This is a genomic window from Rhodococcus sp. IEGM 27, from assembly GCF_033142305.1.
GTDB lineage: Bacteria > Actinomycetota > Actinomycetes > Mycobacteriales > Mycobacteriaceae > Rhodococcus_F > Rhodococcus_F oxybenzonivorans.
In genome coordinates, this window is sequence record NZ_JAWLSG010000019.1 from 1 (window position 1) to 42527 (window position 42527).

The window sequence follows — 42527 nt, forward strand, 5'->3', positions numbered from 1 at the left end:
GCGCTGCTCCCGGCGCTCCGCGCCGGGAGACGGGGCGAGTCGCTTCGCTCCCCGCCAGGGAGCCGCTGCGCGGCTCGCGGTGGCTCGATTCCCGTCGCCGTCGATCGAGTCGCTTCGCTCCTCTGAGCTTCCGAGATTAGGTTCTTACCTGCACTTTTGATCGTCCTGTTCGATCCGGTCCCCCACACCCCAACGAGGCTGGGAGGCGGGGGGGTGCCCGACCCGCCTCCCACTCGCCTTCCCGCACCGCTCCATATCATACCCGCAGCATACCACTAACCCCACACAAGTCCTCACAAAACCCAAAACAATCAAAAATCCCAAAACACCCAAATCCGTTGATGCATCAACGGATTGCGAACCCTACAACCTGAGGTTTGTGCACAACATACGTAAATACTAATCTACCAATCGATTACCCAATCATATTGCCATTCAAGCACTTTCAAAAACGGCTCCAAACCGGACGAAACAGACACCCGCGCGCCCGCCGACACCCCGGCGCCGGCACTCCCCCCGACACGTCGCCGGCGCCCCCACATCACAAACCGGGGACATGTCATCACACCAGGTCACAACACCATTACTTCCACGGGTCCCGAGGCCACCCATAACCACCTACACACCACCCAGAATGGGCAGCAGAGATTCAGCAGCAGTTCGCGTCGCTCGCGGCGACGCCTGGGAGGGAGTCCGTCATCGTGTTCGAGAGATTCTCCGATCAAGCCCGTCAGGTGGTCGTCCTCGCCGCCGGCGCCGCCCGCACCCACCACCAGAACTCCGTCGGCACCGAACACCTGCTCGTCGGGATCCTCGGCGCCGGCGGCCCCGGAGCGGCAGCACTGACCTCATGGGGCGTCACCGCCCCGGCACTCGAGAGCAAGCTCGAAGGTGTCAGCGCACCGGCGGGCTCCACTCCGGCGGTTGGGCACATCCCGTTCACCCCGAAGACGAAGAAGGTCCTCGAAGCCAGCCTGCGCCAGACTGCCCTGCTCGGGCACGAGGAGATCGGCACCGACCACCTCCTCCTGGCCCTGCTCGACGACCCCGCGTCCACCGGCGCCCGGATCCTCACCGACCTTGCATCCCTCAGCATCAGCGAGATGCGTGAGCACCTCAGACGCGAACTGGCCCAGCAACCCACCCCAGGCCCCGCACACCGCATCCCCATCCGGCTCAGCGACGACGAATACACCCGCGCCCACGCTGCCGCCCGCACCGCCGGCCAGAACCTCGAAACCTGGATCCACGACCGCATCACCGACGCCCTCGAACAACCCGATTAGCAGGTTCAGTCGGGGGTGAAGAACAGCTCCATCGATACGTTCGAACACCCCATACCCCGAGGAGTCCTTCGGTGCCTGCAATTCCCGGTCTTGGGCACCTTCCGTGGCCTTCACCCTGATGGAGCCGGCTCGGCACTCCCTCTCTCCCACCCAAAGGGCGGGATACCCCAACGACGCTGCAGGTTTCGCTTCATGCTGCGGACCGCAGGGCTTTCGACACTGGGCTCCGACCCGGCCCGTTTCCCGACCGAGCCGCCAGTCTGCTACCGGACCTCCTGGCAGCTACCCGGACCGGACTTCCACCGGCAAGCGACGACGAGCTTACGAACACGACAAGATCGACTACCTCGAACTCATAGCCACTCCACTCGTGTTCTGCTGGACGCACCCCAGATCGGATACAGCCGGGGCGTTTGCGGGCCATCAACTTCGTCGCCTTCGTCCAGCCCAGTCCCGCAGGCCGCGCAGCGCCGTTTCCAGATCCCAGGCGGGCCACCCCGGGGTCAGCGGGTCCGGTTCGACGACCATGTCCCGATCCGGCCCACCGCCGCCAGAAGAGCGTTCAGCGCCTCCGCCTCGGTGTCCGAGATCGCCCGCACAGCCGTCGGCGGTACCTCCCGCCGACAAGACCGCCACCGGTGATCCTGAACCCCCGTATGTGACGACCGCAGGAACCGCCGGAGTGCCCACGTCCGCGGAGTCCGAGTGTCGATGTGGCACCACGGTGTTGCCAACTGCGGTAGAGCCAAGCGCGCGCACGGCAAAGAAGCCGCCAACTGGTGTGGAACCTATCGAGAAGTCACCTAAAACTGGATTATCCGTAGCTACGCAGTTATATCGATCTTCATCTTTAGTCTAAAAATAATTCTAGGCAGTGGAATAGAGCTAGGCACAGGGGATTCCTGTCGCTGTATCCTCTTCAGATGCCTCACATCGCTCGACACCCCAACGGGATGCCACTCAGTGAATCGGTGATGACAAAGTTGGGTAGAGCCAAGGTCCACAGCGACGAGCTGGACCGGTTGATGCAGGACTGGGTGCGCACACAGACGCGAACTATGCACCTCGCGTCAGACGATTACCTCGAGCACACGCTTCGGGTCATCGTCGACATGCCGCCTCGGATCGTATGGTGGTCAGCCGTCGTCGGCGATGCGATCCACAACCTTCGCTCAGCTCTAGATATCTGGATGTGGGAGTTGGTAGTCAGCAAGAACGAGAACGTTGCTCCTACGGACAAGAACATCTACTTCCCAACTTGCATGACCGGTAGAGCGTTCCGGAATTGGAAGCAAGACACCGGCAGATACCTTCCGGAGCCTCTTATCGAATATCTACGGTCGATCCAGCCCTATGTAGACTCCGCCAACAACTTCTGGATCAAACTGCTTCATGAACTTGACATCATGGACAAACACAAGCAACTGCTCGATGTAAAGATGTCGACCTCCGGCGCGGACGATATCAATGTTGACATCGCAGAAAAGGGGACGCAGATCTCGGGAAATGTATGGAATCTCGACGCGACAGCAGGCGGGGACCTCGCCACCTTCCGTTTCAATAAGCGCCCCAACTCCGTCGACATGGCGGGAACCGTTGACTGGCACCTGCGGGTCGAGATGGATGGCAATCCGATCGGCTTGCTGGGCATAATCCGCCGACTCGTCGAAGGGGTTGGACACATCATGATGACCGCCGACCACGTGATGGACTGTGTCGCCGCTGGGGAGATCGTCGAGCTGCCGACAGTCTCGTACAGGAGTGTGAGCGCTGCTGATCATGCGCGCGTCGCATCGATGCCAGGGGCTCGGCCTACCTAACGACGTGCACGAACCAGATCAGTATTGCTATCAGGACGGAGCCGCTGGTGATCCCGACAATGAAGGCGTCACGAACAAATTGGCATACTGAAATCTGGAAACCATAGCTGTGACGTGAAACCGATACCAGCCCGTAGCACCTCATCGACTCGTCCAGATCGGAGAGTGCATGGCCTGGGCCCCTCCGCCGCAGGAGCACTCTCGACCGGTCAGCCACGCGAAGCGGCAGCGCGATGCGGCAGCGCGATGCGGCAAACGGCTAACGTGAGGACACGCCTTCGCATGTTCCCTGACCAAGGAGCCCGACATGGCCCTGCCGATTCCCTCCGGACGGCGTACCGGAGCCGCTCTCGCTCTGGCCGCTGCAACGGTTCTGATCGGCTCAACCCCCGCCGGCGCCGACCCCACCACCCCACCGATTCCTCGTGGCTCCCAAGTGTTCGTCCACGACATGCTCGGCCCGCAGGACCCCGGCTTCTGGAACCCCGACGTACCAGGAACCCGCGTCCTGACTCCCCTCGAGCCCGGGGTGAGCGTGCTGTGCACAAGCGGCTTCGAACCGACCCCCGGCTGCTCGACACTCGACATGCGCGACTGGACCTCGCCGCAGCGCCCCCTCGTATTCGTCGACGTACCCGTCATCGGACGGCCACCACTGCGCGTGTGGATGGACATCCTCCCCCGACTGGACGAGGGCGCCCTGGGACAACTGAGCGAACACCTCTTCCCTCGCTGACACCGGGCCTTCCCGGTGCGTGCGAGCCCTCCACCCTCGGTCTGCTACGAGAAACCCTGTGAGCCTACCGATCATCGCTCAACAAGAGGAAAACCGATGACCAGATAGAGCCACGCGTAGCCGCCAGCGGCAACTGGCGGCTCATGGCCGTGGACATCGCGCGGCATCTGCACCCCGGCCGGTGGAGCCGCCGCGAGGCTGCGTGTCGGCTTCCCCCGGTGCGAACAGATTCACAGGCGAACAGTCTCCGAGGTTGTGGGTGGACACCTCATCTCTGGAGACGCTTCGCCGCCGGCAACAACCGCTGATACGCCGGCCCGAGCATCCTGGTCACCACATCAACCACCCGAGCCTCCGGGCCAACCAATACCCGCGCCTTGCCCCGTTCCACGCCCCGCAGGATCACTCGTGCAGCCTCGCCGGGATCCGTTCTGGCGATACGTTCCTCGAACGACCGCGCAACCTCGTCACCATCGACGCCCACCGCATGACCGGCCGTGCGAGCGATCGAGGTGCGGACACCGCCGGGAACGACACACGTCACCTTCACCCGGTGGCCACCAACGTGCATCTCTTGGCGCAGCGACTCCGTGAACCCACGCACCGCGAACTTCGCAGCGTTGTACGCCGAGTATCCCGGAGCCGCCATGAGGCCGAAGGCCGACGACGTGTTCACCACATGCCCGCGATCGGACCGCATCACATACGGCAAGAATGCCTTCGCCCCGTACACCACTCCCCAGAAATCGACCGACATCACCCGCTCGATATCCGCGAACTCCGAATCCACGACATCACCCGCGAACAGGATCCCGGCATTGTTGAACACCGCATCGACCCGGCCGAACCTGGCCCGACCTCCGCAGCGTGCCCCAACACCGCGTCCCCGTCCGACACATCCACCGCGGCGGCGAAAACTGACCTCGACGCCCCACCACACAGATCCACCGTTTCCTTCACCGCCGATCCGTCCAGGTCCGAGAGAGCCAACCGCGCTCCCGCCCGCGCGAGCTGCACCGCAAGCTCACGACCGATCCCGGCGCCGGCACCCGTCACCGCGAAGACACGGCCTCCGAAGTAGCCCAACCGACTTCCCCTCCCGCTCATGAACCCCGGTAACAATCCCCACGATCGACACCAGAAGATGAGTATGGGGAAGGCTGTGTATGCCCGTCTCCGAGGTCGGTCCCGGACCGTTGCTCGACCCCGAAGCACACTGTGACCTTAGACGATTCGCACATTGCGGCCTCACCATGCTCGCGGCCCGATCTCACCTCGCCACTAGCCAGTACGCCGGCAAGTGCTGGTGGACGCGGACGATCATCGAGTCGATCAAGAGCACACGTTCGAGCCGTGCGTCGCGTTTCGGAGCTGCCGCGAGCACCGCGGCGAACATCCGAACGTCAGTTCCCTCGTCCGACCACCGGGCGGTGACGCTCCCACATTCTTCCGGAACATCGCGCCACGGTGACCCGGTATCGCCAGCCGATCCCTCCCCCGGTCAACCGACGATCGTTCCACGGACGCCCCCCTGCGCCCGGCGGGGCAGGTAACACGGGCTCGATCACAGCCCACAGGGCATTGGACATCTCTACTGCGCGCAACACTCTCACACGATCCCGCACTCGAGCCCGTCATTGAGCACACATGCTCTACGGGACAGGGAAGGCGCCGAACCCCGGGTGGACCAGTATCTGGTACCCATCGACAGGAGGGGGTGCGCCGACGTCGGCGACCGCGGCGATCGTGCCGCTGCCGGTGACAACCGCCGCGGGGGCGTATCGGCACCGATCCCCCGGTCCGGTGGGCCCACTACGGTCACGCTCCACAAGTCGGAGGGCGGTAGTGCCGGCGACGCCGGTGGTCAGATTCCGCCAATTCACCGACACGGGAACGCAGTATCTCGAGGTCGTCGCTGAACGCTCCGCCGCAAAGGTCACCACCCCGGATGCACCCGTCGTTGCCGACGGCGTCACGGTCGACAGCGGCGGCGGGTAGTCACAGGCCAACACGGTCAGCAACAGGCATCCTGCGACAAACCGCACCGGAACCTGGAACGCCGTGGTCGTCGCTGCCGGGACCGGTGGCGTGTCCGCCATCACGGTGGCGGACGAGCAGAGCGGGATCGCGAGGGCCGCCACCGATGCCGCGGCCCAGGCTACGAACGAACGACGAATCGCTGCACAACACACGGCGTCAGCCTCTCGTGGGGGATCTATCCCGACCCTGATGCAGTGTCACGCTACTCGCTCGGTGGCGGCGCGGACCTGACAATAGCGAGCGGGACAGGCTCCCAAGTACCTGTTACAGGGCCGCTCGTCATCCGTCATCGCGTCCACAAACCCCGCGGGAATGGACTCCGATCATCGACCTGCCCGCAGCGCGTTGTGCCGGGCACGCGTCGAGGAAAGTTCGGCCAGGATCGTGCACATCGTCGTCACTGCGATTTACCATCCTTCAGGTGCCGGCAACCGGGAACCGGGGCCATCTCCGCACTCAACCGTGGCGAGTATGCACCAGAGATACGACCTCGAAGCCCCACCTCGCGGGGCTCTATCGTGCGTCGAGATGGCTCCGGCTACAACATCGTCGCCAGGACCGGATGAGAAGCGTGATCTCCTACAAGATCCTGGAGCGCGGATTGAGTGAAGAAGTGCCAAGTTTGAGGCGGATGATAGGCACGGTGTGCCCGTAGATCGGCCAACGTAACCGCGGGACTCAGGGCGTTCACCTCCACCAAACGGATCGCCGTGGCAGCGGTACACCCGCGAAAGTAGGCGTCAAATTCCCTTCCCGTGATCGCCGACTGCCCCAAGACAGCACGCTTGAGCTTCGTCGGAGTACCACTCACAACTTCACTAACCCGACACGTGGCGACCACCGCCGAAACCGGTGCGGTCGCATAGATCGCAACCGGTTGACCGGGATCGATCTGTGGGCGGATCCGTCGGAGTTCAACGGTCTTATGCCCCATAAGGATGTTGGCAACATGGTGGGGTTGGATCGAGAGAATCATCAGCCCTCGATGACCGCTCTCAGTTGCTCTCGTCACCACAACCAGCCTCCTCCATAAGGTCGGTGAAAAATTGCGGACTGATTCTGGTGGCCGACCATAGCTGAAGACTCTGACCACGTTGGGCCGCCAGCTTTTTCACTTGCGCAAGGGCTATTGGCCGTTTGAGTAGCTCTGTATCCGCCAGGCGGAGGGCCCGGATAGATCCATCATTTGCCCTGCTTCTCACCTGCTCGTGTGTGTAAACACCAAGCCGCTTGAACTTACGGTGCGCCTTGTCTGGAGTGGTGTCGGCGACCTGGATGAGGGTGCTGATTGCGAAGAGTCGCTGCTCGGGTTCGCTTGCATACCAGAGAATTCGCGCCGGTGCGGCCTCCCCTGACTGCTGTCCACGGTAGTACACGTGCTCGCGGCTCATGCCCAGGTTCGTCGGCCGCTCGAATAGTTGAGGGGGATACCCGAACAAATCAGTCGCGAAGCCAGGTTTGATTGACAGAATCCATGATTCGATCGGCGCATCGCTCACTCTGAGCGGACGTAGCTGCCGCTCCATCGCGGAGATCGTCGCCTGCGTCGGTGTTCGGACTGCGGCAAGCAGCGGTACCAATGCCTCCTGCTCAGCCGACGACAATCGCTGCTTGATGGCGTCCAGACGGTTCTGCACTTCGTCGACCGTAAGCACACCGTTCAAAGTCACGGCCAACAGGCCGCCTTCGAAGGGATGGAATCCGTCCTCAAGCAACGCCGTGTAGATCACGGTATGAATGTGCGGGTCGCGCACGATGATCGTGTCAAGTGCGTGCTCGCGCGCGAAGTGCCGTAATTGTCCGACTAGTTGGGTAGCCACACTTACCTGAAGCGCACACGGCCGTACCCGCGCCAACTGGACTTCTAGTGCGGTTGCCCCCGGCACAGTGCCTACCAGCGCAACAGGGAATCCTTCCGGGTCGCGAATGATTACGCGCCGCGACCGAGGCCGCTGGGATGCCAGATGTTCACAGATAGTGTCGTAAGAATGACGGCGCTCACTGGCAGCGGTGTTGATGAAGTCACTTAGTTCGGAGCCATCACCTGCTGCCTCGGCCAAGGTGTAGCCGGTGGAGTGGAGCGCCTCGGGCGAGTAAGACGGTTTTCCTTCTCGTTCATCCAGTACCGCCACGAGATTTGCCGGGCTCGTCAGCACAATGTTGCCGAGTTCCCGGGCGACGTCGGCAAGTCGCGAACGGGCCTGCCGATCCCTAGTGACTATCACGTCCACCCCAGCGGCGAGCGCATATGCGACATGTGTGAGGTCGCTGCGATCCTGTTCCCGTGCCACTGGTCCGAGTCGATCGATTATCTCTCGTGTGTAGCGTTCGACTGCCGACGCCGGAACCGGCAACCTGGGGTAGCTTTGCGCGATCGCCAACAGCCGCCCTCGTTCGGCCGAGTTGTTGTTCTTGTTGATTTCGTTACTCAATTCAGGGGTGACCAGCACCTGGAGGCGGTCATCCATTCCCGCCATGATGGCGACTATGTCGTCGTTCGGCTCGGATCCGTGGAGATCGAGGAAGACATTGGCGTCGATCACTGCTGGGACAACCGACTGGTCTCCTCCCTGCCAAGTCAGCAGGTCGTGGTGACCGAGGTCGTACCACCAGTCAGTGAGGAGGTGTCCCGCCGTACTCCGGCCCGGCCGGTCTCCGCGGGCCACGAAACCCAATCGTGGCCACATTCCGTGAGCGGGAAAATTTCGGCGACAACGGGCGCTGATCCCTCGACGATCCGAGTGTCGACGTGCCAACTCGCCGACCAACCTTCGGGCCACTCCGCATCCTCGGTGTTCGGGGTCGACGACAAGGTGAGCCAATGTGAGTTGCTCGCGCGGCAGGCGGAATGCCGCATATCCCAGCAATTCCCCGTAGTCCTCATCGCCAGAGTCCGAGTCGACCGCACACAGAATTCGTCCTTGCTCGGCGTACTCCTGCCACGCGGCGAAGGGCAGCATGCCCAGATATTGGGACTGGGAATCGCCCAGTTTCTGGGCACCACGAAAGAGTGCGGACTCCGGCTCCGCAGTTCGTAACTCCACGCATCCCCCATCTCTGAACTCATTGGCGATCACCATCAGCTGGATCGAATACGACAACCGAACCACAGCCATCGGCGGGTGGTGCCAGCGACACCCGGCAACGGCCTGGAGACGCGTGTCGCTGGCAGGCCAGCGGATTACTGAGGACACAGTTTCGAGCCGGCCGACCGCGCGGGTACACCTCCGGCTCAGTGCGCCGTGGATCCACGTGATCACCGCTGGCAACGAACGGACTACCCCGGCAATATGCCTACACTCGCAGAAAGAAGCCGAGGCGGCGCGAGGTGCGCCTTCATAGCCACAGGTCCGGTGCTAGCAAGGATGTCTGTTCGATCGGCAGCAGCCCGTCGTCGCAGGCACGTAGCTTGGTGTAGATCTCGCGCATCGTCTTCCTGTCCGGCACGTGTACGCCTCCGGCGGCTTTGCGCAGGATCGACACGGTGTTCACCAAGGTGATCGATCCGACCGACTTCCCTTGATCACGGATGCGATCCAGGCGGCGTTTCTCCGCCATGGCGAGTGCCGCGCCGCCCTGGTCGTCGATGATGATGATGACCTTCTGACCAGATTCCGCTTTGACGACGGCGTGGGCGACGACCATTGTCTCGCCGAGATCCTTTGCCGTCATCTTGCGCTCGGCCATTGGTAGCTGGCTCAGGCGCTGGACAACCGCGGCCAGCTCGGGTGTCTGGTCGTCGGAGAGCAGTTCAATCCAGCCGGGTCGCATCTTCGCCCATACGCCGCTCACTGTGCGAAATCGTGGGTCACGTTTCGCCTTCTCCAGCACCTCAGTCTCCACGGTTTCCGGGGTGCTGATCCGCCCGAGAACGCCGGTCAGGATGCGTTCGCGATTGATGGCAAGGAAATTCAGGGCGGGACCGGCATCGATGATCGGTCTCGGGCTCATCCAGCCGAGCCTTCATCCACATCGGCGTCAGTGTCCGCGTCGTCGAACTCGATGTCGGGGAGATCACCCAGGTCCTCCCAGACCACGGTAGACGCCTGCTGCTCGATTCCTTGATCGGTGAGCTCTCGGATGACGGCGGCGGCGTCCATACCCCGCAGGGTCGCGAGGGCCTGTACAGAGACGACGTTCTCCACGTATCCGTCGATGGCGCGGGCGAGGAGCTTCTGCGGTGCACGCCTGCTGTCGGACTGTTCCTGCAGCGCCTTGTACTGATCCGTCCACCCGAACCGTGCGGCCAGCTTCGGCGTGCTGATCGTCCTCCACTGATCTTTGGTGCCCGAGTCCAACAAGCCGGCCTGGTGCATCGCGATGGCGGCCACCGCGGGCGAGACCTGGTACCACTGGACGAGTTTCGACAGGATGAGCGGGGTGGCAGGGGCGTCCCCGAGGACCTCCTTGACCCCCGCGACCGGCACGAGCAGGTGCCGGGCGAAGGCGTCGGCTCGGATCTCCTCGTACGGGCGGGGCACGCAGTCTGTGAGCTGCACGTCGGCCCAGTCCTCGAACAACACGTGCGCCAGCTCGTGCGCCAGGGTGCTGCGCTGTCGCATCGGATTTTCGGTGCGGGCGACAGCAATGAACACGGCCCCCCGCGCGGGGTCGCGCATGGTCAGGCCGTGCTCGTCCGGCCCGACATCGAGTACGGCCACGTCGATTCCGGTTGTCTGCTCGATCAGCGCGACCAGGTCGCCCAGGGGCTGGGTGCCAAGATGATGATCGCGTCGGAATCGGTCTGCAGCACTGCGGCCGTCGTCTTCTGCGGTCATGCGACGGCAGCGATGCCCTGGTCGTCCAGGTAGGCGTCGAGCTCGAGGAAATGCAGCAGCTGCTCACGCATCTGCTCCATGTTCGCGCCGTTGGTGGCGCGGGCCGCGCACTGGACGCGGCTGGCCACCGTGGAGGCACCGGTCAGCTCAGCCACGGTACAGCCGGTCGCTGTGGCGATGGCCAGCAGTTCGTTCATCTTCACCGGCCGCGCGTCGGCGATGAGGCGCGAGAGGGTGGGCTGGGAAATTCCGGTCTTCTCGGCCAATGTGCGCTGACTCATCCCTGCCGCGGTCAAGGCGCGGGCGATCCGCGCGCCGGTCGATGATGCAGGCATACGATCCCCCTTCGTGAATCACTTCTCGTTTATGTGATTCAGTGTATGTTTCCCATGATCCGACGGCAAGGGTCCTGCTCATCCGACCCAAGCCTTGCTGCACCGAGAGAGCTGGCGCCGGAATCAACGCCGTCGATCTCCGCGGCGAACAGCGACCGGGTCACCCAGATACAGTCAGGGCGACCCCGTAACCGACGACTCCCCTTAGTCCATCGAGCCCGCATAGCGGGGATAGAATCGCTCAGCTACGTCACGAAGGTGCGGCGGACAGTTGTCGGCGATCACCCCGGTCTCTGAGGCCTGCGCCTCGTACAGGGCCACGGCCGCCTCCGTGGTGGTGACGGCTGCGTACAGGAAATCGGCCACGATATTGGTCAGGTCTGTGGGGCCATGCAGGTGGTTGGTTGTCCAGGTGTAGCCGTGCGCAATCCCGGACGCGATTGCGTACATGGACTTCGATAGCTCGGCCATCGGCTTGTTCGACTGGTTCGGCACGTTCTCGTCGATCCACTGGGCAGCCTTTTCGATGGTCTGGTCGAACTTGAGTGCGTGTTTCACATCGCTGAGTTCGTCGAGAACGTCCACCGCGGCGGCCAGGCTCTCCGCCAGCTCCCCGCACTCGTCGCCTGTGACTGAGATTGTTCCTGCATCAATTCGTTTGAGCTGTTCATCGAGGTACTTCTTCTGTGCGAGAACTTCGTCTTTGGTGACTCGCAGGGCACGGCTCCGGCGTTCAGTGCGGCTCGAGTCCGAGAGTATCCAGACTGTGCGTGATGCCGACTCCAATGCTGATCGACAGAGGGTGACAATCGAAAGGGTGCGGAGTTGACCCGTTGGATCCCATTGATCGACAAGGTTGACTACAGTCGTCAGATTTTCGGCAGCGCTCATGACAGGAAACAAGGCGTGATGCCAGACGGGCTGCTCGGCGACATACTTCGTGACGTTCGACGAAAACCCGCTGTCATCTAGGGTGATTGAACTTCCCGGTGCCGGGCTGCTGGGCTTGAGTCGCCAGTCCTCGAAACGGCGCGCCGCGTCGGCTCGCGCATCGACCCGACGACGAGAGGGAATCAGGGCACGAGAAAGAATGCTCCGAGCCACCGCCGCTTCGGGTGTCTCCAACTGGAGGAAAGTACTCTCGGGCCGCAAGCGACTGTCACGTTTGCGCTTCTGACGCCGGTTCGTTCTTCCCACGCGGTCTCGTCTCCTACTTGAGTGTGACCGGTGAGCGTAGACCATGACTGTGTTCGGCATGGGGGGCGAGACGATCAACCAAACCTTCGAATCCTCCCAGACGGCCTCGATCTCACCGGTAGCCCCGTGCTCGGCCAGGACCGTAAGCAGGTCGTTGGCGCCGATCAGCGTGCCGTCAGCCCGCGCAGGGAGCTGAACAGTCCCCTCGCCTCCGGTGACGAAAGAATCCCCCAGACACGGCCGAACCCAACGCACGAGCAACTGCCCACAGGTAGGGCCGTCGATGCGGCCTACCTCACCGAATCCGCCGGGACGGTAAACACGACCTCAACGTGGCCGAGCTCGACCCGCGGCCTCACCGCCGCACTCAGCGACCACCCGGCCACGTTATGTTCGAGCCGTGACTGACACCGGCACCGCGATCACCGACCATCACCAATTCATCGTCGGTGCACCGACAGCCGAAACGCACTCACCCACCGAAACCGGCAGCGTCATCGAAACCGGCCCGAACTTTGCCACCATCCGAACCGGAATCGCCTACGGACCCCGTCACGCTCACCATCGACGTCCACGACGAGCGAGCCCCAATCGACCCGACCGACACCGACTGGGACATCGTCGAAGAAGTCACTATCAAGATCACCAAAGCCATTCACGTGATCACACTCGGCGGCGAGAAACTCCCCGACTTCCCGCGCCTGCCCATCGGCCGCGGACTGCACCGATTCCGCGTCTGCGGCCGCGGCCGCGACACCCACTGGGATCTCGACGTCACCGAACCCACCGAGCAGTACCTCATCCAGATCTGGCGCACCCACAGCCCGCAGGACATGGCACGAATCCGCAAGACCGCCCAGGCCTTGGGCGACGACATCCTCCGCCATCCCACCCGCAACTGGTGGGACCCCGAGCCCGGCACCGACGCCACCCTCTACCTCAAATACGGCTACGACCAAACGGCCGAATGGGCCAAAGACGAAGCCAGACGATGGGGTGGGCGTCCACCCACCGACAAACTCCGCACCCAGCCCACCGCACCGTGGATCGCCGCCGCCGACCGAGCCCTCGCCGACGCGATCACCCGGGCGAGAACACACCGAAACTGCGGAAGATCGCCGCCTGGGCAGCCCGTGGCGCCTACACCCTCGCCGCAATCGCGGACATCGACTTCATCCGCACCGCCCTCGACGCCCTCGACACCGGCAACCCACTGCCCCCTCCGTTCGGCGACAACCAGGACGTCTGGGACGCATTCCACGCCGACCCCACCATCCACACCGACCTCATCCCACGCGAGGATGGCACGATCGTCGTACCCGGCGGCGCCCACCACGCGATGTACGCGATCAACGAAGCGGCCAACGACGATCCGCTATCCGCCGCGTTCTGCAGCCTCGACGTCGCCGTACGCACCGACAACCAGAACTACCCAGCACTCATCGCCGACCTCCGCGCAGCCTTCTTCCCCACCCTGATCGCCGCCGACAAGTACGAACGATGGATCTAAACCACACCCAGCGGTCGATCCCGAGGTGCCCTAATGTGAAGTGCCGGCATCACGACAGAAGCCCCACAGCCCCAATCCGATCAAACGCACTAAGCGACAGCGGCCTGCACACCCGAAAGAGCCTGCTGCGCAAAGGCCCAACCATACTTCACGGGCGTACACCGCCAAACTTCTGGGGACTACCCTCGATCACACGGCGTGGCAGCGGCAGCGCCCATCCGGCAACGCACCACCAACGCTCGACGACCTCAACGATGGTCATCGGCGGGCGCACCAGGCGCGCCGATAGCATCTCCACCGCTTGAGGGCCGCAAGCACCTCCGTCGGCGGCTCCACCTGATCATGCTCACCCACACCGGCCAGCAGACCGCGGCTCACCGGTCACCGCGGCGCCGCTTCGTGCGCGTCAAGGAAGCCGACCACCTCCGCCAACCACGCACCTCCTCCCATCCGCACTAGTCGGAACACCATTCGAACCTTTCGAATAACAGTGGATGTCGCGCGCTGAGGCAGGTCGCGCGAAAACAATGCCAATCGGTTGGTTTTACTGCACCATTCGTACAGAACACATTTCCATCCCCGACGAACAGGACCCTAGATGCGCATGATCGCCCGCACCACACTCCTTGCCGCAGCGGCCATCCCGCTAGCCGTCGCAGCGCCCGCGCAGGCGTCAGCGGCAGAGGCCACCGACGTCACCTTCGCCTTCACCGTCAGCGGCTCGACCGTGACCAATACGATCACCAACAACAGCGGCACCACCCTGACGTGCGGAACCGCCCTCTCACCAGCCCCTGGCGGGGTCCTGCCACCCGTCCGGGACGTCCTCAGCGCCGGTCAAACTCTCTACGAAACCGGCGAGGTACAGCCCGGGACGACAACCCAGTCGGTACTCGATATTCCCGACGGCTCCTACGTCACACTGGCCTCATGCTCGCGCGCCGACACCGACCCCGCCATGTGGATCTCCGACTACCCCGGCATCGAGGATTACCTGGAGCAATGGCCGGGCACCGAATTCACCGTCCAACAAACCTCCACCGTCGTCACCGTGCCCAACGTCGACACAGCCCCCGCACCACCCGCCGCCACTACCGTCCCCGACCTCAGTGAACTGGGCACCCTCTTCGGTAGCTAAGCCCCACCAGCACAACACAACACCCAGCTCCACCTGCCCCGAAATAGCCTTCAAACTCAGAACGCCACCTTCCCATCCCGCGCCGGGGGCGCGGGATGGGAAGGGTAAAAAGTGAAGACACGTCGCGGGCAGACGCAGAGGGCGATGATGGGTTCCATGCCGAGTCGGAGTGGAACCAGGACAGTTTGGTGTGGCGATTCGCCATGACCGACGGCGGTCCGGACTTCCACGACACCCCCGGCTTTGAGCCACCGATCGCAGCCGTTGCCCGTGATCTGCGCTGCCTGCGATACGGACGCGACGTGCAGGTAAACCGTCTGGTGTGGGAACTCGCGGTCAGCGACCAGTACGCCGTCACCCTCGGCTGGCGCGGGCCGGGGGTCGGTGGGTTCAACCTCTGCCACGGCATATAGATGGATACCCCCTACCCTCAGACCGCGGTCTGGGTCGTCGAGACCAGGCAGCGCGCGCTGACCGGGCACGAGTTGATCCAGTGGCCATCGCGAGGACGGCACATCCTCAACCCCCGCCTCCGCCTCCGCCTCCGCCAGGAAGGACCGGTGTGGATCGACCCCCACACCGACACCGCGGTCGCCGCCATCGTGAACTGTGCGCGCAGCTCACCGCCTGGGACGCCCTCGACCGACGCCAGGGAGGATGAAGGTCGGGGCAGGGAACTCCAGCGCTTCGCCTCGATGGGTACCGCAGACGGCGCTCCGAGCACACCGGCCTTACCGTGCTACGTGAGCGCAATCCCTGTCACCATAGACGAGGCCGATGCCTATGCCGATGCCGATGCCGATGCCGATGCCGACGGAATCATCTCGCTCCTGACGTACGCGGTGGGAGCAGGGGATCGGGACCGCCTCGACGTGGCGCTCGTGCCCTACCGGACCGGATCCGCGGTCCTCGCCGTCGCCCGAGCACCACGGATGCCGGTCGGTGTGATCGGATACAGCACCGCGAGTCCTCGCCGCCGGCTCCGCCCGTCGCCCCACCGCCCTCGCACACCCTGCCGCACCGAAACCGGCTGCGACGCTGGGCACACGAGTGCAAACACCCTCGAGGCCACCCAGATGACCCCAGCACCCGGGCCGGCTACGTCCGCACTCGCGGCGGGGCGCACCAACACACCACCCGACGGCCGTCATCGTGTCACAGCCATGGCCGAACGCTGCACCGGATGGGACGTCAGACTCGGCTTCCGTCCGGTGCGGCAGGTTCGATGTCACCATCGTCGACGAAGACCAGCGTGCCGTCATCCGTCGCGACCGCCCACCGACGCACCGGCGCCCACTCGTGACCACCGGTACCCGCCTCTGCGGCATAGTCGTCGACCACCACACCCGATACCCAGGCCGAACGGGCACCTCCCGCCCGGACCCGGACCCGGACACCCGGCACGATCGGGCCACGGTCGTCTTCCGGGGTGTCGGACATGAGCTGATTGTGGCATCGAAACCCCGGACGCGTCACCCAACGAGGTCGGAGACGACGTGGCCACATGACCGTGCGACGACGCCCAGGCCTCACGACCAGGGCAGCGGGGACCTCAGCCCGCTCCCTGCACCACCCCACCGCGTCGACGATGCGGTCCACCACCGTGACCGTGACCCCGCGATCGGTGCCCACGCCCGCCCGGTGCGCCGGGCGGTCCCGCGGTCAGCGTCGCGCGCAGCTCTCGTATCCGCAGCCCGGACAGCACGTCGAACGTGTGCGCCGGCACCCCGCGGGACCGCAGCAGGTCGACGGTCTCCGGTTCGTCGTCGACGAACCCCGACAACCACCGACCCACCACCCGACAATGACCGGCCTTGACATCGCCCGCCGCTCGATGATCGCCACGAGCCCGGCACAACAACGCCCGTGCGGGTGGAAAACCATTCTCCCGAAGCCACATCCGGGTCTGTCCCGCGCACGTGTCCGGCCGGGTCGTCGAATACACCACCACGAACCCCAGCCCGGCCACCGCCTCCACTACATCCCGGCCCGGTTCGATGACCGCTGCCTGAGCGGCATGCTCGAAGAACCGCCCCCACGCGTGCCGGCGGCTCCCACCCCAATCACCGTCGGTCAACAGGTGAGCGAACGCCGACATGTCCGCCACACCACCGTCGACGTCGAACATCACCACCCGCTCGCTCCCGCTCACCTCCCCGACCCTAATCACCTGGCCGCCTGACATCCCCGCGCCACGCCCACATCAACGAAGGCCCCCGGCCGGCCACCGCGGTGACCGCTGAACCGCCACCAGGCAGTGACGCAGTGACGCAGTGACGCAGTGACGCAGTGACAACACCTGACCGCACCTTCTTCACGACCGTGCAGTGCGACCGCACGTGCCGTCGGCGTCCACCACGGCGCGAGCCGGCCCCCATGCCGGTACCGCCGCATCCTCGGGCGACGGTCGGTGTACTCGAACCCCCTCGGTCAGGGGACCAACGGCACATCCGGATGTCGCCGGCCCTCGAGCAGTGTGCGATCGTGCTGCACCCTGCCGAAGCCGGCGACCCGTCGATCAGCTCAGGCCCACGACGTCTTGGGCGATCGCAGCCAGGCGTGTTTGCGACGCGGAGACGACCCCGTGCCGGTTCTTGTGCGCCTCCTCGTACGCGACGATGGCCCGCACATCCGCCGGCTCGGTCAACTCCTTGACCGCCGCCACCGCCTCCGAGACGTTGAGGTCGTCGTAGCCGTCGATCGGCAACTCCCCCGGCTCGAGGACCCCCGCCGCGGTACGAGCAGAGTGCAACACTTCCGCGACCCCGTCGGCTCCCTCGCGACGGGTGACCTGCTCCGCGGTCTCGAGCGCCGCATCGCGGGACGCGGTCAGAGTTTTGACGGCGACGTCGCCGGCGCGGGTGCCCCGCTCCAGCAACTCACTGAGCGCCGGCGGAGTGGCGCGGACGGTATCGAGGGCCCAGTCCAAACCGCGGGCGGACCAGATGACCGGCACGTTCACCAGCCGCACCGCCGTCCCGGCGGCCGCCTGCAACGGGGTGCGGCGCAGCGCCGCCGGCCCACCCAGAGCGTCCTCGGCGAGGACGGTGGTCAGCCAGTCCACCGTCGCCGAATGGGCAGCGATCAACCGGAACGCCAAATTCTCCACGTCCGTGTTCCCGGCCGCGACGGCGAGGGCCTTGATGTACCGGGCCCGGTCGAGGAGTTGATGCTCGAGCGTCAGATCCCCGAGCAGGGCCTCGTCGAACGGCTGGGCCTGCTCGACCAGCGCCTTGACCGCGGCGGCTGCCCGCCCGAGGAACGGGCCGATCAACTCCGGGACGCCACCGAGTTCGCGGATCGCGGCCTCGATCGCCGCCGCGCGGGCACGACCGTTGTCAGCGTTCTCGCACAACTCCCGGCGCACCGCCTCGGTCCTAGCCTGCACGGTACGGGTTTCGGCAATCTGAATTTCGGTGTGGGTCAGGTCGAGGACTGTGCGCAGCTGCGCCAACAAGGTAGTGGTGGTCGTGTCGGATGTGTTCATGCGAATTTTCGCCCCTTCGGCATGTGACGGCATCGGCCCTGGTGCAACGTGCACCGCTACCGGGCCTACCCCGCCCCGCCGACCGCTAAGCCGCCCGACGCGGCGAACCACGGCAATTCGCCAACTGTTCACCGATCTCGAACACTCCCGGGCGGCAATCGAACAGGCCAAAGGTGTCCTGATGCTCCTCTACGCCATCACCGCCGACCGCGCCTTCGACATCCTCACCTGGCGCTCCCAGCAAGGTGATCGACCTGGAGCCGCAGTTCGGCCTCGTCGGGTTCGACGTCGGTGAGGCATAGCCGGGTGTTGGTGCGGCAACCTGGTCGACGATGATCGCCGCGTCCTTGGCATTGGTCTTGCGTCACCGCCATATCGGGCCCAGGCGTGGCAAATGCACATCGTGAACCGAATACTCCCCGCCGGCGGTACTCAGTGTCGTTGCACGTCCATGGGGTCGGGTCGGTCGGTGTGCCGCGGACAATGGAGGCAGTGGGCACCAGCACCGGCGGGAAGGAGCGGGACCGATGAATCGGGCGGAGACCGCGGTCCCGCCGGATCGACCGCTTCCAGCAACGGCACGCGATCCTCGCCGTGCCGTTCGCGGTCGTGCAGAAATTCGGCAACGACCAGGCCGGCGGCAAGGCCACCATCATCGCCTTCTACGGGCTGTTCGCCGTCTTCCCCCTGCTGTTGTTGTTCTCGACGATCCTCGGATTCGTCCTCGCCGGGCACCCCGACCTCGAACAGCGCATGATCAACTCCGCCCTGGCCGACTTTCCCATTCTCGGTACCCAACTCCGCAGCTCCACCCACCCGCTGCGCGGCAACGGCTGGGCCCTGGTCCTCGGGGTGCTCGGCGCCCTCTACGGCGCCCAGGGCATCGGCCAGGCCGCGCAGAACGCGATGAACACCGTGTGGAACGTGCCGTTCAAGGACTGGCCCGGATTCGTCGGCCGTCGAATCCGGGGACTGACGATCCTGGTGCTCCTCGGAATAGGGATCCTGGTCTCGACCACCCTGATCGGGTTCGCACCCCGGTTCGGCCCCCTCTCGGGCGCCTGGGCCTCCGCGGCCGCCGCCGGGGTCAACTTCCTCGTCTTCCTCGTGTCCTTCACGGTGCTGACCTCGGCGACCGTGCGGGTGCGTGACGTGGCCGTCGGGGCAGTCGTCGCCACCGTGTTCTGGGAGATCCTGCAACGCATCGGGGACTGGTTCGTCCGCTACACCATCAGCCACTCCACCGACGTGTACGGATTTTTCGCCATCGTCCTCGGCCTGCTGTCGTGGCTGTATCTCGGGGCTCGGCTGACGTTGCTCGCCGCCGAGATCAACGTCGTGCTGCGGTACCGGCTCTGGCCCCGATCGATGACCCAGCCCCCGTTCACCCCGCAGGACAAGACCGCGATGGTGCTGCTGGCGAAGATGGAGGAACGACGACCCGAGGAAACCGTCGACGTCGCGTTCACCGCCGAGGCCGACCGCCAACCACTCGACGAAACCGCCCAGACCGAGCGGGCCCGGAAGGACCTCGACCCCTGATCCTCCTCTGACCAGTGCGGGCGGAACCACAATTGCCGGGGAGCATCCCGTCGATGCACCTCCGCCGGTGCCACTCGAACCGCCGGCATGCGTGCGTGATGTGATTCGGTCCACGGTGCCGGCGATCGACGACTCCGCCGGCACGGAAGTGGAGGACCGAGATGACCGAAGTCGACTACATCGACGTCATCGGGGCGCAGTCCGTGCTCGAGGTGGCCGAAGTGGTCGCCGCGGTGCTCGGGGCCCGGATGGAGATGGGCGGCGAACCCGGCCGCATCGTGGTCACCGGAGCGCCCGATCCCGACCTTCGAGTCGTCGTCGGGCTGGCGATCAACGACCGCGGGGTACCCGAAAGGTGGACCCGGCGAATCACGATCACCCACGAACGCAGTAGTGACGACCGCCACCGCTGGACCCAGCACCTGCACCGCGCCCTCACCGAACGCCGCGACTGGACACTCACCTCGGCCTGAGGACAGATCCTGATCGGACCACTCCGGGCCGAAGCGGTGGCACCACCGGAAGAGGGCCGGGCCGGCGCGCTGATTTGCCGTCCCACAACCACCGGACTAACCGTCGGCCACGACGTCGAGACGACCACACCCCCGAGTTCGGACGGCACTGGACAGTGCGTAAACCGCATGCCCGTGCGACAAGACTCGGCGGCCTGCTCCGGTCCTGACGAATCGGCCCTTCCGTGGCGCGATGGAGTCAACGCTCACCTCAGCCGAACCCAGCCCGGAGACGGCATAAGCGGCGCGGCTGATCGGTTGCGCCACGTTGCGCACGCGCACCCCGCCCGGCGGCGTGCCCCGCTCGCACCCCGGCATGCGCGTGCCCATGCAGGGCGAGATCGAGCTGAAATTCGTCGATCGGCTCACCGAGGAGATACAACCCAAGGAACGGATAGATCTCCAGAGGTTCGCCGTGCAGGATGTCGCTGACCGGCCAATAGTGCAGCAACGCCACCCGCACATCCGCCTGGAACCGTTCGGCAACGTCGACGGTGTGGCCGGCAAAGCCCTTCATCTGCGGTTCGCCGAACACGCTGGCCTGCGCGACACCGGGGGCGGGCGACGGGATTTCACAGCCGTCGCGTTCAGTGCCGTTCGCGCAGTTCGCGGTGCGGGATTTGCACGTCAGATCGAGGTTGTCATCGACTGCCGCAACCGCGGGTTCCCATTTCACCTCTCAGGAATCACCCACCGATCGGCACGTCGTTTCCTCACTCGGACGCGACGCTTCGATTAGCGCCCACATTTCCTGAACCGGATAGCTACCTCTCCGAGACCCCTACCCCTGAACACCCGGAAGCGGGGAACCTACCGTGAACTTCGCCCCGAAGGGATCGGTGACATCCGCGGTCCGCCCGTACGGCATGTCCGCCGGGTCCTCCGCGGTGCCCCCGTTGGCCCGGGCGGCGGCAACGGCCGCGTCCGCATCGGCAACCTGGAAGAGCGTGCCCCAGGTGGACTCCAAGGCGGCCGGGTCGCCCACGATGCCACCGACCTCGTGCCCATCCGGTCTGCGCAGAAAGGTGAAATCCACTCCGGGCAGGTCGTCGTTCCCGTCCAGCGTGAAGTCGAACACCGCCGCGTAGAAGTCCCGCGTCGGACCGGGATTCGGTGTCACCAAGTCGTTGCGCAACAACGTGTTCGGCTCGTTCACCAGCTCGCAGCCGACGTGCGCCCGCCCCTGCCACAGGCCGAACTGCGCACCCGACGGATCCCGCACCATCGCCATCCGACCCTGGTCGGCGATGTCCATGGGCTCCATCAGCAGCGTGCCGCCCGCGTCCGCGGAGCGAGCGAGAGTCGCCTCGAGATCGTCGGTCGCCAGGTAGACGTTCCACCAGAACGCGGCGGCGTTCTCGTCGGGATTCGGCATCAGCGCGGCGACCTTCTTGCCGCCGAGCAGACACATCGTGTACCGCCCGTACTCCTCGGGACCCACGTCGAATTCCCAGCCGAAGACCGAACCGTAGAAGGTCATCGCCCGGTCGAGGTCGGGAATGCCCAGGTCGATCCAGGTGGGGGTGCCGAGTGGTTGATTCGTCGTGACCGCGCTCATCGCTGCTCCTCAGCTGTCGGGTACCCACTCGACGCTAGCCTGCGGCACCGACATTCGACGCCAGAGCCGCGATTCGCTGTCCGCTCCGCGAACTCACTCCGCAATCGACAGGACGGTGTCCTTACGGTGCAGGGGCAGCCGATGCCCGGTAGTCACCGCGCCGAGGCGTCCTTCCTGGGTCAATGGGAGCGGGGTATCGGGCAATCGGTGGGTTGACCATCCGATGTGCCTCGAACGGTTGCTCCTGCAGCGCCGGAACCTCTGTCCGGGGACGTTCGGCCAGGACTCACTCATCGTCGCCCGTTGCTTGCTTTCCGCGGGTTCGGTGGTCGGCGGTGACCTTCCGGTGCGCCACCCCCATGTGTGCGGCAGCTCGACATGCTCACGCTGGGCATCGCCGCAACGTGAGCGACCTGCCCAGGCAGTGGTGACAGGGTTCAGGCCTCACCGGTGCCCCGGGGGGGCGTGGGCTGTGTTGGTGGAATCGTGCCCTTCACTGGTCCAGAAGGATTACGCCCTCGTGTGGAATCCGCCGTTGGTGGCGGGCGATGGTGGTTCGGACGGCGGCGGTGTGCCGGCGCGGGGTGGGAACTAGCAGGCGCGGGCGGGCGGAGCGGGTGGTGGGATAGACCATGCGGTGTGGGCGGGTGAGGGCCTTGGCGCGGCGCACCGGGATCCGTGACCACACCGCCTGCTGCAGACTGAGCGTGGCCCATCCGGCCAGTGCCATCCCGGACAGGTTCAGCAGTAGCTGCAGGGTGCTGCCCCAGATCGAACCACTGGTTGTCCGTGCACTGCGAAGGATCCCGCGACGGGTATCGCGACATGGAATTGTTCATCGACTCGGTCACCGACCCCGGCCTCGCCGACCGGCTGACCATCGCGATCACCGGGCGCGGCGCGTTCCGGCGGTTCAAACACGTGCTCGCCCCAACCCCCGAGGTGTCACCGATATCGGTTTCTCGAAGGAGCGCGGTAGTAGACGTGCACGCCGATGGCTGGCGGATCAGCGCTACCGGCCAAGTCCCCACCCGTAACAAGTGGGCTGGTGGCACGGGAGAGGTCGCCCGCCAGGCGCGGACCGACTGGGCGTCACCCGGCGTGGGCGGCCGCCTGCCCTACTCGGGGATCCGCGGCCAGCCCGGTGCTGATCTAGGGGACCTGGAAGACGCCGCGCCCGGAGCTGACGGGGACGTGATCACCCGAACGCCGGGCGGATGCCACGACGTCGGCGGTCGCGGTGACGATGCCGCCGCCGGTGGACACCGTCGCAGGGAGATACCGGCACTCTTCGTCCGGAGCCTGGGCCCGGCTGTAATCGGGCGGCACGCGTCGGATCTCGGTCGTGCCGATCTCGCCGGTGGTCTGGTTTCTCCAGTTCACCGTCACGTCGATGCAGTCAATCCACGTGATGAAAATGGTCGACGGCGGCCCCGTCGTGAACGTCACCACCCCGGGCGCCTGCGCCATCGCCGACGGCGTGATGACCGCCCGCGTCGGCACGTAACACCGGAATCCCACGCCGCACCCCGAACGGAACGTCACCGGGAGCTGAAACGCCGTGGTCGGCGGCAGGAATACTGTCCGCCGGGCATAAGTACCTGCCACCCTGTGAGCCGTAGTGGGCGTTCCTGACCTTGCCTTGCGCTCGTATGGCGGCTGGCCAGCGTGCTACAGGTCGAGCACCAGCAGATCCGACCGCGCCCGCGACACACAGACCATGATCGAGACACTTTGTTCGCGTTCACTGGCGGACAGCACCGAGTCGCGATGACAGACCTCGCCTTCGATCACCGGGGTCTCACAGCTCGCGCACGTGCCCTCCCGGCACGACGTCTCGACCATGATCCCGGCGTCCTCGAGGGCGTCGACGATCGACTGATCCTCTCCGACTCGGATGGTGGCACCGGTACTCGCGATCTTGACGGTGAAGTCGCGGTCGGGCGCGGCTTCCTCGTCCACCGAACGCGGCCGGAACCGCTCGACGTGCAGCCGCTGCGAATCGCTGGGCTCGATGGCGGACTCGAGCGCGGTGAGTAGTGGTTCTGGTCCGCAGCAGTACACCTGGGCATTCGGATCGCTGCCTGCGAGAATGTCGCCGAGCGGGAGCAGGCCGCACTCGTCCTGGGGTAGCACGCGTACCCGGGAGCCGTACGCCGACATCTCGTCGAGGTAGGCCATGGACGGGCGGGTTCGGCCACCGTAGTGCAGGGTCCAGGTCGCGCCTTCCGCGTGGGCAGCGGCGATCATCGGCAGGATGGGTGTGATGCCGATTCCTCCGGCAACGAAAATGTAGTCTCGGCTGGGTTCGAGGGCAAAGTTGTTGCGCGGCAATGACACAGTCAGGGTGTTACCTGGTACCGCCTCCTGATGCAGGTAGCGGGATCCCCCGCGCCCGTCACGTTCGAGGAGCACGCCGATTCGCCACCGGCGCCGATCCTGTGGGTCACCGCAGAGCGAGTACTGACGGACACCGGTGGGGCCGACCGCGATGTCGATGTGCGCGCCCGGTGTCCAGGTGGGCAGCTCGCCGCCGTCGGGCAACGCGAGTTCGAGGGAGACGACCTCCGGGGTTTCCTGCTGCCGTGCAACCACAATGATCGGAAAGGTGCCGTCGGCCGAAAGCAATGTGGACTCCTTCTGGGGAGGCGGATCCGCCGGACGCGGACGAGTCGGTTCCGATCTTCTGCCCGTCCAGCCTCACCCACGGGTGGACGGGCCGCTTGGTGTGGACGGGAAATCGACTCGGGCGATCGGCGTTCCCTATCACGGCTCTGCCGGGTAAGCGCCCCGCGTGAGACTGGCCATCGAGGACCGGAATATTCGCACCGACATGGAAGTGACACCGATTCATGACTGCACTCGAACCGCTGGTCGCAAGAACCTCGGACTTCATTCGCGACACCGTCATCCCGGTGGAGTACGAAGTCGTGGCCCATGGGCGCGTCGTCGACGACGCGCTGCGCCTGGACCTGCAAAAGAAGGCTAAGGACGCCGGGGTGTTCGGTCCGCTGTCCGACGTACGCTACGGCGGGCTCGGTCTCGACACGAGGGCGCAGGCCCGTGTGCTGGAGGCGGCGGGCGCCAGTCTGCTGGGACCGCTGTCGGTGAACGGGTCGGCGCCCGACGACGGCAACATCCATTTGCTTGCGCATGCCGGCACACCCGAGCAGAAGGAACGCTATCTGGCGCCGCTCGCGTCGGGGGATATCCGGTCGTCGATTGCGATGACCGAACCCGCCCCCGGGGCCGGTTCGGATCCGTCGCTTCTCCGTACCGTTGCCGAACGGACCGGCTCCGGATGGGTGATCAACGGGGCGAAACACTTCACGACCGGCGCCGACGGTGCCGGTTTCACGATCTGTGTCGCCGCCACCGCGGATGGGCCGACGATGTTTCTGGTCGATCAGGACAATCCGGGTTTGCGGGTCGGGCGCCGGATGCCCACCCTCGATCACAGCGTTCCGGGTGGGCACTGTGAGGTCGACTTCGTCGACTGTGCGGTTACCGGGGACGCCGTGCTCGGCGAGGTGGGACTGGGCATGGAGTACGCACAGGTGCGCCTGGCCCCGTCGCGGTTGGTGTTCTGCATGAACTGGCTCGGTCTGGCGGTCCGCGCTCACGAGATGGCGGCCCGGCACATCACCGGCCGGTGGGCGTTCGGGGGGCCGATCGCCGAGCACGGGATGGCCCAGGGGTTGGTCGCCGACAGCGAGATCGACATCGCCGCCGCACGAGGCCTGATCCGCACCGCAGCGGAGTCGATCGACGAGCAGGGGCCGGCCTCGTCGGCAGCGCGCCACCACGCATCGATCGCGAAAACATTCGTGTCCGAGGCGGTCTGGCGGATCCTCGACCGCGCGGTGCAGCTGCACGGCGGGCTCGGTGTGTGCGAGGACCACCTCGTCGCCCGATTCCTGGTCGAGGCCCGCGCCTTCCGCATCTACGAGGGACCGTCGGAGGTGCTGCGCTGGTCGATCGCCCGGCGGGTCCTGCGCTCGGTCCGTTGACCCCGACATCCGCCCTAACTACGACATGAGGAGTTTTTCGTGAGCACTCACACCGATGATCGGGCCCGTACCGGCTTCGCTGCCGTGTACGGCGCCCTGGACCCCACCGCCGTCGACTACGAGCACCTGCGCGCGGTGTCGGACGGCATGGTGCCGTTCGGCACCACAGCCGGCACCACCATCACCGAGCTCGGACCGGACCGAGCGGTTGTGGAGATCCCCGCGACCTCGGACGTGACCAACCACATGGGCACCGTGCATGCGGGGGCACTGTTCACCGCGGCCGACATCGCCGGTGCCGCCGCGTTCGTGGGCGCGGCCGCCGCACGCCTCGATACCATCGCACGGTTGGTGTTGCGCGGCGCGGGCGCCTCGTACCGCAAGCCGGCGCTGGGTCGGATTCGCGCGGTCGCGACGGTCGACGAACGCGAGTTGCGCACGATCTTGGCCGCCGACCGTGATGAGCGGTTCGAACTGTCCGGCAAGGCGCTGCTGTTCGACGACGCCGACGTGGTGGTCGCGAAGTTCACCTTCGACTATGTGGTCGACACCGTGTTCCCCGCCCCGAACGACAAGGACTCGTGATGACGACGTCTCCGACGCGGCCACCCTCGGAATACTCCACCCTCGAGTCGGTGGCGGTGAGTACCCCCGACGGGGTGACGTTCCGGGTGCGGGTGCTGCCGTCGGCTCGCCCGGATGCGCCGCTGGTGCTGATCCTGCCGGCGATGGCGATGAAGGCCAGGCACTACCTGGCACTGGCCAAGGCTTTCCACGCGCAGGGGCTGTCGGTGGCGGTCAGTGATCTGCGCGCACAGGGCGAGAGTCGGCCGGCGCTGCGCGAGGGGAAGGACTTCGGGTACCGCGAGATGCTCGAGGTCGACCTGCCCGCGATCGTCGCGGCGTTGCGGCAGCGGTTTCCGCACGCACCGTTGCATCTGTTCGGGCACAGCCTCGGTGGGCAGTTGGCGTTGCTGTTCGCGGCCGCCCGGCCGACCACCGCGACCAGTGTCACGGTCATCGGTACAGGGACGGTGTTCTGGCGGGCGTTCGGTCCCCGCCGCTGGGCGGAGGCCTTGACCAGTATCCAGTGGATCGGTCTGGTGTCCCGGGTGAAGGGTTACTGGCCGGGCGGTGTATTGATTCCCGGTGCGATGGCGGGTGGGGTGATGATCGACTGGTCGAAGCATTCCCTGACCAGCCGGTACCGCCCGAACGGCTCGTCGGTCGAGTACGACCGGTTACTTGGAGAGATGACGGTGCCGGTTCTGGCGGTCTCCCTCGAAGACGACCGGCTCGGGCCGAAGTCCAATGTCGACTTCCTGGTGGCCCGGCTGCGGGCGGCGCCGGTAACCCAGTGGCATGTCGAGGGTGATTCTCCGGTGGTGCACCGTGATCACTTCGAGTGGTTGAAGGATTCGCCGGTGGTGGCTCAGCGGGTCGCGGAGTGGATCGACGAGAACACCGTTTTCGACTGAGTGGCAGTCGGTTTCGGGCGCAGCGTGCGGACGGTGAGGATCGCGCCGAGCGCTGCGCCCGTGGCCGCGACGAGGAAGGTGGCCGACAGGTGGGTGACCGCGGTGGCCTGGGACGGCGGGGAGAGCAATGCCGCCACCGCGACACCGAAGACGGCACCGAACTGGCGGAAGGTGTTCATCGCGGCCGATGCAGCGCCCATGGCGGTGGCGGGTACGGCGCTCGCCATGGCCGCGACGGCCACGACACCACCGGAGAGCGGGATCCCGGCTCCCAGCAGGCCGAGGGCAACGAGGTAGACGGCGGGCGGCGCCGAGAAATCGATGGTGACGAGCCCGACGAGACCGGTGCCGATGAGGGCGAGTCCGGTCAGCATGGTCCGCCGGGTGCCGAGTCTGCGGGCAACGCTCGCCGCGAGCAGGGAGGCGATCCCGAGCAAGCCGAAGAGCGGAAGGAACCGCAATCCGGTGTCCAGTGGGGAGAGCCCGAGATCGCGCTGAAAGTACAGCGTCAGCACGAACAGCACCCCGTACAACCCGAACAGTCCGAGGAAGTTGACCGAGCAGGCGACAGCGACCTGGGGAATCCGCAGCAACCCCTGCGGCAACAGCGGTGTCGCGGTCCGGTTCTCCCAGACCGCGAACGCGGCGACCGCAATCACCGCGGCGGCGGCGCAGCCGAGGATGAACGGGGAACTCCAGCCGCGGTGCGGGCCCTCGATCAGCGCAAGCGTCGCCCCGCAGCCGGCGGCAACGAACAAAACCTGCCCGGGCAGGTCCATCCGGCGGTCGGAGGCCGTTCGCCCCGGCTGCAGCGCCGCCCGCAGGCACCACCATCCGAGAAGGCAGATCGGAATGTTGATCCAGAACAGGGCGCGCCAGCTCAATGCCGTGACGAGTAGTCCCCCGAGCAGCGGCCCGACCGCGAGCGCGACGCCCGCGGTGCCACCCCACAGGCCGATGGCGCGGGCGCGGGCGCGCGGCTGCCGGATGTGCGTGCTCAGTGCCGCGACAGAGAGCGGGACGAGGGCTGCGGCGGCGACTCCTTGGAGTGCGCGGGCGGCGACCAGCACACCGATGCTCGGTGCGGCGGCGCAGACGATCGAGGCGACGGTGAATACGAGGGTGCCGGTGAGCAGGACCCGGCGGGCGCCGAGCCGGTCGCCGAGCACGCCGCCGGTCAGGAGCAGGCATGCGAAGGCGAGGGTGTAGGCGTCGAGGATCCACTGGGCGGCGGTGCCGCCGCCGCCCACGTCGCCGACGATGTCCGGCAGTGCAACGGGGGTGATGCTGGTATCGAGGTAGACGACGAACGTCATCGCGCAGATCCCGAGGAGCAGCAGCATCGAGCGGGGGCCGGTGTCTGGATGCGAAGTCACCGAATCAGGCTACGATCTGGGTCGTCAAACATGCTCATAGGCACTGCTTTTCGGTCTGCGCGATAGAAGTAGGCTATCGCCTCCGGAATGCGGGTGATTGCGACTGTCGATCGCACCTGTGATGTTCTCCTATTGTGGCAGGCCGCCGTCACCGCGGGTGCGGGTCGACATGCGCTGGCCGCGCGTCGTTTACCGGGCAGTCACTGGCAGCTGTTGTCGTTTCGCCAGAACGACGACGGATGTGAGGAGACGCGAGTGGCACGGATAAGACTCGACGGGGTGTCGAAACGGTTCGGCACGACCCCCGTCGTGCAGGAGGTGAACCTGGACATCGCGGACGGTGAATTCTTGGTCCTGCTCGGGCCGAGCGGGTGCGGCAAGTCGACGCTGCTGCGGATGATCGCCGGTCTCGAGTCGCTGTCGGCGGGACGGATCCTGCTCGACGACCGGGATATCACCGCGACGGCGCCGCGGCAGCGGGATGTGGCGATGGTCTTTCAGAGTTATGCCCTGTATCCGCACCTGACCGTCGCGAAGAACATCGGCTTCCCCTTGCGCGCCCGAGGCCGCTCGCGACAACAGATCCGCGAGAAGGTCACCGCAGTGGCGACAACCCTCGGCCTGGACGAGCACCTCGACCGGCGGCCGGGAGCCCTGTCCGGCGGGCAGCGTCAGCGCGTGGCGCTGGCCCGGGCGATGGTCCGCGACCCGGGGGCCTTCCTCATGGACGAGCCGCTGTCGAATCTCGATGCCGCGTTGCGCAGCGCGACCCGCACCGAGCTCATCGACCTACACCACCGGTTGAGATCGACGTTCCTCTACGTCACCCACGACCAGGTCGAGGCGATGACGATGGCGACACGAATCGCACTACTGAACAATGGGCGGATCGAGCAGGTCGGAACACCGACCGAGCTGTACGACACCCCGCGGTCGACGTTCGTCGCCGCCTTCCTCGGCGCGCCACCGATGAACCTGTTCGACGCAACAGTGATCGACCGGGCTGGGGAACTCCACCTCGTCGCCGACGGCGTCGACGCACCCCTCGGGCTGTCTCCCGGCTCGGCGACCGGACCACAGAAGGTGACCGCGGGCATCCGGCCGGAACACATCCGGCTGAACGCCGCCGATGCCCAACTCCGTGGTCTCGTCACCGCATCGGAGAACCTGGGCAGCGAAGAGATCCTGCACGTCACCGTGGGCGGCACCGTCATTCGCGTCCGCGGCCCGCGCCCGGTTCCCGCCCAGGTCGGCGACGCCGCCGCACTGAGTGTCGATCCCGCCGACATTCAGCTCTTCGACTCCGGGACCGGCCGCCGGCTGGTCTGGCACGTTCCCCACCGGCACGGGGCATCGCCACGCGATGCCCCGCTGTCGGTGGCATGAGCACCGGCAGAGTTCACGAACCCCGCACACGAACAACAGGAGAACCACAGTGAAGAAAACCCTGCCCGGGCTGGGCGCGCTGGTGACCAGCGCGTTGGTCCTGACCGCCTGCGGCGGACTCGGCACCACCACCACGGACTCAGCGGCGAGCGGTTCCGGTCCGGTCCCGGAACTCGGCCCGGACCAGAACGTGTCGATCGTGTTCGAAAGCTACAACTACGGCATGGCGGGAGCGTGGACCGACACCTTCAACGCCCTCATCGCCGACTTCACCGAACAGAATCCGAACATCCACGTCACGGCGCAGAAGCCGCAGGGCAACAGCCCGAACCCGGCCACCGACACGATCTCGAGTATCCAGAGCCAGACGGTCGCCGGATCACCCCCGGACGTAGCCCAGCTGGGATTCAGCGACCTGGACTTCACGATCCACCAGCTCGGCGCCCATTCGCTCGACGACCTCGTCGGTAAGGACGCCGTGCAGAAGAACTTCGACGGCGCGAAGCACCCGTACGCCCCGACCGCGCGCACCCTGGGTGACTGGGAAGGCTCCACCTACGGCGTGCCCTTCGTCTTCTCCACCCCCGTGTTCTATTACAACGCAACACTGTTCGAGCAGGCCGGCCTCGACCCCGCGGCACCACCGACCACGTGGGACGAGGTCGCGGCCGCCGCGGCGGCCATCACCTCGAAGACCGGCAAGGGCGGGGTGTACCTGGACTGCCTGACCAAGACCGCGAAGGACTGGTGCTTCCAGAGCCTCGTCCGCTCGAATGGTGGGCAGGTGATCTCCGAGGACCGGTCCACGCTGACCTTCGCCGACGACCCCGCGGTACAGGTCGCGGAGATGGCGCAGAACCTGGTGCAGTCCGGTGCCACACCGAAGCTCAGCCAGCAGCAGGGCTATGAGGCCTTCGCCCGCGGAGATATCGGGATGATCCTCGAGACCAGCGCGATCCAGGGCACATTCGTCAAGGGCGCCAAGGACAAGTGGGACCTGCGCGCGACCACGATGCCTGCCTTCGCCGGCAAGACCACGGTGCCGACCAACTCCGGCGCCTCCCTGTTCACGTTCGCCTCGGACCCCGCGAAGCAGCGGGCGTCGTGGGAACTGATCAAATTCCTCACCAGTGAAGCGGCGTACACGAAGATCGCGCAGGGAATCGGCTACCTGCCGCTGCGCACCGGACTCGTCGACGACCCGGCCGGGCTGGCGGACTGGGCGCAGAAGAATCCGCTCGTGACTCCCAACCTCGCTCAGCTGAAGTCGATGGAGCCGTGGATTTCCATGCCCGGCAGCAACTATCTGCAGATCCGGGACGGCATGATGGATGCCGTCGAGGCGGTCGTCTACCAGGACGCCGACCCGAAATCCACCCTCGACGCCGCCCAGAAGCAGGCCTCCGCGCTTCTGCCCGCCGAATGAGCACCGCCGCACGCCCGTCAGGTGATCTGACGATCGTCCAACTGACCGACACCCACATCACCGCCGCAGGAGCGCTCGTCCACGGCGCCGTGGACACCCTCGACGCGCTGCGGCGCACCCTCGACCGGATCGTCGGATCCGGTCGACGGGTCGACGCGCTGGTCCTGTCGGGCGATCTCACCGACAACGGAGCGCCGGAGGCCTATCGGCGGCTGCGTGCGGTCGTCGAGCCGGCGGCGGCGTCCCTCGGTGCCCGCATCGTCTACACCATGGGCAATCACGACGAGCGGGCCGCGTTCGGCACCGAACTGTGCGGACGCGGCGCCAAGGATGCTGGTGGTCTGACCGCACCGCACGACGCCGTGCACGAGGTACACGGACTGCGGATTGTCGTGCTCGACAGCACCACCCCCGGCCGGCACGAGGGCTGGCTGACCGACACCCAACTGGACTGGCTCAGAGGCGTACTGTCCCGGCCGAGCGCGCGCGGCGCGCTCCTCGTGCTGCACCATCCGCCGATTCCGTCGCCGGTGACGACGGTGAACTCCCTGCGGCTGCACGAGCCGGACCGGCTCGCGGCGGTCGTGGCGGGATCCGACGTCCGGATGATCCTCTGCGGGCACGCACATGTGACCGGTGCCGGTGCGGTGGCGGGGATTCCGGTATGGGTGGGTCCGGCACTGTCGTACCGGGTCGACCCGCTGGCCCCGGTCGGTCGGCACCGCGGCCACGCCGGGTATGGATTTACCCGCATCGACGTCCTCGGCGACACCGTAGTGGCCACCGCGGTGGAGGCGACCCCGGCCGAGGTGGTCTACGACATTCCCGAGCAGGACATGCTCGACCGGTTGCGCGCGCTCGCGCTCGGGACGCGCTGAGGAGGCGATCGTGTTCGTTGCCGTACCGGAGCTCACCGACGCGCCAGTGCCTTCCCCGTCGCCGGCGGTCGTTCCGGCCGCCCGTGTCCACCCTCTCCGGAGAGTGATGCGGGCGGGCGCTCCCTACCTGTATCTCACGCCTGCGGTCGCGCTGTTGATCGTGTGGACCTACCGGCCCCTGCTCCAGGCTGCCCAGCTGTCGACGTACTCCTGGAATCTGCTCCCCACGACCCCGATGGTTCCCGTGGGCGCCGACAATTACCGGCGGCTGCTCGAGCTGCCGGCCTTCGGGGACTCGGTCTGGCGGACCGTCGTCCTCATCGTCGGTCTGCTGCCGTTCACCCTGGTGCTCCCGGTGGTGGTCGCGTTCGCGACCCGCGGCGTCCGCGGGCGCTTCCGCGCGGTCTACCAGAGCCTGGTCTTCGCGCCGTTCCTGGTCGCCCCGGTCGCGAGCGCGGCCGTGTGGCAATGGCTGCTCGATCCCGGTGCAGGGGTGATCAACCGGGTCTTGGGGTCGGATACCAACTGGATCCGCGAAGCAGCCACGGCCCCATGGGTGATCGTGCTCATCACGGGCTGGCACTTCATGGGGTTCGCGGTGCTGGTGGTCTCGGCCGGGATGGCCGGCGTCAGTGGCAACTATGCCGAAGCGGCGCAGGTAGACGGTGCCTCCCGACGCCAGATCGATTGGTGGATCACCTTGCCGCTGCTCTCCCCCACCCTGGTGTTCCTTGCCCTGATGACGGTGTTGCTCAGCGCCCAGTGGACGTTTCCGCTGATCGACACTCTCACCCAGGGTGGACCGTCGCAGGCGACGACCAACATCTATTACCTGTTGTGGGACTACGGGTTCCACAGCTTCGACGCCGGGCTCAGCGCGGCCGCCGGAGTGTTGCTGTTCGTCGGTTTCGGTCTCATCGCGGGTGTTCTCGTATGGCTCTCGGAAAGGATCTCGTTCCATGACGACTAGCGAGTCACCCGTTTCCGAGCCGTTGTGGCGGCGGGCGCGGGGACATGCAGTCCTCCTCGCCGTCGCAGTTGTGTGCATATTTCCCATCTACTGGCTGCTCGCGACGTCGCTGCGACGGCCCGACGACGTCGGCTCCCTCTCCCCCGTTCCATGGCCGCTGTCGTTGGGCAATTATGTGGACGCGACCGAGAAGGTCGACGTGATCGGACTGCTCGCCAATACGTTCGCCGTATCGGCGGTCTCGGCGACGGGTCAGCTCCTCGTGGCTCTGCTCGCCTCGTACGCGTTCGCGATGTATTCGTTCCGCTTCCAGCGGCTGTTGTATCTCGCGTTCGTCGGGACCTGGTTGGTGCCCTTTCAGGTCACGATGCTTCCCAACTATGTGCTGCTCTACCAGCTGGGGCTGATCAACAACCTTGCCGGGGTGATCGTGCCGACGCTATGCTCCGCGCTGGGTGTCCTGATGCTCCGCCAGCACATGGACAGCTTCCCGAAGGAACTGGTCGCGGCAGCGAAGATGGACGGACGGTCCTCGTGGTCGATCCTGTGGACCGTCGTGGTACCGAATCTGCGTCCCGCACTGGCGGCGCTGTCTATCCTGCTGTTCATCAATGCCTGGAACGAATACTTCTGGCCCGCGGTGGTCCTGCAGCGCAGCAACGCCGTCGTGCAGTTGGGGCTGAGGAGTTTCATGGGAACCGAGGGCAACGACTGGGGGCCGATGATGGCAGTCGCATCTCTGGCATGCCTACCGGTGTTCGCGCTCTACGTCGTGCTGCAGCGGCACATCGTCAACGCGTTCGTCCGATCCGGTCTGAAATAGGATCTCGGAATACCACGGAGCCGGCGCCCCCCGATTCGGGCGCCGGCTCCACGTAATACAAGGGGTTTCAAGGTGCGTCGGTCGGCTCGGGTGGCCGACCGAAGAAGATCGGGTACAGCGACGGACCGCCATCCGGGAGGACGATTTCCGCTCCGACGCGCTGGCCGCCGAGGCGCTCCCACAGCCGCAGGTTGCGGGTGCTGGACGCTTCGGCGTAGACCCCGACGCCGTCGTGCAGTCGCATCGCGCGCAGCGCGTCGGTCAGTGCCGCCCGCACACCCGTGCCGCGGTGCTCGGGCCGCACGGCGGCGAACATGACGTGGCAGTGCGGCGGCAGGTCGACGGGGTGGTGCGCGTCGAGTGCCTCCATCAAGGTGCGGACCCGGGGCCCGCACGCGCCGGTGGATGCGGTGAGCCGGTCGAGGAAGACCCGGTTCTCGACATCGGACACGGCTGGTTCACCCGGCGGTGACCACACCAGCACGGCCGAGTAGTCGTGCGGTGCGGCGACGATCCCGCCGTGGTTCAAAAGGAATTCGGTCGTAGACGCGAAGAACGCGGCCAGGTGATAGTCGCGGCCGAGGGTGTTCGGTGGGATCGCCCATTCGATGATCGGGTCGTCCCGAAACGCGGTGACGAGGGTGTCGACCACGGCGGCGAGATCGGGGTCTGCGGTGACGACGGGGACGGTCGCCGACGCATCGGACAGGGTCATACCAGCTCCTCGATGGTGGTGATCCGCGCCGGCGCGCCCGCGGTCCGGTGTGCGGAGACGATCGCGTCGATGCAGGCGTCGATATGGGCGGAGGTGCTCTGCCAGTTGCAGACCGACAGTCGCAGGCACGGTCGGCCTCGCCAGGTGGTCGGGCTCGCCCACCCCACCGGGCCGCGTTGAAGGACGGACACGAGGAGCTCGAGATGGGCCGCCTCGGTGGTGTCGGCGGTGGGGGTGAAGGCGACGAGGACCTGGTTGAGGACGATGTCGTTGACGACGGTGACGCCGCTGACGGCGGCCAGTCCCGCGGCCAGGCGGCGGGCGAGGGCGCAGCATCGTTCGATCAGCTCGGTGACGCCGTCGGTTCCCAGGTGGCGCAGGGTTGCCCACAGGACGAGGCTGCGGGCACGGCGGGACATGTCGGGGGTGAAGTCGACCGGATCACGACCGCCGTCGGGTGCGGGTGTGAGGTAGTCGGCGCTGGTGCGCAGCGCCGCGCGGTGCGCGCCCGGGTGCGCGCAGAACGCGATGCCGCAGTCGTAGGGCACGTTGAGCCATTTGTGGCCGTCGGTGGCCCAGGAGTCAGCACGTTCGATACCGGTGACCCGGTTCCTCAATGGTGGGCTCGCGGCCGCCCACATGCCGAAGGCCGCGTCCAGGTGGACCCAGCCGCCGCGGTCGTGGGTGAGGTCGCAGATGTCGGCGAGAGGGTCGATTGCACCGGAGTCGACATTGCCGACCTGCCCGCAGACGATCAGCGGCCCCCTCACCCGATACAGCTCCGCCTCGAGCGCATGCACGCACATGCGGCCCTGATCGTCGGTGTCGACGGGTCTGACCTGGCCGGCCAGGCCCAGCAGCCGCAGCGCCCGGTGCACGGTGACGTGGCATCCGCGGGAGACCAGGATCGACGGCGCCGGGGCACCGATCAGGCCGTCGCGTTCGACGTCCCAGCCCTGACCGGCGAGCACGTGGTGGCGGGCGGCGGCCAGGCCGGTGAGATTCGCCATCGCGCAGCCGGTGGTGATGCCGACCGACGTGTGGGAGGGCAGCCCGAACAGGGTGATCAGCCAGCGGGAGACCGCTTCCTCGACGACCGACGCCGTCGGGCTGGTGGCGTACAGCGCTCCGCACTGATCCCACACCGAGGTCAGCCATTCGGTCGCGATGGCCACCGGATAGGCGCCGCCCATCACGAAGCCGAGGAAGGTCGGTGCCCCCGAGTGCAGGAGCCCCGGTTCGCCGTGTGCGATCAGCGCATTGAGCACGGTTTCCGCGTCGTTGCCGGTCCGGGGCAGCGGCGCGGCGAGTCGGCGGCGCAGCTCGCTCCGGTCCACCGCGGAGCCGGTGCGCTCGGTGCGCGGATCCGTCAGGTAGCTCGCGCTGTAGTCGCTGATCGTGTGGAGCAGGTCGGCAGTCGCCTCGCCGGTGGCGGTCACCTCTCCTCCCGGGGTGCGGGGACGTAGCGGGCGATCTCGGCCGGCAGCCGCACGCCCGCGGCGCGGAGCTGGCCCACACGGGTGAGGTAGGCGGCGCCTTCGAGAATGTGGTGGGCGATATCGGCGACCCGGCGGTGGGCGGGGGCGGCCAGGTGGGTACCGGCGACCCAGTTGTTGAAGGCGCCCATCGCCGGCCCGCACCAGATCTGGTAATCGGCGGTCCGCTCATTCTCGCCGCGGATGCTCCACCCCGAGGACAGTCCGAGGTACCACCGGAAGATCAGGGCCATCTTGCGTTTCGGGTCGTCGGCGGCGCCGGCGAGTTGCGCCGGGTCGCGCTCGGTGAAGTAGGTGACGCACTCGTCCCACACCTCGGTGAGGGGTCGGCGGAACACCGCCGATTCGAGGTCGTCGCGCCGCGCGGCGGGGATCGCGTCGATGCCCGCGTACTCCCGGTAGGTGTCGTAGAGACGGTGTGCGCGGGTGGCGAACATCGTGCCGCGGCGAAGAACCTGGACCTGGACGCCGAGTTCGAACATGTCCGACGACGGGGCCATCGTGCAGTCGGCGACACCGGCCCCGGCGAGCAGGGTTTTGGTCGCCTCGGATTGATCGGCCTCGACGGTGGCCTGGTTGATCGAGCCGGTGACGACATACGCGGCCCCCAGGGCGAACGCGGCCGCGGCGGCGGCCGGTGTCCCGATCCCGCCCGCGGCCCCGATGCGCACCTCACCGAGCTCGGGCAGGTCCCGGCGGATGCGGTCACGTGCCGCGATGAGGTCGGGTAGCAGCACCATCAGGGGCCGCCGATCGGTGTGCCCGCCGGAGTCGGCCTCGGCGGTGATGTCGTCGGCCATCGGCACCACTTGACCGAGCCGTGCCTGCTCCGCGGTGATATCGCCGCGGTCGAGAAGCCGCCGCACCAGTGCCGCCGGTGCCGGTCGGAGGAAGAGTTCGGCGACCTCGACCCGGGAGACCTTGGCGATGACCCGGTGCGCCCGGATCACCCGGCCGTCCGGGGCGGTCGACAGACCGGACAGCCGGTACCGGACGATCTCCGGGCTCAGGTCCATGAACGCCGAGGCCTCGACGCAGCACACCCCGTGACGCAGGCACGCGTCGACGATGGCACGTTCGAGGGCGGGTTCACTCGGACTGTGAATAAGGTTGCAGGCGTACGGCAGTTCCCCCAGGGTGGCGGCGAGTTCGGAGAGGGCGGCGTCCACACGCGCCGGGACCACTCCCGCGGCGCCGTAGGAGGCGAGGTAGCCGGCCCGCGCCAGCGCCGTCACCATGGCCGGGGAGGCGATACCGTTGGCCATGGCCCCTGCCGCGTAGGCGTAGCTGACGCCGTGGAATGCACCGAAGGTGTGATCGCCGAGCCGGTGGGGCGGCAGTGGGCCGACCGCGGTGAGCACCTCGGTGCGGGCGGCGAGCCCGGCATCGGCGGTGATATCGATGCCGTCGGGACCGCGGACCACCCAGCACGGTGTGGTCAGGTCCGACAGGGTTGCGCGTACCTGCGTGAGGTCGCGGGCCGGTGCGGTCACGGAGGGAACGGTCATGCCGGGGCCTTCCGCTCGGTCAGTTCGATGGCGATGTCTTCGAGTTCGTAGATCCGCAGCCCGGGCTTCCACAGCGACGCGTCGGCGGTGACCACGACCCCGGTGGCCGAGTGGGTCACCGTCTTGATGTGGACCTCGAGCTCGCAGGTACCGTCGGACGGCAGGAACTGCCCGCGATATTTCCAGCTGAAGGCGATGTTCGCGGGGATGGAGAACACCGGGTCGGCCAAATCATCCGCCAAGCCGGTGTCGGCGGCCCACTCCTGCAGGGCCTGGATCACCGATTCCACCCCGAGCGATCCGGGGATGACGGGGTCGAGGTGGAAGTGGCGGGAGAAGAACCAGTCCTGCGGGTCGATGCGGCGCAGGGCATGCAGGTAGCCGTTGCCGAACGCTCCCCCGCCCTCGACGACGTCGATCCAGTCCAGCAGGGCCAGGGCGCGTCGGTTGCACAACCGGTCGTCCGGGTTACGGCGGCGGGCGTCGAGGTCGATGCGGCGGGTGCTCCCCTGGCCGGGGTGATCGGCCAGCCAGGTGGGTCGGTGGCCGCCGGCGTCGAGTCCGGTCTGGTTGGACAGTGCTTGATCGCTGAAATAGCCGAACATGGTCTCGCCCTGGTAGAACGGTTCGCCGTCGACGGAAAGGGTGTAGTCGAAGCTTTGCAGCGAGGACCCGGGCAGCAGGGTGGTCGACAGCAGCCGGGAGGTCTGGGTGATGGTCTTGTCGCGCAGGTCGACTCGGCGCAGCACGGTGGCGGTGCCGCCGAGGTTGCGCAGGCTTTGGGTGGTGTGAGGTTCAGTCAGGGTGGGACCGAGGTAGTACCCCATCAGCAGGGCGGCCTGCAGCGAGGTTTCCATGTACACGAAGTGCGGCATGGATTCGTTCGCACTGTCGGCGTAGTACCAGGAGTCGGCGGGTGAGTCGTATTCGCTGCGGTAGGTGAGCTGTTGGTCGAGGGTGCCGCGGGTGCCACCGAAGTTGGTGATGCGGTCGACGAGTAGAAGCCCTCCGGTGGGGACGCGGGTGGCCCGGATCCCGGTGTAGTGGGCGAATTCCGGTCCGAGTGCGATGCCCTGATCGCCGCGGGCCAGATGCGCCATGTGGAATTCGTTGAGCAGCGCCTTGTCTCCGGATGCGGTCACCCGACCGGTCCAGGTGTCGAGGGTGCCGCCGGCGCCGGGACCGATGACGGTGCCGGTGTTTTCGGTGACGGTGACCGACACCGGCACACTGGATCCGCCGCACAGGACTTCGGCGGTCAGGTGCGGGCGTGGGACGAGGTCGATGTCGGTGACGATCAGCTCCAGTTCGGATTCGGTCGATGCATCGGTCGCCGCGGTGGCGAAGGCGGCGCCGTCGAGGTACGCGTCGGCGAAACACAGGTGCAGCCCGGCATAGAGGGCGAAGACCTCCCCGGCTTGAACGGCGGCCGCCGCGGGGTTGCCGGTATAGCGGGCGCGCAGGCGTCCGAGACCGAGTGCGCCGTCGCGCAAACCGATTTCGCTGACACTGCGGAGGACCAGCGGGGAGCCGCCGGCGAGGCGGACGTCGGGATTGGCGCCGAGTTGCCGATAGGCGGGCCCGAACACGGCGGGGACCTGCCCGCGGGTGAGCAGGTCGAGTGCGGCGGCGTCGAGGCGGTCGATGTCGGTGCGGGCGGGGGGTTTGAACGCCCCCTCCGGGGCCGCGGTCACGGCGACGACCGGGCGGGCGGCGGAAAGGCCGGCGGCGGTGAAGGCTTCCCTGGTGGTGGTGGTGCGTGCGTCGCGGAGCAGGCGTCTTTGCACCGCGGTCTGTGCGGCGAGGGCGGCGCGGTGGGCCGCGACGAGCCCGGCGCGGACCTCGGCCAGCGGGGTCGCCGCGGTGGCCGGGAGTGCGCGGACCGGTGTGCTCGGCACGGTTGCGGGGATGGTCGTCGTCGGGGTGATGGTTGGGGTGATCGGGACCGGGTTGAACGCGGCGCCGTCGAAGGAGAGGACGTCGGGGGTGGTTGTCGGCACGGGGTTCATGCGCTCCACTGCCTCACTGATTCACGGAACTTCTCGGACAGGTCGGGGGTGGTGACGACGGTGACGTCGGTGAACCGTTGCAGGACGGTGCCGTTCGCGGTGACCGCGCACGCATCGACCAATGCGTCCACCGGCCCGGGGCGGGCGTTGTCGACGATCAGGACGAAGGGTTCGTCGTCGGGCAGGGCGTCGTAGTAGTCGATGCGGCCGATGCCCAGGGGCAGGCAGGCCGATCCGAGTGCCCGGTGACCGGCCACCGGTGGTCCCTGCAGGATCACGTCGGCGAGGACGGGATTGTGCAGGATCCCGGTGAACGCGCCGAGCGCGACCGGCGCACCGGACAGGGCGCATTCGAGGACGAGGGCGTCGGCGTCATCACGCAGGATGCGCCGCATGCCCTGCAACGGTGGGCCGTGGAATTGGGTGGCGCCGCGGTAGAGGATCTCGGCGTCCGCCCCGGTGGCCGGCCAGGTCACCGGCACCACCGGTGCCGAGTCCGGGGTGGCGGACAGTTCGAAGGTGGCCGCGTAGTGCGGTACCCGTTTGTCATTGTCGGTCCCGAAGACCTGGACGTGCACGCGCACGGGTTCGGTGTCGGCGGTGTGCGTGGTGTCGATCGACACATCGGTGATCGGGTGGTCGAAGACGATGCCCTTGTGGACGCGGAAGTCGCGGACCGTGGTGACACACAGCCCGGGGTGGGCTCGCTCGACGACGTTGATCATCGCACCGAGCCCGAATGTTGCGGGCAGCACGGTGTGGTCGCCGATGCGGTGTGCGGCGATGATGCGGTGCGCGGGCAGATCCCGCAGGCTGCGGCGGACGAGCGTATCGGGTCGGCGCGTCGGTTCGCCGGTGGCCAGCGATTCGGCCTCCCCGATCAAGATGACGACGTCGTCGCGGCGTGGGGCGGTGAACTGTTCGGTGAAGGCGCGGGCGCCGACATCGGGGTCGAGCAGGGTGATGCCGCGGTCGCGGAAGTATCCGCGCAGTTCCGGCGTGACCATGCCACCGTCCCAGGCGCCCCAGTCGATGGCCGTCACATGATGGTCGGGATGTCGGTGTTTCCAGGTGGCGGCGAAGCGGCCGAGGGCCTCGTTGGCCGCCGCGTAGTCCGCCTGACCGGAGTTTCCGTACAGCCCGGCGACGGAGGTGAAGAACACCAGGTGCCGAAGCTGCGGCGAGTCACCGAGGGCGTCGAGGACCGCGGCGAGGCCGCCGATCTTGGGGTCGAGCACCCGGGCGATCTCGCCGGCGGTCTTCTTCGCGATCAGGGCGTCGGCGAGGACACCGGCTCCATGCACCAGGACGGTGATCTGGTTGCGGTCGGCGCCGAGCGCAACCTCGATGGCCGCGGTGTCGGTGACATCGGCGGCGATGTAGCGGCCGCGCTCCCCCAACACTGTCAGGGTGTCCTGGATTTCGCGGTTCGCGGTGATCGCCGCGCAGGTGCGGGCGATCTCCCGTGGGGTGGTGGCGGTGCCGGTGAGTCCGGCGATCGCCGCCCGGCGCAGATCCTGGTCTTCGATGCCGTGCGCCCACTGCGGTTCGGGAACCAGTTCGGTGCGGCCGAGCAGGATGAAGCGGGCGTCGCAGTGGCGGGCGAGATCCCGGACGCACAGGGCGGTGACGCCGCGGGCGCCGCCGGTAACGAGGACCACGTCGTCGGCGGTCAGGGCGGTGACCGGGGCGGGGGTGTCGAGGCGCACGCTGGTCTGTTCGGTGGAGCGGGCGTGGAGACCGGGGACGAGGGTCTGCCGGTCGCCGAGTTCGCCGACCCCGACCTCGGGGGTGTCGGCGGCACTGTCGTGGAGTTCGGCGAGGACCGCCGCGGTGAAGCGGTCCCCGTCGAGGGCAGGGTGGATGTCGAGGGCGCGGCTGAACAGTTCCGGGTGCTCGACGCCGAGGGTCTTCACGACGCCGCCGACCCCGCCGGCCAGTGCGCCGACCGGGTCGCCGTCGCCGACGAAGCCGAGGGCGCCGTCGATCCGGGTGACGGTGACGAACGCGGCCCGCGTGCCCGTGCGTGCGGTGTTCACGAGGGCGGGGTGGGTGTGTTTGGCGGCGAGGATCGTGGCCCCGAGTGCGCGGGTCGCCTCGGACCAGTCCAGCGTGTGGCCGACGGTGACGACGCACAGATCGGTGGGCTCGTCGAGAGTGCCGGTCAGGGTGGTGTCGATGTCGTCGAGGGTGCCGGTGAGGTGGATTCGGCGGACCGACCAGTGGTCGGTGCTGAGGGCGTCGGCGAGGGCGGCGCCGTCACTGTGTGCCTGGTCGGGACCGAGTTCGATGATCACCGCGTGGGGGTGGTCGCCGAAGGTGTTGACCTGGTGGTCGATCGGGGGCAGGGCGACGAGCTCGACGAGATGCCGCGGCGCGGTGGCCACGGCCTCAGCTTTTGGGTGGACATCACTCCCCTCGGCGAGGATCTCGACGATCTGGTCCAGGGTGCGCAGCGTGCCGAGTTGCTCCGGGCCCAAGCTCGGCAGGTGCGGGAACCGCTCCTGCACCGC

Annotated in this window: 36 protein-coding genes and 3 pseudogenes; 17 read left to right on the forward strand and 22 right to left on the reverse strand. The window is 66.8% G+C overall.

Features of this window, described 5'->3' with window-relative positions:
- Nucleotides 1–701: 701 nt before the first annotated feature.
- The 3 genes from R4P95_RS31740 to R4P95_RS31750 all read left to right on the forward strand — a co-directional run bounded on the left by R4P95_RS31740 (nucleotide 702) and on the right by R4P95_RS31750 (nucleotide 3842).
- Complete coding sequence (locus tag R4P95_RS31740; protein ID WP_317747735.1) at nucleotides 702–1286, forward strand: Clp protease N-terminal domain-containing protein; 585 nt, start codon at nucleotides 702–704, stop codon at nucleotides 1284–1286.
- Between the two features lie 923 nt (nucleotides 1287–2209).
- Nucleotides 2210–3106, forward strand: a complete 897-nt coding sequence (locus R4P95_RS31745) for a hypothetical protein (protein ID WP_317747736.1) — start codon at nucleotides 2210–2212, stop codon at nucleotides 3104–3106.
- Nucleotides 3107–3413: 307 nt separating this feature from the next.
- The gene (locus R4P95_RS31750) at nucleotides 3414–3842 is read left to right on the forward strand and encodes a hypothetical protein (protein WP_317747737.1); all 429 of its coding nucleotides are present in this window, start codon (nucleotides 3414–3416) and stop codon (nucleotides 3840–3842) included.
- Nucleotides 3843–4110: 268 nt separating this feature from the next.
- On the opposite strand, the pseudogene R4P95_RS31755 reads toward R4P95_RS31750, so the two are convergent.
- The 8 genes and pseudogenes from R4P95_RS31755 to R4P95_RS31790 form a co-directional block, all read right to left on the reverse strand.
- Nucleotides 4111–4949: pseudogene (locus R4P95_RS31755) on the reverse strand (SDR family NAD(P)-dependent oxidoreductase).
- Nucleotides 4950–5494: 545 nt separating this feature from the next.
- On the reverse strand, nucleotides 5495–5983 hold the full coding sequence (locus R4P95_RS31760; RefSeq protein ID WP_317747738.1) for a hypothetical protein: 489 nt from the start codon (nucleotides 5981–5983) through the stop codon (nucleotides 5495–5497).
- An 894-nt stretch (nucleotides 5984–6877) separates the two neighbouring features.
- Nucleotides 6878–8998: a GNAT family N-acetyltransferase gene (locus R4P95_RS31765; RefSeq protein WP_317747739.1), complete on the reverse strand. Its 2121-nt coding sequence runs from the start codon at nucleotides 8996–8998 to the stop codon at nucleotides 6878–6880.
- Between the two features lie 220 nt (nucleotides 8999–9218).
- On the reverse strand, nucleotides 9219–9833 hold the full coding sequence (locus tag R4P95_RS31770; protein ID WP_317747740.1) for a hypothetical protein: 615 nt from the start codon (nucleotides 9831–9833) through the stop codon (nucleotides 9219–9221).
- Nucleotides 9830–10660 (reverse strand): ImmA/IrrE family metallo-endopeptidase, encoded by an 831-nt coding sequence (locus tag R4P95_RS31775; protein WP_317747741.1) that lies wholly within the window; start codon nucleotides 10658–10660, stop codon nucleotides 9830–9832. The genes R4P95_RS31770 and R4P95_RS31775 overlap by 4 nt, the downstream gene beginning before the upstream one ends.
- Nucleotides 10657–10995 (reverse strand): helix-turn-helix transcriptional regulator, encoded by a 339-nt coding sequence (locus R4P95_RS31780; RefSeq protein WP_317747742.1) that lies wholly within the window; start codon nucleotides 10993–10995, stop codon nucleotides 10657–10659. The genes R4P95_RS31775 and R4P95_RS31780 overlap by 4 nt, the downstream gene beginning before the upstream one ends.
- Before the next feature lie 204 nt (nucleotides 10996–11199).
- The gene (locus R4P95_RS31785; RefSeq protein WP_317747743.1) at nucleotides 11200–12120 is read right to left on the reverse strand and encodes a hypothetical protein; all 921 of its coding nucleotides are present in this window, start codon (nucleotides 12118–12120) and stop codon (nucleotides 11200–11202) included.
- 566 nt (nucleotides 12121–12686) lie between these two features.
- Entirely contained in the window at nucleotides 12687–13079 is a 393-nt protein-coding gene (locus R4P95_RS31790; RefSeq protein WP_317747744.1) for a hypothetical protein, read from the reverse strand.
- Nucleotides 13080–13159: 80 nt separating this feature from the next.
- On the opposite strand from R4P95_RS31790, the gene R4P95_RS31795 reads away from it, so the two are divergent.
- The 3 genes from R4P95_RS31795 (at nucleotide 13160) to R4P95_RS31805 (ending at nucleotide 15253) form a co-directional block, all read left to right on the forward strand.
- Nucleotides 13160–13702 (forward strand): hypothetical protein, encoded by a 543-nt coding sequence (locus R4P95_RS31795; RefSeq protein WP_317747745.1) that lies wholly within the window; start codon nucleotides 13160–13162, stop codon nucleotides 13700–13702.
- A gap of 598 nt (nucleotides 13703–14300) precedes the next feature.
- Nucleotides 14301–14840 (forward strand): hypothetical protein, encoded by a 540-nt coding sequence (locus tag R4P95_RS31800; protein ID WP_317747746.1) that lies wholly within the window; start codon nucleotides 14301–14303, stop codon nucleotides 14838–14840.
- Nucleotides 14841–15043: 203 nt separating this feature from the next.
- Nucleotides 15044–15253 carry a hypothetical protein gene (locus tag R4P95_RS31805; RefSeq protein WP_317747747.1) on the forward strand — a complete coding sequence of 70 codons (210 nt, stop codon included), beginning with the start codon at nucleotides 15044–15046 and terminating at the stop codon, nucleotides 15251–15253.
- A gap of 778 nt (nucleotides 15254–16031) precedes the next feature.
- Here the strand turns inward: R4P95_RS31805 and R4P95_RS31810 are convergent.
- From R4P95_RS31810 to R4P95_RS31820, 3 genes are all read right to left on the reverse strand, one after another.
- Entirely contained in the window at nucleotides 16032–16280 is a 249-nt protein-coding gene (locus R4P95_RS31810) for a hypothetical protein (protein ID WP_317747748.1), read from the reverse strand.
- 112 nt (nucleotides 16281–16392) lie between these two features.
- Entirely contained in the window at nucleotides 16393–16992 is a 600-nt protein-coding gene (locus R4P95_RS31815) for a hypothetical protein (RefSeq protein ID WP_317747749.1), read from the reverse strand.
- Nucleotides 16993–17358: 366 nt separating this feature from the next.
- A complete protein-coding gene (locus tag R4P95_RS31820) occupies nucleotides 17359–18327 on the reverse strand; it encodes a ferritin-like domain-containing protein (protein ID WP_317747750.1) in 969 nt (322 codons plus the stop codon).
- A gap of 136 nt (nucleotides 18328–18463) precedes the next feature.
- On the opposite strand from R4P95_RS31820, the pseudogene R4P95_RS31825 reads away from it, so the two are divergent.
- The 3 genes and pseudogenes from R4P95_RS31825 to R4P95_RS31835 all read left to right on the forward strand — a co-directional run.
- Nucleotides 18464–18571: pseudogene (locus R4P95_RS31825) on the forward strand (ANTAR domain-containing protein); the annotation flags it as partial.
- A gap of 350 nt (nucleotides 18572–18921) precedes the next feature.
- Nucleotides 18922–19869, forward strand: coding sequence for a YihY/virulence factor BrkB family protein (locus tag R4P95_RS31830; RefSeq protein WP_317747752.1), 948 nt, complete (start codon nucleotides 18922–18924; stop codon nucleotides 19867–19869).
- A 161-nt stretch (nucleotides 19870–20030) separates the two neighbouring features.
- Complete coding sequence (locus R4P95_RS31835; RefSeq protein WP_317747753.1) at nucleotides 20031–20342, forward strand: hypothetical protein; 312 nt, start codon at nucleotides 20031–20033, stop codon at nucleotides 20340–20342.
- A gap of 255 nt (nucleotides 20343–20597) precedes the next feature.
- Here the strand turns inward: R4P95_RS31835 and R4P95_RS31840 are convergent.
- The 5 genes and pseudogenes from R4P95_RS31840 to R4P95_RS31860 all read right to left on the reverse strand — a co-directional run.
- Nucleotides 20598–20919 (reverse strand): annotated as a pseudogene (locus R4P95_RS31840) (metallophosphoesterase family protein); the annotation flags it as partial.
- 243 nt (nucleotides 20920–21162) lie between these two features.
- Nucleotides 21163–21939, reverse strand: a complete 777-nt coding sequence (locus R4P95_RS31845) for a VOC family protein (protein ID WP_317747754.1) — start codon at nucleotides 21937–21939, stop codon at nucleotides 21163–21165.
- Nucleotides 21940–22432: 493 nt separating this feature from the next.
- Entirely contained in the window at nucleotides 22433–22669 is a 237-nt protein-coding gene (locus tag R4P95_RS31850; RefSeq protein WP_317747755.1) for a hypothetical protein, read from the reverse strand.
- Nucleotides 22670–23091: 422 nt separating this feature from the next.
- Complete coding sequence (locus tag R4P95_RS31855; protein ID WP_317747756.1) at nucleotides 23092–23322, reverse strand: hypothetical protein; 231 nt, start codon at nucleotides 23320–23322, stop codon at nucleotides 23092–23094.
- A 288-nt stretch (nucleotides 23323–23610) separates the two neighbouring features.
- Nucleotides 23611–24567, reverse strand: coding sequence for a PDR/VanB family oxidoreductase (locus R4P95_RS31860; RefSeq protein WP_317747757.1), 957 nt, complete (start codon nucleotides 24565–24567; stop codon nucleotides 23611–23613).
- 224 nt (nucleotides 24568–24791) lie between these two features.
- On the opposite strand from R4P95_RS31860, the gene R4P95_RS31865 reads away from it, so the two are divergent.
- Genes R4P95_RS31865 through R4P95_RS31875 form a run of 3 tightly spaced genes read left to right on the forward strand, consistent with a single transcriptional unit; the run spans nucleotide 24792 to nucleotide 27427 of the window.
- Nucleotides 24792–25949 carry an acyl-CoA dehydrogenase family protein gene (locus tag R4P95_RS31865; RefSeq protein ID WP_317747758.1) on the forward strand — a complete coding sequence of 386 codons (1158 nt, stop codon included), beginning with the start codon at nucleotides 24792–24794 and terminating at the stop codon, nucleotides 25947–25949.
- A 39-nt stretch (nucleotides 25950–25988) separates the two neighbouring features.
- Complete coding sequence (locus tag R4P95_RS31870) at nucleotides 25989–26534, forward strand: YiiD C-terminal domain-containing protein (RefSeq protein ID WP_317747759.1); 546 nt, start codon at nucleotides 25989–25991, stop codon at nucleotides 26532–26534.
- Nucleotides 26534–27427: an alpha/beta fold hydrolase gene (locus R4P95_RS31875; RefSeq protein ID WP_317747760.1), complete on the forward strand. Its 894-nt coding sequence runs from the start codon at nucleotides 26534–26536 to the stop codon at nucleotides 27425–27427. Before R4P95_RS31870 ends, R4P95_RS31875 begins: the two co-directional genes overlap by 1 nt.
- On the opposite strand, the gene R4P95_RS31880 is transcribed toward R4P95_RS31875, so the two are convergent.
- Nucleotides 27382–28803: an MFS transporter gene (locus R4P95_RS31880; RefSeq protein ID WP_317747761.1), complete on the reverse strand. Its 1422-nt coding sequence runs from the start codon at nucleotides 28801–28803 to the stop codon at nucleotides 27382–27384. The two genes, R4P95_RS31875 and R4P95_RS31880, sit on opposite strands and share 46 nt — an antisense overlap.
- Before the next feature lie 255 nt (nucleotides 28804–29058).
- On the opposite strand from R4P95_RS31880, the gene R4P95_RS31885 reads away from it, so the two are divergent.
- Genes R4P95_RS31885 through R4P95_RS31905 form a run of 5 tightly spaced genes read left to right on the forward strand, consistent with a single transcriptional unit; the run spans nucleotide 29059 to nucleotide 34286 of the window.
- Nucleotides 29059–30189: an ABC transporter ATP-binding protein gene (locus tag R4P95_RS31885; RefSeq protein WP_317747762.1), complete on the forward strand. Its 1131-nt coding sequence runs from the start codon at nucleotides 29059–29061 to the stop codon at nucleotides 30187–30189.
- 49 nt (nucleotides 30190–30238) lie between these two features.
- Complete coding sequence (locus R4P95_RS31890) at nucleotides 30239–31615, forward strand: ABC transporter substrate-binding protein (protein ID WP_317747763.1); 1377 nt, start codon at nucleotides 30239–30241, stop codon at nucleotides 31613–31615.
- Nucleotides 31612–32493 carry a metallophosphoesterase gene (locus R4P95_RS31895; RefSeq protein ID WP_317747764.1) on the forward strand — a complete coding sequence of 294 codons (882 nt, stop codon included), beginning with the start codon at nucleotides 31612–31614 and terminating at the stop codon, nucleotides 32491–32493. The genes R4P95_RS31890 and R4P95_RS31895 overlap by 4 nt, the downstream gene beginning before the upstream one ends.
- A 10-nt stretch (nucleotides 32494–32503) precedes the next feature.
- Nucleotides 32504–33463: a sugar ABC transporter permease gene (locus R4P95_RS31900; protein WP_317747765.1), complete on the forward strand. Its 960-nt coding sequence runs from the start codon at nucleotides 32504–32506 to the stop codon at nucleotides 33461–33463.
- On the forward strand, nucleotides 33453–34286 hold the full coding sequence (locus R4P95_RS31905; RefSeq protein WP_317747766.1) for a carbohydrate ABC transporter permease: 834 nt from the start codon (nucleotides 33453–33455) through the stop codon (nucleotides 34284–34286). The genes R4P95_RS31900 and R4P95_RS31905 overlap by 11 nt, the downstream gene beginning before the upstream one ends.
- 67 nt (nucleotides 34287–34353) lie before the next feature.
- Here the strand turns inward: R4P95_RS31905 and R4P95_RS31910 are convergent, their stop codons facing one another.
- The 5 genes from R4P95_RS31910 to R4P95_RS31930 form a co-directional block, all read right to left on the reverse strand.
- Nucleotides 34354–35001, reverse strand: a complete 648-nt coding sequence (locus tag R4P95_RS31910) for a hypothetical protein (RefSeq protein ID WP_317747767.1) — start codon at nucleotides 34999–35001, stop codon at nucleotides 34354–34356.
- Nucleotides 34998–36440 (reverse strand): pyridoxal phosphate-dependent decarboxylase family protein, encoded by a 1443-nt coding sequence (locus R4P95_RS31915; protein ID WP_317747768.1) that lies wholly within the window; start codon nucleotides 36438–36440, stop codon nucleotides 34998–35000. Before R4P95_RS31915 ends, R4P95_RS31910 begins: the two co-directional genes overlap by 4 nt.
- Nucleotides 36437–38005 (reverse strand): PfaD family polyunsaturated fatty acid/polyketide biosynthesis protein, encoded by a 1569-nt coding sequence (locus R4P95_RS31920; RefSeq protein ID WP_317747769.1) that lies wholly within the window; start codon nucleotides 38003–38005, stop codon nucleotides 36437–36439. The genes R4P95_RS31915 and R4P95_RS31920 overlap by 4 nt, the downstream gene beginning before the upstream one ends.
- Nucleotides 38002–40014, reverse strand: coding sequence for a beta-ketoacyl synthase (locus tag R4P95_RS31925; protein WP_317747770.1), 2013 nt, complete (start codon nucleotides 40012–40014; stop codon nucleotides 38002–38004). The genes R4P95_RS31920 and R4P95_RS31925 overlap by 4 nt, the downstream gene beginning before the upstream one ends.
- On the reverse strand, nucleotides 40011–42527 hold a 2517-nt coding region (locus tag R4P95_RS31930), incomplete at its 5' end, for an SDR family NAD(P)-dependent oxidoreductase (RefSeq protein WP_317753893.1). The genes R4P95_RS31925 and R4P95_RS31930, both read right to left, overlap by 4 nt.

Bases quoted from the DNA above. Each gene is read 5' to 3' on its own strand.
- R4P95_RS31750 (WP_317747737.1), top strand. From the start codon at position 3,414: ATGGCCCTGCCGATTCCCTCCGGACGGCGTACCGGAGCCGCTCTCGCT.
- R4P95_RS31745 (WP_317747736.1), top strand. From the start codon at position 2,210: ATGCCTCACATCGCTCGACACCCCAACGGGATGCCACTCAGTGAATCG.
- R4P95_RS31795 (WP_317747745.1), top strand. From the start codon at position 13,160: ATGGGCCAAAGACGAAGCCAGACGATGGGGTGGGCGTCCACCCACCGA.
- R4P95_RS31845 (WP_317747754.1), bottom strand. From the start codon at position 21,939: ATGAGCGCGGTCACGACGAATCAACCACTCGGCACCCCCACCTGGATC.
- R4P95_RS31835 (WP_317747753.1), top strand. From the start codon at position 20,031: ATGACCGAAGTCGACTACATCGACGTCATCGGGGCGCAGTCCGTGCTC.
- R4P95_RS31800 (WP_317747746.1), top strand. From the start codon at position 14,301: ATGCGCATGATCGCCCGCACCACACTCCTTGCCGCAGCGGCCATCCCG.
- R4P95_RS31895 (WP_317747764.1), top strand. From the start codon at position 31,612: ATGAGCACCGCCGCACGCCCGTCAGGTGATCTGACGATCGTCCAACTG.
- R4P95_RS31790 (WP_317747744.1), bottom strand. From the start codon at position 13,079: ATGGCGGAGGATGTCGTCGCCCAAGGCCTGGGCGGTCTTGCGGATTCG.
- R4P95_RS31820 (WP_317747750.1), bottom strand. From the start codon at position 18,327: ATGAACACATCCGACACGACCACCACTACCTTGTTGGCGCAGCTGCGC.
- R4P95_RS31805 (WP_317747747.1), top strand. From the start codon at position 15,044: ATGACCGACGGCGGTCCGGACTTCCACGACACCCCCGGCTTTGAGCCA.
- R4P95_RS31905 (WP_317747766.1), top strand. From the start codon at position 33,453: ATGACGACTAGCGAGTCACCCGTTTCCGAGCCGTTGTGGCGGCGGGCG.
- R4P95_RS31865 (WP_317747758.1), top strand. From the start codon at position 24,792: ATGACTGCACTCGAACCGCTGGTCGCAAGAACCTCGGACTTCATTCGC.
- R4P95_RS31810 (WP_317747748.1), bottom strand. From the start codon at position 16,280: ATGTCCGACACCCCGGAAGACGACCGTGGCCCGATCGTGCCGGGTGTC.
- R4P95_RS31770 (WP_317747740.1), bottom strand. From the start codon at position 9,833: ATGAGCCCGAGACCGATCATCGATGCCGGTCCCGCCCTGAATTTCCTT.
- R4P95_RS31775 (WP_317747741.1), bottom strand. From the start codon at position 10,660: ATGACCGCAGAAGACGACGGCCGCAGTGCTGCAGACCGATTCCGACGC.
- R4P95_RS31850 (WP_317747755.1), bottom strand. From the start codon at position 22,669: ATGGCACTGGCCGGATGGGCCACGCTCAGTCTGCAGCAGGCGGTGTGG.
- R4P95_RS31780 (WP_317747742.1), bottom strand. From the start codon at position 10,995: ATGCCTGCATCATCGACCGGCGCGCGGATCGCCCGCGCCTTGACCGCG.
- R4P95_RS31910 (WP_317747767.1), bottom strand. From the start codon at position 35,001: ATGACCCTGTCCGATGCGTCGGCGACCGTCCCCGTCGTCACCGCAGAC.
- R4P95_RS31765 (WP_317747739.1), bottom strand. From the start codon at position 8,998: ATGGCTGTGGTTCGGTTGTCGTATTCGATCCAGCTGATGGTGATCGCC.
- R4P95_RS31920 (WP_317747769.1), bottom strand. From the start codon at position 38,005: ATGACCGTTCCCTCCGTGACCGCACCGGCCCGCGACCTCACGCAGGTA.
- R4P95_RS31875 (WP_317747760.1), top strand. From the start codon at position 26,534: ATGACGACGTCTCCGACGCGGCCACCCTCGGAATACTCCACCCTCGAG.
- R4P95_RS31925 (WP_317747770.1), bottom strand. From the start codon at position 40,014: ATGAACCCCGTGCCGACAACCACCCCCGACGTCCTCTCCTTCGACGGC.